63 protein-coding genes are annotated in these 56,925 nt (G+C 34.7%); 53 read left to right on the top strand and 10 right to left on the bottom strand.

All coding sequences use genetic code 11. The features are described from left to right. The 3 genes from FPG59_RS01145 to FPG59_RS01135 form a co-directional block, all read right to left on the bottom strand. The coding region (locus FPG59_RS01145) for a hypothetical protein (protein ID WP_140344576.1) at nt 1-1,121 on the bottom strand (1,121 nt) is incomplete at its 3' end. 255 nt (nt 1,122-1,376) lie between these two features. After that, on the bottom strand, nt 1,377-1,838 hold the full coding sequence (locus FPG59_RS01140; RefSeq protein ID WP_086452778.1) for a DUF962 domain-containing protein: 462 nt from the start codon (nt 1,836-1,838) through the stop codon (nt 1,377-1,379). Between the two features lie 209 nt (nt 1,839-2,047). Continuing rightward, a complete protein-coding gene (locus tag FPG59_RS01135; RefSeq protein WP_086452777.1) occupies nt 2,048-3,037 on the bottom strand; it encodes a glycosyltransferase family protein in 990 nt (329 codons plus the stop codon). A gap of 243 nt (nt 3,038-3,280) precedes the next feature. On the opposite strand from FPG59_RS01135, the gene FPG59_RS01130 reads away from it, so the two are divergent. Next, entirely contained in the window at nt 3,281-3,931 is a 651-nt protein-coding gene (locus tag FPG59_RS01130) for a lipopolysaccharide assembly protein LapB (RefSeq protein ID WP_086452776.1), read from the top strand. A 61-nt stretch (nt 3,932-3,992) separates the two neighbouring features. Further along, nucleotides 3,993-5,402 carry a UDP-N-acetylmuramate--L-alanine ligase gene (gene murC, locus FPG59_RS01125; protein WP_086452775.1) on the top strand — a complete coding sequence of 470 codons (1,410 nt, stop codon included), beginning with the start codon at nt 3,993-3,995 and terminating at the stop codon, nt 5,400-5,402. 32 nt (nt 5,403-5,434) lie between these two features. Here the strand turns inward: murC and FPG59_RS01120 are convergent, their stop codons facing one another. Further along, nucleotides 5,435-6,001 carry a DUF1287 domain-containing protein gene (locus FPG59_RS01120; RefSeq protein WP_217875818.1) on the bottom strand — a complete coding sequence of 189 codons (567 nt, stop codon included), beginning with the start codon at nt 5,999-6,001 and terminating at the stop codon, nt 5,435-5,437. Between the two features lie 107 nt (nt 6,002-6,108). Between FPG59_RS01120 and radC the strand changes: the two genes are divergently transcribed. From radC to FPG59_RS01105, 3 genes are read left to right on the top strand one after another with little or no spacing between them, the layout of a single operon-like run. Further along, entirely contained in the window at nt 6,109-6,801 is a 693-nt protein-coding gene (radC, locus tag FPG59_RS01115; protein WP_086452773.1) for a DNA repair protein RadC, read from the top strand. Between the two features lie 9 nt (nt 6,802-6,810). Further along, a complete protein-coding gene (locus FPG59_RS01110) occupies nt 6,811-7,497 on the top strand; it encodes a YjjG family noncanonical pyrimidine nucleotidase (RefSeq protein ID WP_086452772.1) in 687 nt (228 codons plus the stop codon). Nucleotide 7,498: 1 nt separating this feature from the next. Further along, the gene (locus FPG59_RS01105) at nt 7,499-8,266 is read left to right on the top strand and encodes a hypothetical protein (protein ID WP_086452771.1); all 768 of its coding nucleotides are present in this window, start codon (nt 7,499-7,501) and stop codon (nt 8,264-8,266) included. Between the two features lie 51 nt (nt 8,267-8,317). On the opposite strand, the gene FPG59_RS01100 is transcribed toward FPG59_RS01105, so the two are convergent. Continuing rightward, nucleotides 8,318-9,595, bottom strand: a complete 1,278-nt coding sequence (locus FPG59_RS01100) for a replication-associated recombination protein A (RefSeq protein WP_086452770.1) — start codon at nt 9,593-9,595, stop codon at nt 8,318-8,320. A 247-nt stretch (nt 9,596-9,842) separates the two neighbouring features. Here FPG59_RS01100 and FPG59_RS01095 point away from each other — a divergent pair, with 247 nt between their 5' ends. Next, entirely contained in the window at nt 9,843-10,622 is a 780-nt protein-coding gene (locus FPG59_RS01095; protein WP_086452769.1) for a rhomboid family intramembrane serine protease, read from the top strand. 49 nt (nt 10,623-10,671) lie between these two features. On the opposite strand, the gene rlmB is transcribed toward FPG59_RS01095, so the two are convergent. From rlmB to FPG59_RS01075, 4 genes are all read right to left on the bottom strand, one after another. After that, entirely contained in the window at nt 10,672-11,406 is a 735-nt protein-coding gene (gene rlmB / locus FPG59_RS01090) for a 23S rRNA (guanosine(2251)-2'-O)-methyltransferase RlmB (RefSeq protein WP_086452768.1), read from the bottom strand. Nucleotides 11,407-11,471: 65 nt separating this feature from the next. Beyond that, nucleotides 11,472-12,923, bottom strand: a complete 1,452-nt coding sequence (locus FPG59_RS01085; protein WP_086452767.1) for a SusD/RagB family nutrient-binding outer membrane lipoprotein — start codon at nt 12,921-12,923, stop codon at nt 11,472-11,474. Between the two features lie 3 nt (nt 12,924-12,926). Further along, a complete protein-coding gene (locus tag FPG59_RS01080) occupies nt 12,927-16,169 on the bottom strand; it encodes a SusC/RagA family TonB-linked outer membrane protein (protein ID WP_086452766.1) in 3,243 nt (1,080 codons plus the stop codon). Nucleotides 16,170-16,252: 83 nt separating this feature from the next. Next, entirely contained in the window at nt 16,253-17,932 is a 1,680-nt protein-coding gene (locus tag FPG59_RS01075; protein WP_086452765.1) for a hypothetical protein, read from the bottom strand. Nucleotides 17,933-18,102: 170 nt separating this feature from the next. On the opposite strand from FPG59_RS01075, the gene rpsL reads away from it, so the two are divergent. The 37 genes from rpsL to ctlX all read left to right on the top strand — a co-directional run bounded on the left by rpsL (nt 18,103) and on the right by ctlX (nt 41,795). Then, entirely contained in the window at nt 18,103-18,486 is a 384-nt protein-coding gene (gene rpsL, locus FPG59_RS01070) for a 30S ribosomal protein S12 (protein ID WP_007136570.1), read from the top strand. An 88-nt stretch (nt 18,487-18,574) separates the two neighbouring features. Then, a complete protein-coding gene (gene rpsG / locus FPG59_RS01065) occupies nt 18,575-19,051 on the top strand; it encodes a 30S ribosomal protein S7 (RefSeq protein WP_035668130.1) in 477 nt (158 codons plus the stop codon). Nucleotides 19,052-19,061: 10 nt separating this feature from the next. Then, complete coding sequence (fusA, locus tag FPG59_RS01060; RefSeq protein WP_086452764.1) at nt 19,062-21,218, top strand: elongation factor G; 2,157 nt, start codon at nt 19,062-19,064, stop codon at nt 21,216-21,218. An 11-nt stretch (nt 21,219-21,229) separates the two neighbouring features. After that, a complete protein-coding gene (rpsJ, locus tag FPG59_RS01055; protein ID WP_007803605.1) occupies nt 21,230-21,535 on the top strand; it encodes a 30S ribosomal protein S10 in 306 nt (101 codons plus the stop codon). Nucleotides 21,536-21,871: 336 nt separating this feature from the next. Further along, a complete protein-coding gene (rplC, locus tag FPG59_RS01050; protein WP_086452763.1) occupies nt 21,872-22,489 on the top strand; it encodes a 50S ribosomal protein L3 in 618 nt (205 codons plus the stop codon). After that, nucleotides 22,489-23,118 (top strand): 50S ribosomal protein L4, encoded by a 630-nt coding sequence (rplD, locus tag FPG59_RS01045; protein WP_086452762.1) that lies wholly within the window; start codon nt 22,489-22,491, stop codon nt 23,116-23,118. Before rplC ends, rplD begins: the two co-directional genes overlap by 1 nt. A gap of 6 nt (nt 23,119-23,124) precedes the next feature. Beyond that, nucleotides 23,125-23,415 carry a 50S ribosomal protein L23 gene (rplW, locus tag FPG59_RS01040; RefSeq protein ID WP_086452761.1) on the top strand — a complete coding sequence of 97 codons (291 nt, stop codon included), beginning with the start codon at nt 23,125-23,127 and terminating at the stop codon, nt 23,413-23,415. Between the two features lie 6 nt (nt 23,416-23,421). Then, nucleotides 23,422-24,246, top strand: a complete 825-nt coding sequence (gene rplB, locus FPG59_RS01035; protein ID WP_035668122.1) for a 50S ribosomal protein L2 — start codon at nt 23,422-23,424, stop codon at nt 24,244-24,246. 6 nt (nt 24,247-24,252) lie between these two features. Next, nucleotides 24,253-24,531, top strand: a complete 279-nt coding sequence (gene rpsS, locus FPG59_RS01030; protein ID WP_007136562.1) for a 30S ribosomal protein S19 — start codon at nt 24,253-24,255, stop codon at nt 24,529-24,531. Nucleotides 24,532-24,537: 6 nt separating this feature from the next. Beyond that, the gene (gene rplV / locus FPG59_RS01025) at nt 24,538-24,951 is read left to right on the top strand and encodes a 50S ribosomal protein L22 (RefSeq protein ID WP_035668120.1); all 414 of its coding nucleotides are present in this window, start codon (nt 24,538-24,540) and stop codon (nt 24,949-24,951) included. Between the two features lie 5 nt (nt 24,952-24,956). Continuing rightward, entirely contained in the window at nt 24,957-25,715 is a 759-nt protein-coding gene (rpsC, locus tag FPG59_RS01020) for a 30S ribosomal protein S3 (RefSeq protein ID WP_035668118.1), read from the top strand. An 18-nt stretch (nt 25,716-25,733) separates the two neighbouring features. Beyond that, the gene (gene rplP / locus FPG59_RS01015) at nt 25,734-26,159 is read left to right on the top strand and encodes a 50S ribosomal protein L16 (RefSeq protein WP_007803637.1); all 426 of its coding nucleotides are present in this window, start codon (nt 25,734-25,736) and stop codon (nt 26,157-26,159) included. 13 nt (nt 26,160-26,172) lie between these two features. Continuing rightward, a complete protein-coding gene (gene rpmC / locus FPG59_RS01010) occupies nt 26,173-26,358 on the top strand; it encodes a 50S ribosomal protein L29 (protein ID WP_086452760.1) in 186 nt (61 codons plus the stop codon). A gap of 17 nt (nt 26,359-26,375) precedes the next feature. Then, on the top strand, nt 26,376-26,636 hold the full coding sequence (rpsQ, locus tag FPG59_RS01005) for a 30S ribosomal protein S17 (RefSeq protein ID WP_086452759.1): 261 nt from the start codon (nt 26,376-26,378) through the stop codon (nt 26,634-26,636). A 2-nt stretch (nt 26,637-26,638) separates the two neighbouring features. Then, entirely contained in the window at nt 26,639-27,007 is a 369-nt protein-coding gene (gene rplN, locus FPG59_RS01000; RefSeq protein ID WP_026717863.1) for a 50S ribosomal protein L14, read from the top strand. Between the two features lie 11 nt (nt 27,008-27,018). Beyond that, a complete protein-coding gene (gene rplX / locus FPG59_RS00995; RefSeq protein WP_086452758.1) occupies nt 27,019-27,333 on the top strand; it encodes a 50S ribosomal protein L24 in 315 nt (104 codons plus the stop codon). 2 nt (nt 27,334-27,335) lie between these two features. Beyond that, a complete protein-coding gene (gene rplE / locus FPG59_RS00990) occupies nt 27,336-27,887 on the top strand; it encodes a 50S ribosomal protein L5 (protein ID WP_086452757.1) in 552 nt (183 codons plus the stop codon). 3 nt (nt 27,888-27,890) lie between these two features. Continuing rightward, on the top strand, nt 27,891-28,160 hold the full coding sequence (rpsN, locus tag FPG59_RS00985) for a 30S ribosomal protein S14 (protein WP_026707007.1): 270 nt from the start codon (nt 27,891-27,893) through the stop codon (nt 28,158-28,160). A 122-nt stretch (nt 28,161-28,282) separates the two neighbouring features. After that, nucleotides 28,283-28,681 carry a 30S ribosomal protein S8 gene (gene rpsH, locus FPG59_RS00980; protein WP_086452756.1) on the top strand — a complete coding sequence of 133 codons (399 nt, stop codon included), beginning with the start codon at nt 28,283-28,285 and terminating at the stop codon, nt 28,679-28,681. Nucleotides 28,682-28,699: 18 nt separating this feature from the next. After that, on the top strand, nt 28,700-29,242 hold the full coding sequence (gene rplF / locus FPG59_RS00975; protein WP_086452755.1) for a 50S ribosomal protein L6: 543 nt from the start codon (nt 28,700-28,702) through the stop codon (nt 29,240-29,242). 11 nt (nt 29,243-29,253) lie between these two features. Continuing rightward, nucleotides 29,254-29,604 (top strand): 50S ribosomal protein L18, encoded by a 351-nt coding sequence (gene rplR, locus FPG59_RS00970; RefSeq protein ID WP_086452754.1) that lies wholly within the window; start codon nt 29,254-29,256, stop codon nt 29,602-29,604. A 6-nt stretch (nt 29,605-29,610) separates the two neighbouring features. Further along, entirely contained in the window at nt 29,611-30,138 is a 528-nt protein-coding gene (rpsE, locus tag FPG59_RS00965) for a 30S ribosomal protein S5 (RefSeq protein ID WP_035668102.1), read from the top strand. 12 nt (nt 30,139-30,150) lie between these two features. Next, nucleotides 30,151-30,333, top strand: a complete 183-nt coding sequence (gene rpmD, locus FPG59_RS00960) for a 50S ribosomal protein L30 (protein WP_086452753.1) — start codon at nt 30,151-30,153, stop codon at nt 30,331-30,333. An 11-nt stretch (nt 30,334-30,344) separates the two neighbouring features. Continuing rightward, nucleotides 30,345-30,797 (top strand): 50S ribosomal protein L15, encoded by a 453-nt coding sequence (gene rplO, locus FPG59_RS00955; protein ID WP_086452752.1) that lies wholly within the window; start codon nt 30,345-30,347, stop codon nt 30,795-30,797. Between the two features lie 12 nt (nt 30,798-30,809). Beyond that, on the top strand, nt 30,810-32,156 hold the full coding sequence (secY, locus tag FPG59_RS00950; protein ID WP_086452751.1) for a preprotein translocase subunit SecY: 1,347 nt from the start codon (nt 30,810-30,812) through the stop codon (nt 32,154-32,156). 3 nt (nt 32,157-32,159) lie between these two features. Beyond that, a complete protein-coding gene (gene infA / locus FPG59_RS00945; RefSeq protein WP_007136545.1) occupies nt 32,160-32,375 on the top strand; it encodes a translation initiation factor IF-1 in 216 nt (71 codons plus the stop codon). Between the two features lie 13 nt (nt 32,376-32,388). Continuing rightward, nucleotides 32,389-32,505, top strand: a complete 117-nt coding sequence (gene ykgO / locus FPG59_RS00940; RefSeq protein ID WP_008992256.1) for a type B 50S ribosomal protein L36 — start codon at nt 32,389-32,391, stop codon at nt 32,503-32,505. Between the two features lie 2 nt (nt 32,506-32,507). Next, on the top strand, nt 32,508-32,882 hold the full coding sequence (gene rpsM, locus FPG59_RS00935; RefSeq protein ID WP_086452750.1) for a 30S ribosomal protein S13: 375 nt from the start codon (nt 32,508-32,510) through the stop codon (nt 32,880-32,882). Between the two features lie 8 nt (nt 32,883-32,890). Continuing rightward, complete coding sequence (gene rpsK, locus FPG59_RS00930) at nt 32,891-33,274, top strand: 30S ribosomal protein S11 (protein ID WP_024981527.1); 384 nt, start codon at nt 32,891-32,893, stop codon at nt 33,272-33,274. Nucleotides 33,275-33,369: 95 nt separating this feature from the next. Beyond that, entirely contained in the window at nt 33,370-33,975 is a 606-nt protein-coding gene (rpsD, locus tag FPG59_RS00925) for a 30S ribosomal protein S4 (protein ID WP_086452749.1), read from the top strand. A 21-nt stretch (nt 33,976-33,996) separates the two neighbouring features. Then, the gene (locus FPG59_RS00920) at nt 33,997-34,989 is read left to right on the top strand and encodes a DNA-directed RNA polymerase subunit alpha (protein WP_086452748.1); all 993 of its coding nucleotides are present in this window, start codon (nt 33,997-33,999) and stop codon (nt 34,987-34,989) included. A 64-nt stretch (nt 34,990-35,053) separates the two neighbouring features. After that, nucleotides 35,054-35,542 (top strand): 50S ribosomal protein L17, encoded by a 489-nt coding sequence (rplQ, locus tag FPG59_RS00915; protein WP_086452747.1) that lies wholly within the window; start codon nt 35,054-35,056, stop codon nt 35,540-35,542. A 181-nt stretch (nt 35,543-35,723) separates the two neighbouring features. Then, nucleotides 35,724-36,824 carry a glutamine-hydrolyzing carbamoyl-phosphate synthase small subunit gene (gene carA / locus FPG59_RS00910; protein ID WP_086452746.1) on the top strand — a complete coding sequence of 367 codons (1,101 nt, stop codon included), beginning with the start codon at nt 35,724-35,726 and terminating at the stop codon, nt 36,822-36,824. A 244-nt stretch (nt 36,825-37,068) separates the two neighbouring features. Next, nucleotides 37,069-38,361 (top strand): phosphopyruvate hydratase, encoded by a 1,293-nt coding sequence (gene eno / locus FPG59_RS00905; RefSeq protein WP_086452745.1) that lies wholly within the window; start codon nt 37,069-37,071, stop codon nt 38,359-38,361. A 156-nt stretch (nt 38,362-38,517) separates the two neighbouring features. Then, the gene (locus FPG59_RS00900; RefSeq protein WP_086452744.1) at nt 38,518-39,801 is read left to right on the top strand and encodes a citrate synthase; all 1,284 of its coding nucleotides are present in this window, start codon (nt 38,518-38,520) and stop codon (nt 39,799-39,801) included. A gap of 67 nt (nt 39,802-39,868) precedes the next feature. Continuing rightward, nucleotides 39,869-40,783 carry a dimethylarginine dimethylaminohydrolase family protein gene (locus FPG59_RS00895; protein ID WP_086452743.1) on the top strand — a complete coding sequence of 305 codons (915 nt, stop codon included), beginning with the start codon at nt 39,869-39,871 and terminating at the stop codon, nt 40,781-40,783. Between the two features lie 76 nt (nt 40,784-40,859). Continuing rightward, nucleotides 40,860-41,795 (top strand): citrulline utilization hydrolase CtlX, encoded by a 936-nt coding sequence (ctlX, locus tag FPG59_RS00890; protein ID WP_086452742.1) that lies wholly within the window; start codon nt 40,860-40,862, stop codon nt 41,793-41,795. 56 nt (nt 41,796-41,851) lie between these two features. Here ctlX and FPG59_RS00885 read toward each other — a convergent pair whose 3' ends face one another. Beyond that, a complete protein-coding gene (locus FPG59_RS00885) occupies nt 41,852-42,481 on the bottom strand; it encodes a MarC family NAAT transporter (RefSeq protein ID WP_086452741.1) in 630 nt (209 codons plus the stop codon). Between the two features lie 147 nt (nt 42,482-42,628). Here FPG59_RS00885 and FPG59_RS00880 point away from each other — a divergent pair, with 147 nt between their 5' ends. The 10 genes from FPG59_RS00880 (at nt 42,629) to FPG59_RS00835 (ending at nt 56,023) form a co-directional block, all read left to right on the top strand. Next, nucleotides 42,629-42,994, top strand: coding sequence for a CoA-binding protein (locus FPG59_RS00880; RefSeq protein WP_086452740.1), 366 nt, complete (start codon nt 42,629-42,631; stop codon nt 42,992-42,994). Between the two features lie 409 nt (nt 42,995-43,403). Next, entirely contained in the window at nt 43,404-44,024 is a 621-nt protein-coding gene (gene recR / locus FPG59_RS00875; protein WP_086452739.1) for a recombination mediator RecR, read from the top strand. Between the two features lie 72 nt (nt 44,025-44,096). Then, the gene (locus tag FPG59_RS00870) at nt 44,097-44,885 is read left to right on the top strand and encodes a polysaccharide biosynthesis/export family protein (protein ID WP_086452738.1); all 789 of its coding nucleotides are present in this window, start codon (nt 44,097-44,099) and stop codon (nt 44,883-44,885) included. A gap of 15 nt (nt 44,886-44,900) precedes the next feature. After that, nucleotides 44,901-47,354, top strand: a complete 2,454-nt coding sequence (locus tag FPG59_RS00865; protein ID WP_086452737.1) for an exopolysaccharide transport family protein — start codon at nt 44,901-44,903, stop codon at nt 47,352-47,354. A 22-nt stretch (nt 47,355-47,376) separates the two neighbouring features. Continuing rightward, nucleotides 47,377-48,360 carry an SDR family oxidoreductase gene (locus FPG59_RS00860; RefSeq protein WP_086452736.1) on the top strand — a complete coding sequence of 328 codons (984 nt, stop codon included), beginning with the start codon at nt 47,377-47,379 and terminating at the stop codon, nt 48,358-48,360. A gap of 83 nt (nt 48,361-48,443) precedes the next feature. Continuing rightward, nucleotides 48,444-49,835 (top strand): UDP-glucose 6-dehydrogenase, encoded by a 1,392-nt coding sequence (locus FPG59_RS00855; RefSeq protein ID WP_086452735.1) that lies wholly within the window; start codon nt 48,444-48,446, stop codon nt 49,833-49,835. A gap of 280 nt (nt 49,836-50,115) precedes the next feature. Further along, a complete protein-coding gene (locus FPG59_RS00850) occupies nt 50,116-51,399 on the top strand; it encodes a nucleotide sugar dehydrogenase (RefSeq protein WP_176330671.1) in 1,284 nt (427 codons plus the stop codon). Nucleotides 51,400-51,493: 94 nt separating this feature from the next. After that, on the top strand, nt 51,494-52,501 hold the full coding sequence (locus tag FPG59_RS00845) for a mannose-1-phosphate guanylyltransferase (RefSeq protein WP_086452734.1): 1,008 nt from the start codon (nt 51,494-51,496) through the stop codon (nt 52,499-52,501). 946 nt (nt 52,502-53,447) lie between these two features. After that, entirely contained in the window at nt 53,448-53,942 is a 495-nt protein-coding gene (locus tag FPG59_RS00840; protein ID WP_369596801.1) for a UpxY family transcription antiterminator, read from the top strand. Between the two features lie 1,622 nt (nt 53,943-55,564). Continuing rightward, complete coding sequence (locus FPG59_RS00835) at nt 55,565-56,023, top strand: HU family DNA-binding protein (RefSeq protein WP_230154055.1); 459 nt, start codon at nt 55,565-55,567, stop codon at nt 56,021-56,023. Nucleotides 56,024-56,925: the final 902 nt, after the last annotated feature.

Genomic DNA, 56,925 nt, shown 5'->3' with positions numbered 1-56,925 from the left:
GTTAGATTGTCAGTATTTTTATATCTAATAAAAGCTCTTGCGTGTTCGTTACTATATGTGTTTTTTTGAGTTTCGATTAGAATAGTTTTTGAAAGTAGTTCTTCCTTGGCTTGTTGTGCAAGTTTGAACGTATTAGAATTATTGTTGGTGTTCAAAATGCTTTCTAATTCGGCTAACGCTTTATTGTTATAATCGGGATGTGTCTCTTTAGATGCTAATTTTCCGAAAATGGTAGCTTTTTCTAATTTAATTTTTTGTAATGGAATATTCTCACTTGATTGTTTTTCTAAGTCGAGTAAAGTAGTCAGTAAGTTTTCATCAGATTTTAAAAGGTAGTTAGAACAAAATAGTATGCGCTCTAATTTATTTTCAATAGTTGGTGCATCAGCTTCTAGCTTTTGATACAAGGAAAGCACTTTTTTTAAACTTTCATCTTCAATCAATTCAAGCTTTAATTTTATAAAGGCATCAGAGTGTCCCAATAAGTTATCTTTATGCGCTTCAAATTGTTTCGCTTCAAACTGCCATTCATTTATTTTTGATTTGTAAAAGGCAATGTTTTCTTTTAACAAATAATCAAATAGATTTTCTTTTTTTAATTTTTCTAAAGTAAAAAAATTAAAAATGGATTCGTAATTAGTAAGAGCTGTAGTCTTTAAAGTAGCCTCGTTTTCTAATGTTTTTTCGAATATTTTGTCAATGTCCTCTGAAGTATTATAGCCATTAACTGTTGCACTATCAATTAGATTTTCGCTATTTTCATTTTCGAGTGAGGATGAATCCACAACGGCTACCCCAAAATTTTCATATTCTTCATTATAATCGCTCAAACACTTGGCATACACTAAATTCAAAATTGCTTTTGAGGGTATTGTTGCAGTATTGATTTCCGCTTTAAGATTGCGAATGATTTTGCTTTGTGCATCTTCTTCAAGAACTTGCAGGTATTTTGACTTGTAAAAAAAACATTTAATGATTTGAACTTCATTATTCTCTTTCTTTGCTTTTTTGTAAATAGCATCAACAAGTTCAGTTGCTGTTTTTATTTTGCCTTTATTTTCTTGGACTAGGATCTGTGACCATTTCTTTTCATATTGCTGAGAGAAGGCGGTTACTGTCATAAAAAATAAAATTAAGATGTATTTTTTCATGGTAAATGGCTATGTCTATTAAAGTTTTATCTTGATTGAATTGCGCTACAAATTACACTTTTTTTGAATGCAATTTATAAAGAGTTTACTAGATTTTTTTTGGGACTGCTAGGCATAAAAAAAACAGCAACTTTATTGTTTAAGTTGCTGTTTTATAATTTTTTGCTCCTCTCCATTTACTCTTTTGAAGAAATAAAGTAGAAAAATATCTTTTTTATATTATTCTTATTTGGTGCTAAACACCGAGTGTATTACCCATGCAGGACCAATTAATAAGAATTGTAGATCTTTGATGAAAGATGGTTTTTTACCTTCGATTTTGTGGCCATAAAACTGTCCAATCCATCCTACGGTGAATACAATTATAGAAAACCAAACTAAAGGCACATATTGAGATACTAAATAATTTCCGATGAGACAAATAGCAGTAAAGAAGGTCATTTTTATTCCCATTACTAAGGAAAGCCTAAAGTAAAAAAACAAAACAAGTAGTAATGCTACAAAAGCCCAATTGGCAAGTGCTGGATTTAGGGAGGCTAGGGGAGATAAAACACCACTCGGGATGCTCATAAACAAACCAACCACTGAGAAAAAGATAAGTGGTACACAGATATAATGAATCTTTTTATTGGTCAGGTTCTTGTGGCTTACGCTATATTCTTCAAACCATTCTGCTAGTGTTTTCATAATTTATTTTTTACTAAAGTAATAAATAAATTAGATTTTACTAAAATATTTTATTTTTTGCTGTTTGGTTATAAGGTTGTTATAGCTATTTATTGCCGTTTTTGAATGAGGGATAGAAAGGGAAATCCTTTTTTGCATTTTTTTCGCAAAAAAGATTGAACTGTATAGCCCGACCCGCTTTTTTTGCGGGGCATTCCCCAAAACTAATTTTAATCTCGATAGGTGTCAAAAAGGTATTGAAGCGTTTCAGGAATATTATTGGCCTGCATTTCGGGATAGGTAATTTTCATATTTAACCAGTTTGCGATTGTAATATCAAATTCTTTATCAACGGTATACACTACCGGAACGCCAAGTTTTTTTAGTGCTGCAGCATTACATTCTTGCTCGTAATGATTGCGAATTGGTATACTCAATACTTTCTTCTTGAGGTATAGTGCTTCGGCTGGAGTTTCAAAACCGCCCCCCGTAATAATACCGTCACAAGTAATGAGGCTCTTATTGAATTGTTTTTGGTTAACGGGATAATAGGTAATGTTTTGAATAGTGTGTTTGTGAGTTACGCTACTGAGGAACCAATGAAATGTTACATCGTGTAACTTTTGAAACGCTTTTTCGAGACAGTCTTGGTCAAATGATGGTAAGTAAACAGTGATATGTTGTAAATTTTGGGGATTGGCTTCAATTATTTTGTCTTTGATGATTGGAGGCCTTATGAAGCTGTCGTAGTTTTCAAAGTGCAAGCCAATGTTCTTTGGCGCTTTAGCATAATGCTGTAAAATGAGCTCGCCCATGATGTTTTTTTTATCGGGTCTGGGGGTGTTTTTAGAGAGGAAACTGGCTTGATGTCCTAATTGAACCGAATGGACGTTTTGCATTTTACAAGCTAGAGATGTGATGGCGTCAAAATCATTGATTACCACATCGTAGTCTTTAAGAGGTAGTGCATCAGCGTCTTTGTAGATTTGGCGTGGTTTGATATTTTTTGTAATATTCCAGTAATCGAGTCCACCGCACTTACTATAGTACAAACTGCAACCATTGCTTTTATAGCGAATAGGTATTTTAAGATCTAAGCTGGCATTGTTACCGCTCAAGAAAAAATCTACTGTGCCGTATTGAAGTAAATAAGGGTATAATTGCGTAGCTCTACTAATGTGGCCGTTTCCTGTGGCTTGAATGGCATAAAATATTTTCATATTGTTTTTTTGGTTGCGAAATATAGACCCTCATTACTGATTCATTTGTGTAAAGTTGACTTTGTGGCAAGAACTTTGTTTGTGAAATAGCAGTGTAAATAACATTGCATGTAATCTCTAGCTAAAGTAAGAGCAGCATGTTATGGGAAAGTTTTTTTAAGTTTTCTATTTCATTATACTTTTAGTTGCAATGTTGGCTCATAATCTTTTCACATCCTTATATAAATTTCTTATTTTTGAAAAATGAAACAAATTCTTTATTCTTTTTTATTGCTACCAATCATGATGTGGTCTCAATCCAATTTTGAAAAAGCAGAGAAACTTTTCAAGGATGAAAAATACAGTCAGGCAGAAGTTCTTTTTGAAGGCATTTTGAAAACCAATCCTGCTGATACTAAGGTTATAGAATACCTAGGCGATATTGCGGGTCAATCTAAATCATGGGATAAAGCGATAGTCTATTATAAAAAGCTCAAAGTGCTTAAGCCTACTGAGGCAGATTATCATTATAAATATGGTGGTGCCTTAGGAATGAAAGCGAAGACCGTGAATAAGTTTAAAGCGCTTGGAATGATTGATGAGGTTAAATCTTCATTTGAAAAAGCCATTGTATTAAACCCAAAGCATATTGACTCCCGATGGGCATTGATAGAATTGTATATTCAGTTGCCTGGAATTGTTGGCGGAAGCGAGTCTAAAGCGATAAAATATTCCAATGAATTAGCAAAATTATCACCTGTAGACGGCTACCTTTCAAGAGGGCATATTGATGAATATTTTGAACGATACGCTGCTGCAGAAAATCAATACAAAAAAGCCATTCAGGCGGGTAGTTCAAAAGTAGGTCCCCAAAAATTAGACAATTTATACAAACATAAATTAAAGAAAACGTAATAATCTCACTCCGTTATTTGGCTGTGGCCAATGCGCAAATAAAATTCAGAAAAATATAAATATGGAAACTACACATCCAAATTCTAACCAATCAGTATTAAGTTCAAATACATCTAACCATCTTCATTTTATAGCAATAGGAGGTAGCGCCATGCATAACTTGGCACTTGCTTTGCACAACAAAGGATATAAAGTTACAGGTAGTGATGATGCAGTTTTTGAGCCTTCAAAATCAAGGTTAGAAAAAAAAGGATTACTTCCGCAAGAGATGGGTTGGTTTCCCGAAAAAATAACACAAGATATTGAAGCAATTATTTTGGGTATGCATGCCAAAGCTGATAATCCTGAATTACTACAAGCACAAGCTTTAGGGTTAAAAATATATTCTTATCCAGAATTTTTATACGAGCAATCAAAAAACAAAACTCGCGTAGTGATAGGAGGTTCTCACGGAAAGACTACTATAACATCTATGATTTTGCACGTGATGCATTATCATAATATTGCTGTAGATTATATGGTAGGAGCGCAACTTGAGGGTTTTGATACGATGGTGCACTTGACCGAAGAAAATGATTTTATGGTACTTGAAGGGGATGAGTATTTATCATCTCCTATAGACAGGCGTCCAAAATTTCATTTGTATCAACCTAATATTGCGCTAATTTCAGGTATTGCTTGGGATCACATAAATGTTTTCCCTACTTATGAAAATTACGTGGAGCAGTTTGAAATTTTTATTGATAAAATTACGAACGGTGGAATATTAGTGTACAACGAAGACGATGCCGAAGTGAAACGCGTTGCTGAGGCTGCCACAAATCCGATCCGTAAATTAGCGTATGCTACACCACAATATACAGTGAGTGATGGAGTAACACTTCTTGAAACTCCAGAAGGGGACATGCCAATTGAAGTGTTTGGTGCGCACAATTTAAATAATTTGGCTGGTGCCAAATGGATTTGCCAAAACATGGGTGTTGATGAAGCTTATTTTTACGAAGCAATTGCTAGTTTTAAAGGTGCAAGTAAGCGTCTAGAGAAAATAGCCGAAGGAAAAGGGAAAGTGGCATACAAAGATTTTGCACACTCACCTAGCAAAGTAGCTGCCACAACTAAAGCGGTAAAGGAGCAATACCCAAATCGTAAATTAGTAGCCTGTTTAGAATTGCACACCTACAGTAGCTTGAATGCTGAATTCTTAAAAGAATATGAAGGAGCGCTGGAATATGCTGATATAGCAGTTGTGTTTTACTCGCCAGATGCTGTAAAAATTAAACAACTGGAAGAAGTAACTTATGATCAAATAGCCAAAGCTTTTAACAGAGAAGATTTGATTATTTATACCAATCCACAAGATTTTAAAAACTATTTGTTTAATCTTGATTTAGACAATTCAGCTTTGTTGTTGATGAGTTCTGGAAATTATGGTGGATTAAATTTTGATGAGGTCAAAAATCTAATGCAGTAATAAACTTTGAGGCGCCATTATTATGGCGCCTTTTATTTTTCATATTGATAGTGTCCTACTATTTTATATTTAAATAAACAGTCTTCTAGTACTTGTCCAGCTCCCACGTTATGTACAAGTAGTGGGCGCATTCCTTCACTCGTTTTTTTATGAGTTACAATGCCTATGTGGGGTAGTTTTCCGTTAATTATCCAAGTAACAATATCACCTGTTTTATAATCTTGAGCTTCATCGGTTACCAGTAGTTTTTTACCTTTTCTTTCAAAGAAAACCTCTAAGTTTGGAACTCTTCTGTGATCTATATTTGTATCAGTCCCTTTCATGCCCCATTTTTTAAGGTTGGGATATTTCGAAAAATGATTTTTCATATCCTCATGTACTTCTTTTTGTAAATCAATATTCAACTTTCGGTAAGCTCTAATGACTACATCCGTACAAACTCCTTTGTTTTTAGATACATCTCCTTTAGGATAGGGTATGGATTTATACGTTGGATCATAAATGATTTTGGGGTTTATAATGGATAAAGCCGCATTTGAAAGTCGTGTTTCAAACGAAATATTTGGTCTGCCTTGCTGCGCCTTTGATTCATAAGGCATTAAAATGCTAATAATTAGTAAGAAATAAATTGCCTTCATCTTTTATCTTTAATTAAAATAACGCTATTTTTACTATTGTATTATGCTTAATTTTAAAAAGTTACGACTTGGAACAAACTAATTTTCCCATCACAAATTGGTCCGAAGATGATAGACCACGTGAAAAATTGATGCTCAAAGGTAAAAGTGCTCTTAGCGATGCGGAGTTAATAGCTATATTGATAGGATCAGGTAGTCGGAATGAGTCCGCTGTTGATTTAAGCAAACGAATTTTATCCAGTGTTGACAATAATTTAAATGCATTAGGAAAATTATCCTTAGCACAATTAACCACTTTTAAGGGGATTGGAGAAGCAAAGGCTATTGCAATTATTGCAGCTCTTGAATTGGGTCGACGACGTAGAGCAGAGGATACTGTGGAGTTAAAAAAAGTAACCTCAAGTAAAGTGATTTTTGAAATCATGCAACCCGTAATAGGAGAGTTGCCGCATGAGGAGTTTTGGATTATTTTTTTGAATAACTCTAATAAAATTATTGCCAAATCTCAACTGAGTAAAGGAGGTATTACTGGAACACTAGTTGATGTGCGAATCGTTTTTAAAACAGCCTTAGAAAATGGTGCAACTGCCTTAATTTTATGTCACAATCATCCCTCAGGAACGCTCGTGCCTAGTGATGCAGACAAACACATCACCAAAAAATTAAAGCAGGCCGGAGAAAGTTTAGAAATAAAAGTACTAGATCATCTTATAGTGACTGAAAACAGTTATTTTAGCTTTGCCGATGAAGGCATAATTTAATCACAAAATATGAAAACAAAATTAACGGATGTTTTTTTTGACCTAGACCATACATTATGGGATTTCGATAAAAATTCAGAACTTACTTTCAATACTATTTTTAAAAATAATCACCCTGAAGTTGATGCTAAGCTATTCATTGATAAATATGTACCTATAAATCAAGAATGTTGGAAATTATATCAGTTTGACAAAATTACGCATGAGGAATTGCGTTATAACAGATTGAAACATTCATTTGATGCTATTGACTACTCCATTTCGGATGCGCAAATCAATAAAATTTCCGATGAATACATCAGACTTTTACCGGATAACAATCACCTATTTGACGGGACATTTGAAATTTTAGAGTATTTAAAGCCAAAATACAACTTGCATATCATTACAAATGGCTTTGCCGAAGTGCAATCAAGAAAAATGTACAATGCAAAAATTGAAAGTTATTTTCAAACCGTAACAAACTCTGAAATGGCTGGTGTAAAAAAACCTAATCCAGCAATTTTTAATTTTGCGCTAAAACAAGCTAATGCGGCTGTTGCATCTAGCATTATGATAGGAGATAGCTATGATGCCGATGTTTTAGGAGCGCTCAATGTAGGATTAGATGCAATTTATTTTAACGAAAGCAACGCAAATGTTGACCAGAGCATTAAGCAGATCAACAATTTATTAGAACTTAAAAAATTTTTATAAGATGAAAAAATTAGCAGTTAGCATTTTACTTTTATTCGTAAGTATTTCTTTTGGCCAATCGGTAAACAATTATAAAGCGGTAATTGTTCCCTTAAAGTTTGAGTGGTTAAAAGATGAAAATCAATACCGAGTAAATACACTAACAAAATACAATTTAGAAAAGGCTGGATTTACAGCTTTTTATAACAAAGAAATTTTGCCATCAGAGTACACCAACAGGTGTGATTTGCTTTATGTAAATGTGGAAAAAGAGAACGGATTTTTAATCACTAAACTTTTTGTAACTCTTAAAGATTGTAATGACAATATTGTTTTTAAATCTCAAATAGGTAAAAGCAGGGAGAAAGATTATAAAGCAGCGTATAATGAAGCTTTATTACAAGCCTTTGAATCCATTAATGCTTTAAAATACAAGTATAGTGGTGTTGCAGCACAACAAAATAATACCCAAGCTAATTCAGTAATAGCTCCGCAAAGTGAACAAAAAATCGTATCAAGTCCAGCTTCTTCTGCCTTGGTAACCAGTGCGCCACCAGCAAAAGTAGATACAGCTGATCTTTTATATGCTCAACCTACAGCTACAGGCTATCAATTGATTGATAAAACTCCAAAAGTGGTTATGAAATTATTAAAAACATCTCAACCTAATGCATTCATTGCTGTAAAAGATGATTTGCAAGGATCTTTGATTCTTAAGGACAATCAATGGTTTTTTGAGTATTATAAAAATGATCAGCTAATTTCAGAAAAGGTTGCTGTCAAGTTTTAAATGGAATCTAAATTTTTTAATGCCTCTGTGACCATGTTGCAGAGGCATTTTTTAATAACCGTATTTATCTTGCCAACGGTTTTTTAAAAATTCACGAATGCTGTTTTCTCTTGAATTATTCCCAGGTACATAAATTGGAGTATTGCTCAAATCATCAGGTAAAAATTCTTGTTCTGCAAAATTATTAGCGTAATCATGAGAGTATTTGTACTCCTCACCATAGCCTAGTTCTTTCATGAGTTTAGTTGGGGCATTTCGCAAATGAATCGGTACGGGTAAATCTCCAGTTTGTTTTACAAGCTGTTGCGCGGTGCCTATAGCTAAGTAAGAGGCATTGCTTTTAGGTGATGTAGCAAGATACACTGCACATTGACTCAAAATAATTCTACTCTCAGGATAACCTATCGTTGCTACGGCTTGAAAAGTGTTGTTTGCCATGATAAAAGCTGTAGGATTGGCGTTGCCAATATCTTCACTACTCAAAATAAGCATTCTTCTTGCAATAAATTTTACATCTTCGCCGCCTTCAATCATACGTGCCAGCCAGTACACAGCTCCATTAGGATCACTACCACGAATAGATTTAATAAATGCCGACACTATATCATAATGTTGTTCACCCGTTTTGTCATATAGTACCGTATTTTGCTGTACAACTTCAAACACACGTTCATTAGTAATGATAATTTTGTCATCAAGAGAAGCATTTACCACAAGTTCAAAAACATTCAATAATTTTCTACCATCACCGCCCGAAAGCCTTAATAAAGCTTCTGTTTCTTTGAGCTCAATATTTTTTTGAGACATTAATACGTCTTTCTTCATGGCACGTTCCAGCAAGGTCTCTAAATCTATTTTTGTAAACGGATTTAACACATAGACTTGACATCTTGACAGTAAGGCGGGAATTACTTCAAAACTTGGGTTTTCAGTTGTGGCGCCTATTAGGGTAACCCAGCCTTTCTCAACAGCAGCCAGTAGGGAATCTTGTTGCGATTTACTAAAGCGGTGAATCTCGTCAATAAATAAAATAGGATTTTTGGCAGTAAACAATCCGCCACTTTGTTTTGCCTTTTCAATAACTTCCCTGATGTCTTTAACCCCAGAATTAATAGCACTTAAAATATAAAACGGACGCTTAGATTCTTGAGCAATAATTTGGGACAAAGTGGTTTTTCCCGTGCCAGGAGGTCCCCAGAAAATCAAAGACGGAATTATTCCTTTGTTAATTTGCTGTGTTAATGAACCGTTTGGTCCCACAAGATGGGATTGACTTACATAATCCTCCAGTTTTTGAGGGCGTATTCGTTCTGCAAGTGGTGCTTCCATATTTTAAATTCAGTTGGCAATTACCTATTTATTATGAATACAAAATTACAGTTTTATTTGGAGCTTTTTCCAGCTGTACATTCTATCTTTTATATCTTGTAAAAAACAAGATATAAAAGGATGCCATTCCCATCTGGGCTAGGGTGTACCGTAAGTAGAGGAGGATGTTTCAGCATGACAAAATTTCATCCTATTTTATTTGGTTGCATTTTTGTACTTAAATGGTAAACACCTACAATAGTATTAAATGATTCCAGAAGCCTCTTTAGACAAACATTTTAAGTTTACAAATGCAGTTGTATTATTTCCATTTTTTGCAATAGTGTTATTGTGGTTCGTTTATTGGTTGCAAATAAAATTTGACTTTGATTTTTATCAAAACGGTATCTATCCCAGAACCTTTTCAGGACTTCAAGGTGTTTTTTTAAGTCCGTTCATCCATGGTGATTTAGAACATTTGTATAATAATAGTATACCACTATTTATTTTACTCGCAGCTTTGCAGTTTTTTTATGCAAAAGAGTCTTTTCCTGTTGTTGTATTTGGAATATTTCTATCAGGAATGATAACATGGTGCATCGGTAGAGAAAGTTATCACATAGGTGCGAGCGGATTAATTTACGTGCTGTTTAGTTTTATTTTTTTCAAAGGAATTCAAACTAAAAACCATAGACTAGTAGCATTATCTCTCACAGTGATTATTATTTACGGTGGTTTAGTATGGTATGTTTTTCCAAGTCCCGAGATTGTAACTGAAAAGTCAATTTCTTGGGAAGGTCATTTGGGTGGTCTTATTTCAGGAATTGTATTGTCTTTCCTTTATGATACCCCTCAGTTAAAGAAGCCCATAAAATACGATTGGGAACATCCAGATTATGATGCTTCGCAAGATAAATTCATGCAACGATTTGACGAAAATGGAAACTTCGTGAATTTACCCGTTGAAATCCCCATTGAGGAATCTCCTATTTATGAATATTACACTTCAAGTATACCTGTCCAGTATGATTTAATTCAAAAAAAATGAGTTAAAACCATAGTTTCAACTCATTTAAAATTTTAAAGCGTATATCTTCTTAAGAACGTTGTCTTACAGCTTCATATAAAAAAGCGCCACATGCTACAGATACATTTAAGGAGCCAATTGTCCCAAACATAGGTAGCTTAGCTTTTTCATCTACAATTTTCAATACAGATGGATTTACACCTCTGTCTTCTGATCCCATAATTATTGCAACAGGTTCGTTCAAAGAGATGTCATATATGTTTTGCTCCGTCTTTTCTGTAGCAGCAACTGTTTTAATTCCGTTGGCTTGCAATAAAAATATCGCATCTTTGATGTGTTCTACTTTACAAATAGGAATATTAAAAACTGCTCCGGCAGATGTTTTAACAGTATCTCCATTCACAGGCGCCGATCCAGCTTTTTGAACAATAATTCCATTTACTCCTGTGCATTCAGCAGTTCTTATGATGGCTCCAAAATTTCTTGCATCTGAGATTTGATCCAGAATTAAAAACAAAGGTTTTTTGCCATTTTCAAGTACAGTGTCAATTAAGGTCTCTAAATCAAAAAACGAAATAGGAGAGATGGTAGCAACTGCTCCTTGATGGTTATTAGGAGTTAATCTATTTAGCTTTTCAACGGGTACGTATGAGAAATTGATGTTTCCACGTTTCATCACTTTCATCAAGTCTTTCATTAGTTCGCTACTTGCTTCCTTTTGAATATAAACTTTATCTACAGTTGCTCCAGATTGTATAGCTTCGATTATCGCTCTTATACCAAATATTTGATGTTCTTTTTCCATGGTGCAAATATATAAAAAAAAACCACCCCAAAAAATGGGATGGTTTTAGTAAAAGTATGGGGTTATTAAAATTTATCCCAAAATAGTTTTGTTGTTAGCAAGTCGCCTCCAATTGCCGTTGAAGCAGCTTTGTAATTTGAATTATTAACTTGTTGTTCAAGAACTGGATATGCTAATCGTACTGGTACTTTTCCTCCGGCATTATTAATAGCCGTAGCCGGAGCATTTAGAACTGGGAAGTCAAGTCTTCTCCAGAAGTTCCAAGAAGTCAAAGGTTGGTTGTACATAGCAACCCATGCTTGTTCACCAATTGATTTTTTCCAGTTGGCTGCATCAAATGGATTTGCAGCTAAGTATGTAACCGCATCAGAAGCATTACCGCCCCATTCAATAATGGAAGCAGTAACTGCATCATTATAAGATGACAATGCTTGTCCAGGATTCCATCTTGCATTAGCTTCAGCAATATAAAATGCAACTTCTGTATTACTTAACAAAATTCCGGGAGTAGTAGCTGTGTATGCAAACTCGCCTATGTGCGAGAATTGATCAAATTCTCCACCTTTACCAATAACTTGTCCAGCATAACCACCACCACTCACTTCTTCATAATAGCTACTAATACGTGGATCGTTTTTTGCAACCATAAAGTCAACTAAAGTTTTTCCAGCAAAAAAATCATCTCTTCCACTTGCTACTAAGTTTTCATATATAGGGCTAAAATTAGGTGAAGGCTCTAAATATTGAAATTGACAATTATCTGCTTTAGTAGTTATCACTCCAGCAGTAATTGCTTGTAGTGCGTTAGTTTGTGCTGTTGCAGGTGATGAATCTGCAATGGAAATAGCTAATTTCAATTTTAGTGAATTTGCTAAGGTTTTCCATTTTGCAATATTTCCTTTAAATATTATATCACCATCTGTAAAAGATTTGAAACCTGTAGCGTTAGTATTTAAATTAGCTATGTCTTCATTGATTCTTTTCAAAAGGTCAACATAGATAGTAGCTGCATCATCATAAGCGGGTAGTGGAAATGCATCAAGATTAGCACCTTGTTTGTAAGGAATATTTCCAAAAGTATCAACCAAGTTTTGGTAGGTGTACACTTCAAGAATATCAATTATTGCAAGTTGATTTTTCTTATTTGTTGGCCATCCTGCTGCTTGATCTGCAGTAGGTTTGTAAGAATTGATTATTTCTTTAGCTTTTAAAAGATTATTTAAAACGCTTATGTAATTTGTTGAAAATATAGTATTTGAAACATTTCTGTTTGTAAAATTATAATTACTTTCATCTACATAAGTAGTTGCTTGCCAATATTGCATTGTCAATCTAAAATTATTTGTATTTACACTAGGTGTATTTACATAATCACTCAATTCTCTTTGTGCAAAATTTACTAGTGCACCAGGAACAGTACTATAGGCACTATTAGGATCTGTATTTATATCCTCGCTAACACAGGCTGTCATTGACAAACCTAATGCTAATATTGCTATGGTTTTATTTATTTTCATTTTTTAAAAATTAACTTTAACGTTAAAAGAAATATTTCTTGAAGTTGGCATAGGACCAGACTGATAACCTTGCGTGTTTCCTGAAGATAGACCTGCCTCTGGATCAGAGTATGGTAAACTCTTATCTATTATCCAAAGATTGTTACCTAGGATGCTAAATGTAGCTCCTTTAATTGTTTTCCCTAAAATCGATGATGGTAAGCTGTAAGATAATACAACTTCTCTTAATTTAACAAAACCTGCATCATAAACGAATGCGGCTGTTGGAGGATCTGTTCCAAGAACTTGACTTGATTCAGATCTGTCTAGTCTAGTAGTATTTGTTATGTATTGAGGTTGGCCATTTGTAGGTGTGAATGCTGGATTTGCCATTACACCTGGTAAAATTTCACCACCACCGTTTGCAAGTGTGTTTCTTATTGGATTACCAAGGTCATTTGTTCCAACTGAATTAGCATAAATACCTGTTCCATATCCGTAATATTGATCTAAAGAGAAAATACTACCACCTTTTTTAATATCAATTAAAAAACTAAGTGATAAATTTTTATAAGTGAATTTATTGTTTATACCACCATTCCAGTCTGCTTGATATGTTCCAAGTTGATTATCTGTTGTAGTAGATACTAAATAAGCTCCATTGTCTCCAATTACTTTTTGACCAGCATCATCAAATACATATGTTGTTCCCCAAATTGATCCATAATCGCGGTTCAATGGAGCATTTATACTGATACCACCTTGCAGTGAATTTATATTAATGTTTTCAATACCAGGTGCTAATTTTGTAACTTTAGTATTTGGATTTGCCCAGTTGATATTAACATCCCAATCAAAGTTTGTTGTTTTTATTGGTGTAAAATTTAAAGATACTTCAAGACCTTTTGTTGTTAATGTACCTGCATTTATTGTTGTGAATGCTGATCCTGTTGCACTTGATACTGGTAACGGCAAAATTTGATCATATGCTTTGTTTTCAAAATAAGCAACATCAAAACCTAATCTGTTCTTAGCAAATTGCATGTTAACACCAAACTCAATGTTGTCCAATTGCTGTGGTTTTAAATTTGGATTCTTAGCATTTGTATTGTAAGAATAAACAGGAGTTTCAAATGGATTACGTGCTACGTAAGTGTTTTGAAGTTGATTAGGATCAGTATCAGATCCTACTTGTGCGTAAGCAGCTCTAAATTTACCAAAATTAATGAATTCAATATCTTTTAACCAATTAGAAAATACAACACTTCCAGAAATAGCTGAATACCAATAAGAGTTGTTTTCAACTGGAAGCGCAGATGATTGGTCTCTTCTAACAGATCCTTCTAGATAGTAAGTTCCTTTGTATCCTAATGTAGCTTGGGTAAATACTCCTAATACTTGTTTTTTGGTATCTACAATTCTTGGTAATGCTGGTGCAGAAACTGAATTTGAAATTGTATATAATCCTGGAATAAATAAACCTCCTGAAGTTGATTGTTGGTTAAGAAAACGATTTTGTACATTGTAATTTGTTCCTAGTACAACATTAAGATTTAAATCCTCGTTTAAATCTTTTTTGTATGTAGCTAATAAATCATAATTCTGCTCACTAAAATCATAAACATCCAACGCGTAACCTGATGGTTGAGCTGGTAAGTTTGCTCCGTTTGAGTTTGATCCAATAATATTCGGATATGATCCAGCAGCAATTCTATCTTCGGTTCTCATCGTAAATCCATCAGTTCCCATTCTTGCTAAAACACTAAATTCTTTAGATACATCATACGTTAATGAAGCATTTGCTGCAAAACGTTGTCTTGTATCATTGTTGTAATTTTGATATCTTTGGAAGTAAGGATTGTCCCAATAGTTTGGAGCTATATTACTGGCACTTTTTTGGTTCCAAGTAAAGTTTTGCTGACCTAAATCATAAAATGCTTTTTGTTCTTTTATGTCAACATTTGTAGCCCACCATTGTCTGAAATTTGCCATTTGGTTCCCATTGTAACCAGTTTGATTTCTATTTCTAGTATTTTGATTTACGTAAGTTAAATTAAATGAAGAGCTTAATTTATCATTGAATTTGTATGAAGCTGCAGCATTATAGTTGTTTTTACTCAATAAGGCATTTGGTATAATGTCCCCTCCATTAGTATTTGAATAAGTAACTCTGTAAGTTGATTTTGCAGTCCCACCACTAAGAGCTACATTATTAACCAAAGTTGTACCTGTGTTGAAATATGTTATAGGCCCGTTTTCTGCAACTACCCATGGAGTTGCTTGACCAAATGTAGCCGAACCAGGTACAAATGCATCATATTGGAAAACTAAAGCTCCGTCATATTTCGGTCCATAAGAAGCGTCATCTCCAGTTCTAGGTCTAGGTCGTCCTTGAAAAGACGAAAAAAATTGACCAAAGTAACCTTGGCCATACTCTTTTTGGTATTCTGGAAAGGTAGATTTATCAACAGTTGACATTGTGTAAGCAGATGAAAATTCTACAGCAAGGTCATTGTTTGCTTTACCTTTTTTTGTTGTAATAATTATCGCCCCATTTTGTGCACGAGAACCGTAAAGCGCAGTTGCAGCAGCTCCTTTCAAAACATTTATTTCAGCAATATTATTCGGATTTATATCCGATGCAGCATTACCGAAATCTAGTCCACCTCTACCGCTTTTTTGATCACCACTATTTAAATTGCTATTTAAAATTGGAATTCCATCTACTACAAATAAAGCTTGATTGTCTCCAAGTAGTGATTTGAAACCTCTTAATACAACGTTTGTAGAGCCTCCAAAGTTTGTTCCATTTGTTATTGTTAAGCCTGCAACTTTACCACTTAAGTTATTAACAAAGTTAGCTGTCGGTACAGATGATACTTGTTCTGCACTAACTTGTTGAGATGAGTACCCTAGTGATTTTTTTTCTCTTTTTATCCCTAGCGCAGTAACAACAACGTTTTGAAGTTCTACTGATTCGTCTTTTAATTTAACGTTGATTTTAGTTGCACTAGCAACTATTTCTTGGTTTTGCATACCAATGTAGCTAAACACTAGTATTTGTGTCGGACTAACTTTGATAGTGTAGGTTCCATCAAAATTACTCTGCGTTCCAGTTTTTGTTCCTTTCACTAATACACTTACACCTGGTAAAGGCATTCCTGCATTATCAGAAACAGTTCCCGAAACAGATCTTTCTTGGGCAAACGTAATTTGCGCCACTAATACTACAAGTAGTACTAGTAATCCATTAAACTTTAGTTTCATTTTTTAATATTTTGAATTAGTTCAACAAACATCTTAATATTTTCTTAACATTCCTAATCAAAAATGGTTTAAAAATGTTAAAGTTAAAAATTGATGTTGTAACTTAAATGTAAGATTCCGTTTTCGGTTTTAACTCTCTGTGAATTTAAAGCGCCACTTGCAAGTGCAATACGTAGTAATCCGTTTTTTGTTTGTGCGCCAAAACCTAAGCCAACGCCTATCAGTTGGTTGTTTCTTGTTACGTTGAGTGTATTGGTTTTGAAATAAGCTAAATCTGCAATGGTGTGAACATAAAACTTATTAGTCAATGCATAACGATATTCTGTTATAAATGCAGATGACCAAAAAGCTGAAAGGCTGTTTTCTCTAAAACCTCGTACGCTTTTAAATCCTCCAAAACGATGCAGTTCATTTTCTACATATATCTTACTACTAAGATAATAGTTGTGATTGTTAATGTGAAAGGAGTTTTTGGTGTTAATTTCTAAGTGAATAATGTTTTTAATCTCTATTTGAATTTGCTTGGTCGGTTTTGATTCTGTTTCTATGAGTCTTTTGCCAGCTCCCAGTAAAGCATTGAAGCTAAATCGAGGTGTAAAACTATTTTTTCTTATGAAGAGATCTTTATTTTCATATCCTATTGTGATGAAATTGTTATTAAATCCAGTTATGTTGGAATTACTGTTTTGAATTACGCTGGATTGAGTGGCATTGTACCCAATTTTTATTTCAGAATTGTTTTTTAATCTATAATTTAAGCCTAAAGTTGTTTTTGTATTCTGAAAAGTACTATCCTGCCTGAAAATCTGCAAGTCTGTTTGAATTCCTATCGGAGAATTAAAAAGATAGGGTAAAGCTAAACTCGCTTTGAATGTTTTTTGATCATTGCCGTCGCTTTTCCAAAATATTTGTATTTGCTCTCCTTTATTTATAATATTTTCAAGTTGTATGTCTAAGTAGCCATTTAGAGTAAAACGATTTTCATTATTGCTAAAGCCAATGAACCCATCAAATGTATTCGAATTTTTCTTTTCAAGATACACAAAAACCTTTGTAGTGTCTTGAGTAACTAAAAATTCGGGGTATTTTAATTGATTGACAAAGTTGAGTCTATTAAATTCAGAGTTGATTTGCTCAAGGCTTTTTAAATTGAATAGTTTGTTTTTGTATTTTCGGTTAATTTGTGTCAAATGGCCTTTTGGGAATTTACTTTTTTCTTCCTTTTTAATGACTATTGTGTTGATTTTGCGGGTTGAGTTTTTTTGAATATCTAACTCTGCAAGTAAAAGAGATTGCTGTCGAATTATGTTTTTGAGTTTTGCTTTTGCAAAAACATATCCGTTATCCTCTAATAAGTGTATCGTTTGAATTAGAAATGTCTCGATTTCAGGATAAGGAATTTCAATTGTATTTTTTTGTAGTCTTAATAACCCTATTGTTTCAAGATCTGGAATGGTTAAGATGATTTTTTTAATTCTTTGTCCTAAATTAATTTTTTTTTGAAAAGTAGAGTCGTTAATTTTATTTAGTTGAAATGTTTTTACTTCAATATAACCTATAAAATAAGCTTTTTTGAGAAAGCCTTCTACTTTATCATTTATAGAGCTTACATTTTTATGTTTGGTTTGGTAATTTAAGGAGTCTATTATTTTGGTTTCTTCATTTGAATTCCCAATTATTTGTAATCGAAACTCTTGAGCGTAACATGTACTTTCTAATATTAGAAATATAAATAAAAGAAGTTTTTTTTTTTTGTTGCTCATTGTGCAAATTTAGTGATACAAATATGAGATCTTTGTAATGATTTTCAAAGTTCTAAATAATCTAATTGAAAATTAATAGTTTAACGTTTGTAGAGTAAAAAATATTTTCTACATTTGCAACCCCGTAAAAAGCGGGAATTTAATATAATAAGAAATTTTTAGTATTAATTATGCCAACAATTCAACAATTAGTAAGAACAGGAAGAACTCAGATAACTAAGAAGAGTAAATCGGTTGCTTTAGATTCTTGTCCTCAAAGAAGAGGGGTTTGTACGCGTGTTTACACTACAACACCAAAAAAACCAAACTCTGCAATGCGTAAAGTAGCGCGTGTACGTTTGACAAATGGTAATGAAGTGAATGCTTACATCCCAGGTGAAGGACACAATTTACAAGAGCACTCGATAGTATTAGTTAGGGGTGGAAGGGTAAAAGATTTACCAGGAGTTAGATATCACATCGTTCGTGGTGCACTTGATACGTCAGGAGTAGCAGGAAGAACGCAAAGAAGATCTAAGTACGGAGCTAAACGCCCAAAGGAAGCAAAAAAGTAATTTAAAAAGTTAATTGCTTGTAACTGATTTAGAATTTTTAATTCTATATCTAAGTTATGTGTTAATGACAAAAAATTAAAAAAAAGACATGAGAAAAAGAGCGGCAAAGAAAAGACCACTTTTACCAGATCCAAGGTTTAATGACCAACTGGTAACACGTTTTGTAAACAACTTAATGTGGGATGGAAAAAAATCTACAGCGTTTAAAGTATTTTATGATGCAATTGACATTATTGAATCTAAAAAACAAGATGCTGAAAAACCATCATTAGAAATTTGGAAAGATGCATTAACAAACGTTATGCCTCACGTAGAAGTTCGTTCACGTAGAGTGGGTGGAGCTACATTTCAAATTCCAATGCAAATTCGTCCAGATAGAAAAATTTCTATGGCGATGAAATGGTTAATTCTTTATTCAAGAAGAAGAAACGAAAAGTCAATGGCACAAAGATTAGCATCAGAGTGTTTAGCTGCTGCTAAAGAAGAAGGAGCTGCTGTTAAGAAAAGAATGGATACTCACAAAATGGCTGAAGCTAACAAAGCTTTCTCTCACTTTAGATTTTAATCCTTAAGAAATGGCTAGAGAACTTAAATATACAAGAAACATAGGTATTGCTGCTCACATTGATGCTGGTAAAACAACAACAACGGAGCGTATATTATTCTATACAGGAAAATCACATAAAATTGGTGAAGTGCATGATGGTGCTGCAACAATGGACTGGATGGCACAAGAGCAAGAAAGAGGTATTACTATTACATCTGCAGCTACAACTTGTGAATGGAATTTTCCAACTACTCAAGGTAAGATTTTACCTGAGACCTTGCCTTATCACTTTAATATCATTGATACTCCAGGACACGTTGACTTTACAGTTGAAGTAAATCGTTCTTTGCGTGTACTTGATGGTTTAGTATTCTTGTTTAGTGCTGTTGATGGTGTTGAGCCTCAATCAGAAACGAACTGGAGATTAGCTGATCAATATAGAGTTCCTCGTATTGGTTTTGTTAATAAAATGGATAGACAAGGTTCTAACTTCTTGGCAGTATGTCAGCAAGTAAGAGATATGTTAAAATCAAACGCAGTTGCAATCACTTTGCCAATTGGTGAAGAAAATGATTTTAAAGGTGTTGTAGATTTAGTAAGAAACCAAGCTATTGTTTGGGATGATGCTGGAATGGGAGCAACTTATGAAGTTGTTGATATTCCTGCTGATATGGTTGATGAAGTAAAAGAGTACAGAGATATCCTTATTGAGGCAGTTGCTGATTATGATGAAAACTTGCTTGATAAGTATATGGAAGATCCAGATTCTATCACGGAAGAAGAAATCAACATCGCTTTAAGAGCAGCTGTAATGGATATGGCAATTATTCCTATGATTGCTGGTTCATCTTTCAAAAATAAAGGAGTTCAATTCATGTTAGATGCAGTATGTAAATACTTGCCATCTCCAATGGATAAAGAAGGTATTGAAGGGATTCATCCTGATGATGCTGAACTTTTAGAAGAAGATCAAACAAAAATCTTGCGTAAGCCAGATGTTAAAGAGCCTTTCGCTGCTTTGGCATTTAAAATTGCTACTGACCCATTCGTAGGTCGTTTAGCTTTCTTCCGTGCTTATTCAGGACGTTTAGATGCTGGTTCTTATGTTCTGAACACTCGTTCAGGAAACAAAGAAAGAATTTCTCGTATCTACCAAATGCACGCTAACAAACAAAACCCAATCGAATATATCGAGGCAGGTGATATTGGAGCGGCAGTTGGATTTAAAGATATCAAAACTGGAGATACATTGTGTGATGAAAAACACCCAATTATTCTTGAGTCAATGAAATTCCCTGCGCCAGTAATTGGTATTGCTATCGAGCCTAAAACTAAGGCTGACGTAGATAAAATGGGTATGGCTTTGGCTAAATTAGCTGAAGAGGATCCAACTTTTACTGTTAGAACTGATGAAGCTTCTGGTCAAACGATTATTTCTGGTATGGGTGAGCTTCACTTAGATATCTTGGTAGATCGTATGAAGCGTGAATTTAAAGTTGAAGTAAACCAAGGTGAGCCTCAAGTTGAATACAAGGAAGCGTTTACAAAATCAGCGCAACACAGAGAAACGTACAAGAAACAATCTGGAGGTCGTGGTAAATTCGGTGATATCGTATTTTTATTGGAGCCAGCTGATGAAGTTGATGGTAAAGTTCCTGTAGGTTTGCAATTTATTAACGCTGTTAAAGGTGGTAATGTACCTAAAGAATATATTCCTTCAGTTGAAAAAGGTTTCCGTGAAGCAATGAAACAAGGTCCTTTAGCAGGATATCAAGTAGATAGTTTAAAGGTTACTTTATTAGACGGATCTTTCCACCCTGTGGATTCTGATGCGCTTTCTTTTGAGTTAGCAGCAAGAATGGGTTATAGAGAGGTAGCGAAAGCTGCTGGTGCTGTAATTTTAGAGCCAATCATGAAAATGGAGGTTATTACACCAGAAGAGAACATGGGAGATATCGTTGGTGATATTAACCGTCGTAGAGGTCAGGTGAGTGACATGGGAGATAGAAATGGTGCGAAAACTATTAAGGCAGATGTACCTTTATCAGAGATGTTTGGATATGTTACAACATTAAGAACGTTATCTTCTGGTAGAGCAACTTCTACAATGGAATTCTCTCACTATGCAGAGACGCCTTCTAATATTTCAGAAGCAGTAATTAAAAAAGCAAAAGGAAACGCTTAATCTTTAAGAAAATGAGTCAAAAAATCAGAATAAAATTAAAATCTTACGATCACATGTTAGTAGACAAGTCTGCTGAGAAGATTGTAAAAACAGTAAAAACTACTGGTGCTGTTGTAACTGGTCCTATTCCGTTGCCAACTCACAAAAAATTGTTTACAGTATTGCGTTCACCGCACGTAAACAAGAAAGCTAGAGAGCAGTTTGAAGTAATGTCTTACAAGAGATTAATTGATATTTACTCTTCTTCTTCAAAAACTATTGATGCTTTGATGAAACTAGAATTGCCTAGTGGAGTAGAAGTTGAAATTAAAGTATAAGTATATTTTTATTATAAAGCGGAACATTTTGTTCCGCTTTTTTTTTGGAATAAAGCCAAATGTTTTGATTTATAAGGTACGAGCATGTTATATTGGGTATTTTTAGAGAATATTTTTTAGTATTTAATTCTTGAATATAGCATCAATCTAATTATGTGTTGTATGATGGATCTGTTGATTATTTAATATCGAAAAGTTTGTTTTTTGATAATGAGTTATTTAATTTTTGTAACTGTTTGGTATATTCGATTTTAATGTATACTTTTGCACTCCCTGTTTGAGAACAGCTGTTGTTTTTAAATTGAAGGGAGTTTTAGTAATTAATAATTAATATTTATGTCTGGGTTAATTGGTAGAAAAATCGGCATGACTAGTATTTTCGACGAAAACGGGAAGAATATTCCTTGTACGGTAATCGAAGCGGGTCCATGTGTTGTTACCCAAGTCAGAACCAAAGGTGTTGACGGGTATGAAGCGTTGCAACTAGGTTTCGATGACAAAAACGAGAAACATTCCACAAAAGCGGCTTTAGGTCACTTTAAAAAAGCTGGAACTGTAGCTAAGAAAAAAGTCGTTGAATTCCAAGATTTTGCAACTGAACAAAAATTAGGAGATCTTATTGATGTTTCTATTTTTGCTGAAGGTGAATTTGTAGATGTACAAGGTGTATCTAAAGGTAAAGGTTTCCAAGGGGTTGTAAAACGTCACGGTTTTGGTGGTGTTGGTCAAGCAACTCACGGTCAGCACAACCGCTTAAGAGCGCCAGGTTCTGTGGGAGCTTCTTCTTATCCATCTAGAGTATTCAAAGGAATGCGTATGGCTGGACGTATGGGAGGAGACAATGTAAAAGTTCAAAACCTTAGAGTTTTAAAAGTAGTGGCTGAAAAGAACCTACTTGTTATTAAAGGATGTGTTCCTGGTTATAACAACTCTTATGTAATCATTCAGAAGTAATGGAAGCAAAAGTATTAGATTTCAACGGAAAAGATACTGGAAGAAAAGTGCAACTTTCTGATTCAGTATTTGGTATAGAGCCAAACAATCACGCAGTATATCTTGATGTAAAGCAATATCTTGCTAATCAAAGACAAGGAACGCACAAAGCTAAAGAAAGAGCTGAAGTTGCGGGAAGTACTCGTAAGATAAAAAAGCAAAAAGGTACAGGTACAGCCCGTGCTGGTAGTGCTAAAAACCCTTTATTTAAAGGCGGAGGAACTGTTTTTGGTCCAAGACCAAGAAGTTATTCTTTCAAATTGAATAAAAACTTAAAGCGTTTAGCAAGAAAATCTGCTTTTTCTATCAAAGCTAAAGAGTCAAACATTATCGTTCTTGAAGACTTTAATTTTGAAACTCCAAACACTAAAAATTTCATCAACGTTTTGAAAGCTTTAGAGTTAGAGAATAAAAAATCCCTTTTTGTATTGGGTGATTCAAATAAAAATGTATATTTGTCGTCACGTAATTTAAAAAGCTCTAGCGTCGTAAGTAGCTTAGAATTAAGCACTTACGCTATATTAAACGCTAATAATTTAGTGCTTTTAGAGAGTTCTTTGGAGGTAATTGAAGAAAATTTAAGTAAATAATAGGATATGAGCATCATTATTAAGCCTATAGTAACGGAAAAAGTAACCAAAGAAAGTGAAGTTTTAAACCGCTTCGGATTCGTTGTTGACAGAAAAGCAAACAAAGTACAAATTAAGAAAGCTGTAGAGGTTGCTTATGGTGTAACTATTGTTAGTGTTAACACAATGAATGTGAGACCAGATAGAACTACTAAATACACTAAAAGTGGTTTAATCAGTGGAAAGACAAATGCAATTAAAAAAGCGATTGTTCAAGTACAAGAAGGAGAAACAATTGATTTTTACAACAATATCTAAGATAAAATGTCAGTAAGAAAATTAAAACCTATTACCCCAGGTCAGCGATTTAGAGTTGTGAATGGTTATGACGCCATTACAACTGATAAGCCGGAACGCTCTTTGATAGCGCCGATAAAAAACTCTGGTGGTAGAAATAGTCAAGGAAAGATGACCATGCGTTATACGGGTGGTGGTCACAAGCAGAGATATCGTATTATTGATTTTAAACGTACTAAAGAAGGAATTCCAGCTACGGTTAAATCAATCGAATATGATCCAAACAGAACTGCATTTATCGCTTTATTAGCTTATGCTGATGGTGAGAAAACTTATGTTATCGCTCAAAACGGTTTGAAAGTTGGTCAGAAACTTGTTTCCGGTCCAGAATCTCAACCTGAGATTGGTAATACTTTACCTTTAAGTAGAGTTCCACTAGGAACTGTAATTTCTTGTATTGAATTGAGACCAGGTCAAGGTGCTGTTATTGCACGTTCTGCTGGAACTTTTGCTCAATTAATGGCAAGAGATGGTAAATACGCTACAATTAAAATGCCTTCAGGTGAAACAAGATTGATCTTGTTAACTTGTTCCGCAACAATTGGAGCTGTATCTAATTCTGATCATCAATTAGTTGTTTCTGGTAAAGCTGGTAGAACTAGATGGTTAGGTAGAAGACCTAGAACAAGACCTGTAGCAATGAACCCTGTAGATCACCCAATGGGAGGTGGTGAAGGACGTTCTTCTGGTGGACATCCACGTTCAAGAAATGGAATACCAGCAAAAGGTTATAGAACACGTTCTAAGAAAAACCCGAGTAACAAGTATATCGTAGAACGTAGAAAGAAATAATAAGATATGGCACGTTCATTAAAAAAAGGACCTTTTGTTCATTATAAATTAGACAAGAAAGTTCAAGAAAATATTGCAGGTGGAAATAAAGGAGTGGTTAAGACTTGGTCTAGAGCTTCTATGATTACTCCAGATTTTGTTGGACAAACTATCGCAGTTCACAACGGTCGTCAATTTGTACCGGTTTATGTAACTGAAAACATGGTAGGTCACAAATTAGGAGAATTTTCACCAACTAGATCTTTTAGAGGTCATGCTGGAGCAAAAAATAAAGGTAAAAAATAAGAAGCAATGGGAGTTCGTAAAAGAGAAACAGCAGATGCAAGAAAAGAGGCAAATAAGTCTTTGGCCTTCGCAAAGTTAAATAACTGCCCTACTTCACCTAGAAAAATGCGCTTAGTAGCAGATCTAGTAAGAGGTCAGAAGGTAGAAAGAGCACTTAACATACTAAGATTTAGTTCTAAAGAAGCTTCAAGAAAATTAGAAAAATTGGTTTTATCTGTAATTGCTAACTGGCAAGCGAAAAACCCTGAAGCTAATATGGAAGAAGCTGGTTTATTTGTTAAGGAAATCCGTGTAGATGGTGGAATGATGTTGAAAAGACTTCGTCCAGCTCCACAAGGAAGAGCACATAGAATAAGAAAACGTTCTAATCACGTTACAATCGTGTTAGGGGCTATCAATAACACACAAAGCAATTCTTAAGCAGCATGGGACAAAAGACAAATCCAATTGGAAACAGACTTGGTATCATCAGAGGATGGGACTCAAACTGGTATGGTGGAAATGATTACGGTGATAAACTTGCCGAAGATCACAAAATCAGAAAGTATATCCATGCTCGTTTATCAAAAGCTAGTGTATCTAAAGTAATAATCGAGAGAACTTTAAAACTTGTAACCGTTACTATCACTACTGCTAGACCTGGTATTATTATCGGTAAAGGTGGACAAGAGGTAGACAAGTTGAAAGAAGAACTTAAGAAAATTACTGACAAAGAGGTTCAAATTAACATCTTTGAAATTAAAAGACCTGAACTTGACGCGTATCTAGTTGCTACAAGCATCTGTCGTCAAATCGAAAGCAGAATTTCTTACAGACGTGCAATCAAAATGGCTATTGCTGCTTCTATGCGTATGAACGCAGAAGGTATCAAAGTTTTGATTTCTGGTCGTTTGAATGGTGCTGAGATGGCTCGTTCAGAGGGTTTCAAAGAAGGTAGAATTCCTCTATCAACTTTCAGAGCTGATATTGATTATGCTTTGGCTGAAGCTCATACTACTTATGGTAGAATGGGTATCAAAGTATGGATCATGAAAGGCGAAGTTTATGGAAAGAGAGATCTTTCTCCACTAGCCGGAATGGACAAAAAACAATCTGGTGCTGGAGGTAAAGGTGGTGATTCTCCAAGAGGAGATAGAAAACCTTTTAACAAAGGTGGAAAACCAGACGCTCGTAAACGAAAGTAATTTTTAAAGTAAAGAAAAATGTTACAGCCTAAAAGAACAAAATACCGTAAGGTACAGAAAGGTAAAATGAAAGGGAACTCTCAAAGAGGGCATGAACTTTCTAATGGAATGTTTGGTATTAAATCTGTACATGAAGATGGAATGTTTTTAACTTCTCGTCAAATAGAAGCAGCTCGTATTGCTGCCACTCGTTTCATGAAAAGAGAGGGACAATTATGGATCAAAATATTTCCAGACAAACCAATCACAAAGAAACCTCTTGAGGTACGTATGGGTAAAGGTAAAGGTGCAGTTGAATACTGGGCAGCCGTTGTTAAACCCGGAAGAATTATGTTTGAAGTTGGAGGAGTACCTTTGTCAGTTGCTAAAGAGGCGTTACGTCTAGCAGCACAAAAGCTTCCAGTAAAAACTAAATTTGTTGTTGCAAGAGATTTCGAAGCATAATTTATACTATATTATGAAACAATCAGAAATAAAAAATCTTTCTGCAGCAGAGTTGCAAGAGAAACTTAGCCAGACTAAGAAAACATATGCTGATCTTAAAATGGCTCACGCTATTTCACCAATTGAGAATCCACTTCAAATTAGAGGTGTGAGAAGAACTGTTGCAAGATTAGCTACTGAACTTACTAAAAGACAATAACTGTAGTCTGCTGAAAGATGGAAGAAAAAAGAAATTTAAGAAAAGAGAGAATTGGTGTTGTAACTTCAGACAAAATGGATAAATCTATTGTTGTTGCTGAAGTTCGTAAAGTAAAACACCCATTATACGGTAAGTTCGTGTTGAAAACTAAAAAGTATCACGCACACGACGAAATGAACGACTGTAACGTTGGAGATACTGTAAGGATTAGCGAGACTCGTCCTTTAAGTAAAACAAAATGTTGGAGGTTAGTTGAAATCTTAGAAAGAGCTAAATAATTATGGTACAACAAGAATCAAGACTAAAAGTAGCAGATAACACTGGAGCAAAGGAAGTTTTAACTATCCGTGTTTTAGGAGGTACCAAAAGAAGGTATGCCTCTGTTGGTGACAAGATTGTAGTTTCTATCAAAGATACTGCTCCAAACGGAAGCGTTAAAAAAGGAGCTGTTTCAACTGCAGTTGTTGTACGTACCAAAAAAGAAGTAAGAAGAGCCGATGGTTCATACATTAGATTTGATGATAACGCTTGCGTATTATTGAATGCTGCTGGTGAAATGAGAGGAACTCGTGTTTTTGGTCCGGTAGCAAGAGAACTTCGTGAAAAACAATTCATGAAAATTGTATCATTAGCACCAGAAGTGCTTTAATTCGTTTTAAGATGATAAAGCTAAAAATAAAATCAGGTGACATCGTTAGAGTAATTGCTGGAGACCATAAAGGTGCTGAAGGTAAAGTATTAAGTGTTGATCGTGAAAAGAACAAAGCAATTGTTGAAGGTGTTAATATGGTTTCTAAGCATACGAAACCAAGTGCAAAAAGCCCTCAAGGTGGTATTGTAAAGAAAGAAGCTCCAATACAAATATCTAACATCTCTTTAATTGATCCTAAAACTAAGGAAACAACAAGAGTAGGGGTTAGAGTAGAAGGAGATAAGAAAGTAAGATTTTCAAAAAAATCTAATCAAGTACTATAGTAATGGCGTATATACCTAGACTAAAAGAAGAATATAAGAGCAGAGTAATTGCTGCTCTTAAAGAGGAATTCGGATACGTAAACGTAATGCAAGTTCCTAAATTGGACAAAATCGTTTTAAGTAAAGGAGTTGGTGCAGCTGTATCTGATAAAAAACTTATTGACTATGCAGTTGATGAGTTAACTAAGATCACTGGACAGAAAGCAGTTTCAACTATCTCTAAGAAAGACGTTGCGTCTTTTAAATTGAGAAAAGGAATGCCAATTGGTGCTAAAGTTACTTTGCGTGGAGAAAGAATGTATGAGTTTCTTGATAGACTTATTACTTCTGCGTTACCTCGCGTAAGAGATTTCAGCGGAATTAAAGCTACAGGTTTTGATGGTAGAGGAAATTATAACCTTGGTGTTTTAGAACAAATTATTTTTCCAGAAATTGATATTGACAAAGTTAATAAAATCTCTGGTATGGATATTACCTTCGTAACTACCGCAAAGACTGACAAAGAAGCTAAGTCGTTATTAACAGAATTAGGTTTACCTTTTAAAAAGAACTAAGACATGGCTAAAGAATCAATGAAAGCCCGTGAGGTTAAGAGAGAAAAAACGGTTGCAAAGTATGCAGAGAAAAGAAAAGCTTTGTTAGAAGCTGGAGATTTCGTAGGTTTGCAAAAGTTACCAAAAAATGCTTCACCTGTTCGTTTACACAATCGTTGTAAATTAACTGGAAGACCAAGAGGCTATATGCGTCAATTTGGTATTTCACGTGTTACATTTCGTGAAATGGCAAATAACGGATTAATTCCTGGTGTAAAAAAAGCATCTTGGTAATAGCATAGTTTTGCTTTCAGATACAGACTTAACATTTGTTTAGTCTGTATCTTTAATATTTATAAATTGGTTTAAGGTTCAATAAATTGTTTGTTGAAAACCAAGACCGCAAATTAATACACATGTATACAGATCCTATTGCTGATTATTTGACAAGAGTTCGTAACGCTGTGGCTGCAAACCACAAAGTTGTTGAAATTCCTGCATCTAATCTAAAAAAAGAAATAACTAAGATCTTATTTGATCAAGGTTATATTTTGAGTTACAAATTTGAAGACAACGCTGTTCAGGGGTCTATCAAAATCGCTTTGAAGTATGATAAAGATACTAAAGAGTCTGTGATCAAAGATATTCAGAGAATTAGTAAACCAGGTTTACGTAAATATTCAAGTTCTGCTAATATACCAAGAATCTTAAATGGTTTAGGTATTGCTATTGTTTCTACTTCAAAAGGTTTGATGACTGGTAAACAAGCAAAGCAATTGAATGTAGGTGGTGAAGTAATTTGTTACGTATACTAATTTAAAGACTATAATAAGATGTCAAGAATAGGTAAAAATCCTATAATAGTTCCTGCAGGTGTTACTGTTGAAGTAGCAAATGGAATTATTACAGTAAAGGGAAAAAACGGTCAACTAACTCAGGAGTTTTCGGACGTTACTGTAACAGTTGAAGATGGTCAAGTTCAAGTTGACAGGTCATCTGATCATAAGGATCAAAGAGCAAAACATGGTTTGTATCGTTCACTTATCAACAACATGATAGTTGGTGTTACAGATGGTTTTACTAAATCATTAGAATTGGTTGGAGTTGGTTATAGAGCTTCAAATCAAGGACAAAAATTAGATTTAGCTCTTGGTTTTTCACACAATATTATTTTAGAGATTGCTCCTGAAGTTACTTTAGAAACTATATCTGAGAAAGGTAAAAACCCAATTGTAAAGTTAACATCATTTGATAAACAACTTTTAGGACAAGTAGCTGCGAAAATTAGAGGTTTCCGTAAGCCAGAGCCATACAAAGGAAAAGGAGTTAAATTCGTGGGTGAAGTATTAAGAAGAAAAGCAGGTAAATCAGCTTAAAAATTAAGATTATGTCATTAACAAAACCTGAAAGAAGACAAAGAATTAGATTCAGAATTAGAAAGACAATTAGTGGTACTGCTACTAATCCAAGACTATCTGTTTTTAGAAGTAACAAAGAAATTTACGCTCAATTAATTGATGATGTAAACGGAGTTACTTTGCTAGCAGCTTCTTCAAGAGAAAAAGAAATAGGTAAGGGTACGAATATTGAAGTTGCTACAGCAGTTGGGAAATTAGTTGCTGAAAAAGCTTTAAAAGCTGGGATAGAAGTTGTAACTTTTGATAGAGGAGGTTACTTATATCACGGGCGTATTAAATCATTAGCAGAAGGCGCGAGAGCGGCTGGACTTAAATTCTAATATAGTATGTCTAATAGTAAATACAAAAATGTAGAGTTGGTAAAACCTAGTGGTCTTGAATTAAAAGATCGTTTGGTGAGTGTAAATCGTGTTACTAAAGTTACAAAGGGTGGTAGAGCTTTTGGTTTTTCTGCTATTGTAGTTGTAGGTGATGAAAACGGTGTTGTTGGTCACGGTTTAGGTAAATCTAAAGATGTTTCTGAGGCTATTGCTAAAGCAGTAGAAGATGCTAAGAAAAATCTAGTAAAGATCCCTTTAAATGGTCAATCTGTACCTCACGAACAAAAAGGTAAATTTGGTGGTGCACGCGTATTTTTAATTCCTGCATCTCATGGTACTGGAGTTATTGCTGGTGGAGCTGTTCGTTCAGTTTTAGAATCAGTTGGTATACATGATGTACTTTCAAAATCACAAGGATCTTCAAATCCACACAACGTGGTAAAAGCAACTTTTGATGCTTTATTACAAATGAGAAGTGCTTACACTGTTGCAAAACAAAGAGGTGTTTCTTTAGAGAAAGTTTTTAAAGGTTAATACAAGGAAATTATGGCTAAATTATTAGTAAAACAAGTTAGAAGCAAAATCAACTGTCCACTTTCACAAAAAAGAGGATTAGAAGCTTTAGGTCTACGTAAAATGGGACAAGTTGTAGCGCATGATTCAAATCCTACAATCCTTGGTATGATAAATAAAGTTAAACACTTAGTTTCTGTTGAAGAAGCTAAATAACAAATACTGTTATGAATTTAAGTAACTTACAACCTGCTGAAGGTTCTACGCACAATCAAAACAAAAGATTAGGTAGAGGAGAAGGTTCTGGAAAAGGTGGTACCTCTGCTAGAGGACATAAAGGAGCAAAATCTCGTTCTGGTTATTCTAAAAAGATTGGTTTTGAAGGAGGGCAAATGCCACTTCAAAGACGTGTACCTAAGTTTGGTTTTACAAACATTAATCGTAAAGATTACGAGGGTGTTAATCTTGATACTCTTCAACTTTTAGTTGAAAATGGAATTGTTCAAGATACCGTTGATATGTCAGTTTATGTTGCTAACCGTTTGGCTACCAAAAATGAGATCGTTAAGATTTTAGGTAGAGGTGAATTGAAAGCAAAATTAAAAGTAACCGCTCACAAATTTACTGCTACTGCAAAAGCTGCTATTGAAGCTGCTGGTGGAGAAGCTATAGTAATGTAATTTTCTGTTAATATGAAGAAATTTATTGAATCAATAGGTAATGTTTGGAAAATTGAAGAACTAAAAAATAGAATTCTAATTACTTTCGGTCTTCTTTTAGTTTATCGTTTTGGTGCTCAAGTGACCTTACCGGGTATTGATGCAACTCAATTGGCTAATTTAGCCGGACAAACCAAAGAAGGAATTGGTTCAATTCTTGACATGTTTACTGGTGGTGCATTTTCTCAAGCTTCAGTTTTTGCACTTGGGATTATGCCATACATTTCTGCATCTATTGTGGTTCAGCTGATGGGAATTGCTATTCCTTATTTGCAAAAACTACAAAGTGATGGAGAGAGTGGTAGAAAAAAAATAAATCAAATTACACGTTGGTTGACAATTGGAATTACTTTAGTTCAAGGTCCTACCTACATCTATAACTTATATAGAACTCTTCCTGGTAATGCTTTTTTATTAGGTTTTAATTCTTTTGAGTTTTTATTCTCTTCTGTTGTAATTCTTGTTACAGGTACCATTTTTGCAATGTGGCTTGGTGAAAAGATTACTGACAAAGGAATTGGTAATGGTATTTCTTTATTGATCATGGTAGGGATACTTGCTAGATTGCCTCAGGCGTTTATGCAAGAGTTCACTTCAAGAGTTTCAAATAACAATGGAGGGCCAATGTTATTGGTAATCGAAATTATTATTTGGTTATTGGTAATTATTAGTTGTGTACTATTAGTTATGGCTGTTCGTAGGATACCTGTACAATACGCAAGACGTACTACATCAGGTGATTTTGAACAAGACATGATGAATGGTAATAGACAGTGGATACCTTTGAAGCTTAATGCTTCTGGAGTGATGCCAATTATTTTTGCGCAAGCAATTATGTTTATTCCTGCTGCTTTAGCTGGTTTATCTGATTCAGATACTTCACAGTCAATAGTGGGTGCATTTAGTAACATGTTTGGTTTTTGGTATAATTTTGTATTTGCAACTTTAATTATTGTATTTACATTTTTCTATACAGCCATTACGGTTCCAACAAACAAAATGTCTGATGATTTAAAGAGAAGTGGTGGTTTTATTCCTGGTGTTAAACCTGGTGTTGAGACTTCTGACTATCTTGATAAAGTGATGTCTTTAATCACATTCCCTGGGTCAATATTTCTTGCTTTGATCGCTGTGTTCCCTGCGATAATTGTAAGCGTAATGGATGTTCAACAATCTTGGGCAATGTTTTTTGGAGGTACTTCATTAATTATTATGGTTGGAGTAGCCATTGACACTGTACAGCAAATCAATTCATACTTGTTGAATAAGCATTATGATGGATTAATGAAAAGTGGTAAAAATAGAAAAGCAGTAGCTTAATTTATGGCAAAACAATCAGCAATAGAACAAGACGGTTCAATCATTGAAGCATTATCAAATGCAATGTTCCGTGTAGAGTTAGAGAATGGACATATTGTAATTGCACATATTTCTGGTAAAATGCGTATGCATTACATTAAATTATTACCTGGTGATAAGGTGAAACTAGAAATGAGTCCTTACGATTTGTCAAAAGCGAGAATTACTTATAGATATTAAAGGATATTCAAAAATGAAAGTTAGAGCTTCAGTAAAAAAGAGAAGTCCCGAGTGCAAAATTGTGCGAAGAAAAGGGAGATTGTACGTAATAAACAAAAAGAATCCTAGATTTAAACAAAGACAAGGATAATTATGGCAAGAATAGCAGGGGTAGATATCCCAAAAAATAAGAGAGGTGTTATTGCACTAACCTATATCTTCGGATTAGGTAGAAGTAGAGCTGTTGAGATTTTAGAAAAAGCTCAAGTTAGCCAAGACAAAAAAGTTCAAGATTGGAATGATGAAGAGATCGGAGCAATTCGTGACGCGGTATCTACTTTCAAAATTGAAGGTGAATTGCGTTCAGAAGTTTCTTTAAACATCAAACGTTTAATGGATATTGGATGTTACAGAGGTATTCGTCATAGAACTGGTCTTCCTTTAAGAGGACAAAGAACTAAGAACAACTCTAGAACAAGAAAAGGTAAAAGAAAAACTGTTGCTAACAAGAAAAAAGCAACTAAATAATAAGTAATATGGCTAAAGCAACAGCAAAAAAACGTAAAGTTATCGTTGAATCAACGGGTGAAGCTCATATTTCTGCTACCTTCAATAACATTATCATTTCTTTGACTAATAAAAAAGGTGAAGTTATTTCATGGTCTTCAGCTGGTAAAATGGGTTTCAGAGGTTCTAAAAAGAACACTCCGTACGCAGCTCAAATGGCGGCAGAAGATTGTAGTAAAGTAGCTCTTGAAGCTGGACTTAAAAAAGTTAAAGTTTATGTAAAAGGACCAGGAAACGGACGTGAGTCTGCAATTCGTTCTTTACACAATGGTGGTATTGAAGTTACTGAAATTATTGACGTTACTCCAATGCCTCACAATGGATGTCGTCCTCCTAAAAGACGTAGAGTATAATACTCAAAAATAATATTTATAGTATAACCTAGATTGAATTTCGATTATCGAAGGATTTGACCTGAATTCATAATCTCAATCTTAAACAATTTAAAATGGCAAGATATACTGGTCCTAGTACAAGAATAGCTCGTAAATTTGGCGAAGCAATTTTCGGTGATGATAAAGCATTCGAAAAAAGAAATTACCCTCCTGGACAACACGGGATGGCTAAAAAAAGAGGAAAAAAGTCTGAGTATGCTGTTCAGTTAATGGAAAAGCAAAAAGCTAAATATTCTTATGGAATTTTAGAAAAACAATTCAGAAACTTATTCGAAAAAGCATCAGCTACTAAAGGTGTTACTGGTGAAGTTTTATTACAATTATGTGAAGCAAGATTAGATAACGTTGTTTTTAGAATGGGTATTGCTCCTTCTAGAAGAGGTGCTCGTCAAATAGTTTCTCACAGACACGTTACCGTTAATGGTGAAGTTGTAAATATTCCTTCTTACCACCTTAAGCCTGGTGATAAAGTTGCTGTTCGTGAAAAATCTAAATCATTAGAGGCTATCGAACGTTCTTTATCTAATTCAAGTCATGTTTATGAATGGATTACATGGAATAGCGATCTTAAAGAAGGTACTTTTGTATCTGTTCCTGCAAGACTTCAAATTCCAGAAAACATTAAAGAACAATTAATCGTAGAGTTGTACAACAAATAATAATTGACTTAGTCGAAATTTATGGCAATATTTAATTTTCAGAAGCCCGATAAAGTTATCATGATCGATTCAACCGATTTTGAAGGTAAATTTGAATTTAGACCTTTAGAACCAGGATATGGATTGACCGTTGGTAATGCACTTAGAAGAGTTTTGCTTTCTGCATTAGAAGGTTATGCAATTACATCTGTTCGCATTGAAGGTGTAGATCATGAGTTTTCTACTATTTCAGGAGTTGTTGAAGACGTTACCGAAATTATACTTAATCTTAAGCAAGTACGTTTCAAACGTCAAATAGAAGATATAGATAATGAATCAGTTACTATTTCTGTTTCAGGTAAAGATCAGTTAACTGCTGGTGATTTTCAAAAATTTATTTCAGGTTTTCAAGTTCTAAATCCAGATCTTGTAATTTGTAATTTAGATAGCAAAATCAAACTTAATTTCGATTTAACTATTGAAAAAGGTAGAGGTTATGTTCCAGCTGAAGAAAACAAGAAGCAGAATGCTGCAATAGGAACTATTTTTACAGACTCTATTTTTACGCCTGTTAAAAATGTAAAGTATGCTATTGAAAACTTCCGTGTAGAGCAAAAAACAGATTACGAAAAATTAGTTTTTGAAATTAAAACTGATGGTTCTATTAATCCTAAAGATGCGCTTACTGAAGCAGCTAAAGTTTTGATTCATCACTTTATGTTGTTTTCTGATGAAAGAATTACACTCGAGGCTGACGAAATTGCACAAACAGAATCTTATGATGAAGAGTCATTACACATGAGACAGTTGCTTAAAACTAAGCTTGTTGATATGGATCTTTCTGTTAGAGCATTAAATTGCTTGAAAGCGGCTGAAGTTGATACACTTGGTGATTTAGTATCTTTCAATAAAAATGATTTAATGAAATTCCGAAATTTTGGTAAAAAATCTTTAACTGAACTTGATGAACTTGTTGCAGTTAAAAATTTAAACTTCGGTATGGATTTAGCAAAATACAAATTAGATAAAGAATAAACCACTTCGTATTTTGCTCTCCAAAGAGGATTGTAGCAAGATGAAGGTTTAAAAAAAACACGTCATGAGACACGGAAAAAAATTCAATCACTTAAGCAGACAGACAGCTCATAGAAAATCTATGTTAGCTAATATGGCTTGTTCTCTTATTGAGCACAAACGTATTAATACTACTGTTGCTAAAGCAAAAGCGCTTAAACAATTTGTTGAGCCATTAATAACAAAATCTAAAGCGGATACGACTCACAATCGTCGTATTGTTTTTGCTTACTTACGTAGTAAATATGCTGTAACTGATTTATTCAGAGATGTAGCTGCTAAGGTAGGAGACCGTCCAGGTGGATACACACGTATCATTAAAGTTGGAAATCGTTTGGGAGATAATGCTGATATGGCAATGATCGAGCTTGTTGATTTTAATGAACTTTATAATGGTGGTAAAAAAGAAGTGAAAAAAGCTAAAAGCCGTCGTGGTGGAAAAGCTAAAAAAGCTGATGAAGCTACTGAAGCTCCTGTTGCTGAAACGGATTCTACTACTGAGACTGCTGAGTAATTATGAAAATAATGATTCAATAAAATCAAGGATAAGCTATTTATAGTTTATCCTTTTTTTTTATCCTTTTTATAATTTTATAATTGATGTTATAAAGGGGTGAATAGTTGTACTTCTTCATGAAGTATTTATTATCAATACATGCTAACTTAGGTTAGTATATTACACAAACACTATACTAATGAAATACACAACACGACAATCTGCAATCCTTTTACTAAGTGATGGAACTATTTTTCATGGGAAATCAATCGGGATTAGCGGAACTACTTTTGGAGAAGTTTGCTTTAATACGGGTATGACTGGATATCAAGAGATTTTTACTGATCCATCATATTTTGGACAGTTAATGGTTACTACCAATGCTCACATTGGTAATTATGGTGTAAATGAAAATGAAGTAGAATCAGAATCTATCAAAATATCTGGTTTGATTTGCAAGAATTTCAGTTTCAATTATTCTCGATCAGATGCTTCAGAAAGTTTGGAAGATTATTTTAAGAAGCAAAATTTGATTTGTATTTCGGATGTAGATACGAGAGCTTTAGTTAACTATATCAGAGATAATGGAGCTATGAATGCTGTGATTTGTACAGATGGAACACCGCTTGAAGATTTAAAAGTAGCTTTGGCTAATGTTCCTGATATGAAAGGATTAGAATTGGCTTCTAAAGTTTCTACGACTGTTCCTTATTTTTATGGAGACGAAAATTCAAAATATAAAATTGCTGCTTTAGATTTAGGTATTAAGAAAAATATTCTACGCAATTTTGCTAAAAGAGATTGCTATATCAAAGTCTTTCCATATGATGCCACTTTTGAGGATTTAAAGTCTTTCAATCCTGACGGTTATTTCCTTTCTAATGGGCCTGGAGATCCGGAACCATTAGCAGGTGCTATTCAGGTTGCTAAAGATATTTTAGACGCTAACGCTCCTTTATTCGGTATATGTTTAGGGCACCAAATTATTGGTTTGGCGAATGGTATTTCGACCTATAAAATGTTTAATGGGCATAGAGGGATCAATCATCCTGTTAAAAACTTAATTACTGGAAAAGGTGAAATTACTTCGCAAAATCATGGTTTTGCAGTTAGTAAAGAAGATCTTGACTCAAATGATGCGGTGGAAATCACACATGTACACCTTAACGACGGAACGGTTGCAGGTATGCGTATGAAAAACAAGAATTGTTTTTCAGTTCAATACCATCCTGAGGCTAGTCCGGGGCCTCATGATTCTTCTTACTTATTTGATCAATTTGTTGATAACTTAAAAAGATAGATTCAATTTTTGCTGATAAATAAGAAACGGGTTTGACATTTAAAAAGTCAAACCCGTTTCTTGTTTCGTACATTCAGTTAGAGACTATAAATACAAGAATTTGACTTGTTATGCTATTCTAGTTATTAAATTGATTCTTTGGAAATCAAATTATAACGTTTTCGTTAATAACATTCAGTATTTTCATAAAATCATTCCAAAACTTAGAATATATTTGTAATGTAAAATTTAAAAAATTCAGTTTATGAGTATTATTATAAAAATTCACGCGAGACAAATTTTTGATTCAAGAGGGAACCCTACTATTGAGGTAGATGTAATTACAGATAATGGTGTATTGGGTAGAGCTGCAGTTCCATCAGGAGCTTCAACCGGAGAGCATGAAGCTGTTGAGTTACGAGATGGTGGTAAGGCGTATCTTGGAAAAGGAGTTATGAATGCAGTGAACAATGTAAATACTGTAATTGCTGAAGAACTTGTTGGTGTATCTGTATTTGAACAAAATCAGATTGATCAAATGATGATAGACTTAGACGGAACTCCTAATAAATCTAGTTTGGGTGCCAATGCTATTCTTGGTGTTTCTTTGGCTGTAGCCAAAGCAGCGGCAAATGAACTTGGATTGCCATTATATCGTTACGTGGGTGGTGTTTCTGCGAATACTTTACCGGTACCAATGATGAACATTATCAATGGAGGTTCACATTCTGATGCTCCTATTGCATTTCAAGAGTTTATGATTTTCCCGGTGAAAGCAACTACTTTTTCACAAGCCATGCAAATGGGAACGGAGATTTTTCATAGTTTAAAAAAGGTTTTACATGATAGAGGTCTTTCAACAGCTGTAGGGGATGAAGGTGGTTTTGCACCAAATCTTGCTGGGGGAACAGAGGATGCTTTGGATACCATTAAAAAAGCAGTTGAAGCTGCGGGTTATTCTTTTGGCGATGAAATCATGATCGCTTTAGATTGTGCTGCTGCAGAATTTTATGTAAACGGAAAATACGATTACTCAAAGTTTGAAGGTGAGACAGGTAAAGTAAGAACATCTGCTGAGCAAGTTGAATATTTAGCCGAATTGGTTGCTAAATATCCAATTATATCTATTGAGGATGGTATGGATGAAAACGACTGGGACGGTTGGAAATTGCTTACCGAAAAAATTGGTGACAAAGTGCAGCTGGTAGGTGACGATTTGTTTGTAACCAATGTAGAGCGTTTGTCAACAGGTATTGATAAAGGTATTGCTAATTCGATATTGATTAAAGTAAACCAAATTGGAACTTTAACAGAAACGATTGCTGCTGTAAATATGGCCAAGAATGCAGGGTATACCTCGGTAATGTCACACCGTTCTGGAGAGACAGAGGATAATACTATTGCTGACTTAGCTGTAGCATTAAACTGTGGACAAATTAAAACAGGATCGGCATCTAGATCTGATCGTATGGCAAAATACAACCAATTGTTACGCATTGAAGAAGAATTGGGTACATCTGCCTATTTTCCTGGAAAGAATGCTTTTAAAATAAAATAATAGCTTTTTTGCTAAATGATAGAAAGCCATTCACTTTTTGTGAGTGGCTTTTTGTATAATATTTAACAATTTCATTCCGGTATTCTCTTTTTAATTAGTGTTAATTTTCATAGATTTGGGAAATTATTATTTTAAAAGTTTATTTCCAATTATATTATGTCAAAAATAGCCACATTAGAGATTGATGGAAAAAAGTTTGAACTTCCTGTTGTAGTAGGTAGTGAGAATGAAGTTGCCATTGATATTAACAAATTACGTGATTTATCTGGTATCATTACTATTGATCCAGGATACAAAAATTCAGGATCTTGTAAAAGTGATATTACTTTTCTTGATGGAGAATTAGGAATTCTTCGTTATAGAGGATATGCTATTGAAGATCTTGCAGATAAAGCTGATTTTCTTGAGGTATCATATCTTTTAATTTTTGGAGAATTACCAAGTAAAGAACAGTTGGCGCAGTTTGAAACGGATATTAGAAAATATACCTTGGTAAATGAAGAGATGAAAAACATCATCGACGGTTTTCCAAAAACAGCTCACCCAATGGGCGTTTTATCTGCTTTAACTAGTGCTTTGACAGCATTTAACCCTAAATCGGTAAATGTTGATAATGAAAAAGAAATGTACGAAGCGGTTTGTAAAACCATGGGTAAATTCCTTGTGATTGCAACTTGGACGTATAGAAAAAGTATGGGCTATCCTTTGAATTATTATGATAATACGAAAGGATATGTTGAGAATTTCATGCATTTGATGTTTGAATTACCTACAGAGCCTTACAAAGCAAATCCAATTGTTATTGATGCGTTAGATAAATTATTTATTCTTCACGGAGATCATGAGCAAAATTGTTCTACATCTACGGTAAGAATGGTAGGTTCTTCTCACGCAGGATTATTTGCTTCTATCTCAGCTGGAGTGTCAGCATTATGGGGTCCGTTACATGGTGGTGCTAATCAAGCAGTACTTGAAATGCTAGAAGAAATTCATGCAACAGGTGGTGATGCAGATAAGTATATGGCTAAAGCCAAAGACAAAAATGATCCATTCCGTTTGATGGGATTTGGTCACAGAGTCTACAAAAACTTTGATCCAAGAGCTAAAATTATTAAAAAAGCAGCCAATGAAGTTTTAGCAACTTTAGGAGTTGAAGATCCAATTCTTGCTATTGCTAAAAAACTAGAAGAGGCAGCGCTAGAAGACGAGTATTTCAAATCTAGAAATTTATACCCTAACGTAGATTTTTATTCTGGAATAATTTACAGAGCTTTAGGTATTCCTACGGATATGTTCACGGTAATGTTTGCCATAGGACGTTTGCCAGGATGGATTGCACAATGGAAAGAAATGCGTGAAAATAAAGAACCTATTGGTAGGCCAAGACAAGTGTATACAGGTCATCCATTACGTGATTTTGTTACCGCAGATAAAAGATAAAAACACTTTAAAAGCTTCACTATTTAGTGAAGCTTTTTTTTATATTTGCTAAAAAGGGAAAACACACATGTTACCAATTAATGTTAAAAATGAAACAGCAAGACTCCGTGCTGTAGTACTGGGATCAGCACTTCACAATGGACCGACTCCCACAGCAGAAGAAGCTTATGATCCAAAATCACTAGAGCATATTCTAGCCGGTACCTATCCACTTGAGCAGGATATGGTACAGGAAATGGATGCTTTCAAGCAGGTGCTGGAAAAGTATGACGTACAGGTGTATCGACCTGAAATGATTGAGAATTACAACCAAATTTTTACTAGAGATATTGGTTTTGTGATCGAAAACACTTTTGTCAAGTCTAATATTTTGCCAGACAGGGAGCGAGAGCTCGATGCAATTCAATATGTAATTGATCAAATAAAACCAGAAAATGTTGTACGACCACCAGAAGAAGTGCATATAGAAGGCGGTGATGTTATGTTGTGGAACGATTATATTTTTATTGGAACTTATAAAGGAAGTGATTATAAAGATTACATTACGGCAAGAACAAATGCGCAAGGAGTTCAGTATATTAGAGATTTATTTCCAAATAAGATTGTCAAAGAATTCGATTTGGTAAAATCAAAAATTGAAGCTCGAGACAATGCCTTACATTTGGATTGTTGTTTTCAACCTTTGGGAAATAATAAAGGAATTATCTACAAAAACGGGTTTAGAGAAGAAGCCGATTATATGTTTCTTGTAGATCTTTTTGGTAAAGAAAATCTTTTTCATTTAACCCGAGAAGAAATGTACCACATGAATTCTAATGTTTTTTCAATTGATACTCATGTAGTGGTTTCGGAAAGGAATTTTACGAGACTCAACAATTGGCTTCGAGAAAACGGCTTTACAGTAGAAGAAATTCCTTATGCCGAGATTGCAAAACAAGAAGGCTTGTTGCGATGCTCGACCTTACCTTTAATTAGAGAATAATTATTTGTTTAGAAGTTTAAAGTGTAACAGAATGTAATATTCAACTTTAAACAACTCAACTTTAAACTAAAAATACATGAAACAAACTACCAATTCCATCTTGATGATTAGGCCCGTAGCATTTAGAATGAACGAGCAAACGGCTGTGAATAATTACTATCAAAAAGTGCTAGATGGCTTATTACCAGCAACAGTAAATGCCAAAGCACAGCAAGAATTTGATGATTTTGTAGCCAAATTGGTTGCTGCAGGTATAGATGTTACCGTAGTTAACGATACGCAAGATCCAGATACGCCAGATAGTATTTTTCCGAACAACTGGATATCTTTTCATGAAAATGGGGATGTAGCATTATATCCAATGTTTGCTGAGAACAGACGTCAAGAACGCCGTGAGGATCTATTAGATCTGTTAGAAGATAAAGGTTTTGTTATACACAATATAGTAGATTATACATCAGCAGAAGAGGATGGTTTTTTCTTAGAAGGTACGGGTAGTATTCTTTTGGATAGAACCAATTCTAAAGCGTATTGTGCTTTATCACCTCGTGCAGATGAGGAGTTGTTTATTGAGTTCTGTGAAGATTTTGATTATGCTCCAGTTCTTTTTGAAGCGTTTCAGACTGTTGATGGCGAACGAAAATTGATTTACCATACCAATGTCATGATGTGTTTGGGCGAAACCTTCGCAGTGATTTGTGCGGATTGCATAGACGACAAAAAAGAACGCAAAATGGTTTTGGATAATTTAAAAGAAAACAATAAAGAGATTGTCTTAATAACAGAAGATCAAATGAATAGTTTTGCAGGGAATATGCTTGAAGTTCAAGGAGCTGCTGGTAAAAGATTTTTGATTATGAGTGCTGCTGCTCATCAAGCGCTTACAGAGAAGCAAGTGGCGCAACTAGAAAAGCATGCTACAATACTGAGTTCAAGTCTAGATACCATTGAGGCTTGTGGTGGCGGAAGCGCCCGATGTATGATGGCTGAGATTTTCTTGCCAAGAAGCTAAAAAAAAACACTTTAAAAAAGAAGCGGATTATTCACTGAATAATCCGCTTCTTTTTTTTATGAAAGATTCACTTTGATGATGTTAATGATGGCGCTTACAATGTATTGTATCCCAATGGCGATTACAATAAAGCCTACAATTCTGGAAATAGCAATAATCCCAGAAGCACCTAATATTTTGGCAAGATAATGGGCGCTGCGTAATATGATAAAAATAGTTACTGCAATGGCTAAAATAGCTAGCGTAGAAATGATGATTTCTGTGGTGCTGTTGTGTTCTTGATAAAAAGCAATCAAGAGCGATATGGATCCTGGGCCTGCCAGCATAGGGATGGCAAGCGGGGTTAAGGCAATATCGTTTCGCTGTTGTGCCTCCGTTTCGGCTTTTTTGTTGATTCCTCGTTTTTTGGTAAACTTACCAGACAGTAATGAAAATCCAGAACTTACAATGATAAGCCCTCCTGCAATCCGAAGAGCGTCAATGCTAATTCCAAAAAACAACAAAACATATTGTCCGATAAAAAAGGAAACTATCAAGATAATGAAAACGTTTATGGCTGTCCATAAAGAAATGCGCGACCGTTCTTTTTTGGGGTCATTTTGAGTCAGGCCTACAAATATAGGAACCGTACCTATAGGATTTAATACAGAGAAAAGCGCGACAAAAAGATAAATAAAGAGATCCATAATTGTTGTTTAGTACCACAAAAATACTCATTTTTTGTTTGGGACTGTTAGCGCAATGTTTTTTTATTGCACCGTAACAATTACCATAATCACTACATAAGGTGAACCTTTTTGCTTACTTTTGTCACTCATAAAAGGATGATAAGGATGAAGAATAAAAAAACATTGGTACTGGGTGCCACGACCAAAACGGATCGTTACGCGTTCAAAGCAGTACAGCAGTTAGTTGAAAAAGGACATTCAGTACTAGCAGTAGGACAAAATGCAGGAGAAGTAGCTGGAATCAAAATCCAAACGAAAGCCATTCCACTTAAAAACATAGACACTGTTACGTTATATCTTAACCCAACACGTCAACGCGATTATTACAATTATATAGTTGAGGCACAACCCAAACGTGTCATTTTTAATCCAGGAACAGAGAATCCCGAGTTTTACCAGTTGTTACAATTGAACAATATTAAGGTTGAAGTGGCTTGTACATTGGTTTTATTGGCTACCAATCAGTACTAATAGTCGCAAGTTATATTGATTTTAATTAGTTAATCGGTTACGGAATTTTTTTTAATCAAAAAGAGAGCTTTTTGCCGTACATTTCAAGTCTTAAGATTGTATCGTTCCGGTTTATCCCTTAGTACGAAATTAAATTAAGTCTTTAAAAAGACTATTGTTTACATGAAGGGTATAGAAACTACTTATTGTCTATTTCCGTTTTTTTGGCTTTAAGCCAATGCGACGCTGTCATAAACTGTCAACAGTAGGATATTGTGAAATGGAATGTAAGGGCAGGTTTTATATTTTTTTTGTAAAGTTTTTGACTGTGTGTTCCTGGAGAAATAAAACCTTCAATATAGTTTGATCAATGTTTAGGAATTGGGAATAATGGAGCGGAACAAATAAACAAATTGCTACATTTGCAGGTATGGAATTTTCATCAAAACTTTTAGAAAAGGCAGTCAACGAAATGTCGCAACTTCCGGGAATTGGTAAGCGAACGGCATTGCGATTGGTCTTGCATTTGTTAAAACAGCCTAAGGAGCAAACTGGATTTTTGGCGCAAGCCCTACTTTCAATGAGGCAAGATATCAAATACTGTGTGAGTTGTAATAACATTTCGGATAGTGATCTGTGTGAGATTTGCTCTAATAGTAGTAGAAATCACCACGTGATTTGTGTGGTAGAGGACATTAGAGATGTTATGGCTATTGAAAACACGAATCAGTTTAGGGGTATTTATCATGTTTTGGGTGGAAAAATTTCTCCTATTGATGGTGTTGGTCCCAGCCAGTTGCATATTACAGCATTGGTTGAAAAAGTCAAATCGGGAGCAGTACAGGAAATTATATTTGCCTTGAGCTCTACTATGGAAGGGGATACAACGAATTTTTATATTTTCAAGCAAATTGCATCGAGCAATATCATAGTATCAACCATTGCTAGAGGGATAGCTGTGGGTGATGAGTTAGAATATGCTGATGAAGTGACGTTGGGACGCAGTATTTTACATCGAGTACCTTTTGAGAAATCATTAAAAAATAATTAATAAACGCAATCCCATAAGGAGGCTTTTTATATCGTAAATGAAAAGCTATATTTGTGGATAAAAATAGTAATAATGAACAAATTTGTAGGCTGTTTAATATTGTTAGTCAGTGTTTTGATGACGTCATGCATCTCTACGCAAGATTTAATTTATTTGCAAAAAAAAGACGGATCAGTAGAAGTTCCTATTGCTATGGTGGCTTCAAAGCCTTACCGTATGCAAGTAAATGATGTATTGAGCATTTCTATAAAAACCATTGATCCAAAGCTAGCATCTATTTTTACGATTGCAAATGATGGGGGAAAACCAAGTCAGTCCGATACAGGTTTGTATTTTGATGGATTTACGGTAGATGACCATGGAAACATTCGTATCCCGGTTTTGGGAGAGCTAAATGTTATTGGGTACACCCTTGATGACATTCGACTTCGTATAGAGAAACAACTTTTATCCGACTATTTTACTAAAGAAGCCAATGTGTTTGTAACCGTAAAATTAGCAGGTTTGCGTTTTACTATGAATGGAGAAATAGGTGCTCCGGGTACCAAAATATTATTTCAAGAGCAGGTAAATATTATGGAAGCCATTGCTAATGCTGGGGATATTACCATAACGGGAGACAGGAAGGCTGTTACTGTAATCCGAAAAACGCCTACCGGAGTACAAATGGCTGATATTGATCTTACGGATATTAATGTCATGCAATCTCCTTATTTTTATTTGCAACCCAATGACTATATTTATGTCAAACCGCTAAAACAGAAAACTTGGGGTACCGGGAAAACAGGTATAGAATCCTTAGGGACAATCATAACCTTGTTGTCATTAGCAACAACTACTTTTTTATTGTTAAGAAATTAATTAGGTACAAGATACATGTTAGATATTAAGGATTTTTCAATTTTCGAAAACCAAGTCAGTTTTGATTTTAAAGGCTTTCTGATTAAAATTGGCAGTTATTGGCGTTGGTTTTTAATCAGTCTAGCCATCGCATTGACTATTGCTTATCAAGTCAACATTCGAAAAGAGAAAATCTATGGCATGGAAACCATGATTGCTATCAAAGAAGAAAGTAATCCTTTGTTTACCTCGAACACGAGTTTGGTCTTCAATTGGGGAGGCACCTCAGATCAAGTACAAACCATTGCCACTACACTGCAATCAAGATCTCATAATGAGCTCGTTGTAGATCAATTGCAGTACTATATTAGTTATTTAGTTCAAGGAGAATATAATTTTACAGATGCCTACGGAGCAGTTCCTTTTTTTGTACGTATTGACAAAACCAAAGGACAACTGGCAGGTCAACGAATCGGTATTAAATTTTTGACTGAGAATGAATATGAAATCAAAATTCCTTTTGAAAACACAAGCGTAGGGGTTATTCAATACGATACCCACACGTATGGCAATACTAATGTAGTTGCGGGTGAGTTTGTAAAGCGATATAAAGTAGGACAAAAAGTAGTTTTGCCTTTCCTCAACTGGCAATTGGAACTAAACGAAAATCCAGGAATGTACAAGGGAAATGAATACTTTGTTCAATTCAATGATTTTGACGGAACAGTTTCTGCATACAAAGGAATTAACGTTCAAACCAATGAAAAAGCAGGGTCAATTATTACTTTGAGCATGCAAGGAACTAATAAAGTCCGCTTGGTTGAATATTTGAATGCTACAGTCAAGATGTTAATTAAAAGACAGTTGGATAGCAAAAATAAATTTGCAACCAATACAATTGCTTTCATCGACAGTACTTTGATAGCCATGGAGTCTCAACTGAAAGAAACAGGCAATGAGTTGAAATCATTTCGAAAAGGTAAAAATATTTACGATGTTGAGGATGGAGGGACTAAGTTTTCGGAACAAATTTTAGAATACGATGTTAGGAAAGATGAAATCAATCGTAAGATTGTTTATTACAATTCCCTTAAATCGTATTTAAATAGCAGTGTGAATTATGCAAAACTACCAGCACCATCTGTGGCAGGAATTGATGATCCTAACATAGTAGTAAATGTTTCCAAATTAATTGCTTTGTCTACACAAAGGTCTGAGATGGCCTATGCGGTAAAAAGCGAGAAGATTTTTCAAGAGTTTGATATCCAAATGGAAGCTATAAAAAAAGTTCTGTTAGAAAATATTATCACAGCTAAATCTTCTTTACAATATGATTTGGCTTTAGTAAGCAGTAAGATCAATGCCACAGAAGGTACTATCAAAAAACTACCCGATGACCAACAAGAGCTTATAAAAATAAAAAGAAAGTATGACTTGAGTGATAACATATACAATACTTTTTTACAAAAACGTTCTGAGGCAGATATTGTAAAAGCAGCCAACTTATCAGACATTCATTTTATTGATCCTGCTAAAGATGTAGGTGGCGGATTAGTGGGTCCTAAAACATCTGTAAATTATATTTTGGCACTTTTCCTTGGAATCCTGATTCCGTTAATAGCCGTTTTTTTTATTTTCTTTATCAATGATGCAATTCAAAATAGCGATGATGTTAATAAGATGACTAAGATCCCATTGATAGGAGTGGTTGGGGTTAATAAAGAGAAATCTAACTTGGCAGTTTTTGACAAACCAAAATCAGCATTGTCAGAATCCTTTAGGGCCATTCGATCTTCTTTGCAGTTTTTGTACAAACAACAAAATGTAGATGGTGCTAAAACGTTGATGATTACCTCTTCCATAAGTGGTGAAGGAAAAACGTTTTGTTCCATAAACATCGCGACGGTTTTTGCCTTGAGTGAAAAAAAGACCGTTATAATTGGATTGGATTTACGTAAACCTAGACTTGCAACAGAGTTTAATTTGTCAAATGATGTAGGGGTTGTGAATTACATTATCAAACAAAAATCAATTCAAGAGATTGTCAATAAAACGCACATACCTTATTTAGATGTAATATTATCTGGACCAATACCGCCTAACCCTTCAGAAATGATCATAAGTCAGGGAATGGAGGACTTGATTAACGCCTTGAAGCAAGAATACGATTATATAATATTGGATACGCCACCAGTAGGATTAGTTTCGGATGCGCTTGAATTAGCACAATATTGTGATGTTACTTTATATATCGTTCGTCAAAATTACACTAAAAAAGACATGATTGCTTTATTGAATAACCGCATTAAGCGCGGGGAATTGAACAATACAAGTATCATCTTAAACGGTCAAGAAAACAAAGCTAAATACGGAACAGGCTATGGCTACGGTTACGGTTATGGCTCTTATGATAAATCTTATTATGAAGAGGAAAAGCCAAAAAGTTGGTTCCAAAAAATAAAAGACATTGCCAAAAAGAACAACGTATAATAGCAGTGAAATAAAATATAGCATGGAAAACGTAGTGCAAAAAAAGATATTGGTTACTGGTGGTGCGGGTTTTATTGGATCTAACTTATGCGAGTATTTTTTAGATAAAAAGTACCAAGTAGTATGTTTGGACAATTTTGCCACGGGACACCTGCATAATTTAAAAAACTGTTTGAATCATCCTAATTTTCAATTGATAGAAGGTGATATTCGTAACGCAACCACTTGTATGGAAGCCGTAAACGGAGTGGACTATGTGTTGCACCAAGCTGCTTTATGCTCGGTTCTTCGGTCTTTAAACGATCCTGTTACCAGTAATGAAGTAAATGTTTCTGGTTTTTTGAATATGTTAGTCGCTGCCCGAGATCACAAGGTTAAACGTTTTGTGTATGCAGCCAGCTCGTCTACCTATGGAGACTCAGAAGGCCTTCCAAAAGTAGAGGAGACTATCGGAAAGCCTTTGTCACCTTATGCCATTACTAAATATGTCAACGAATTGTATGCCGAAATATTTAGCAAATCATACGGTTTAGAAACCATAGGCTTGCGTTATTTCAATGTTTTTGGGAGGAAACAAGATCCTAATGGTGCTTACGCTGCTGTGATTCCTAAGTTTGTCATGCAGTTGATGCAACACGAAAGCCCTAAAATAAATGGGGATGGCAACTATTCTAGAGATTTCACGTATATTGATAATGTGATACAAATGAATGAATTGGCCATGCTCACGCAAAATCCAGAAGCCGTTAATACGGTATACAATACTGCTTTCGGGGATAGGAATACGTTGAATAATTTGGTCACTTATTTAAAACAGTATTTGTCCGTTTACGATCCAGAAATTAAAAATGTAGTCGTGGAATATGGTCCTAACCGTGCAGGAGACATTCCGCACTCTTTGGCTAGCATTGAAAAAGCACAACGATTATTGCATTATAATCCGCAATTTTCATTGCAAAAAGGCTTGCAAGAGGCAGTGGGGTGGTATTGGGAGCATCTAAAATAAGATGGAGTAGAGAAAATAGAATCTTCTCAAACTTCAAAAAAAAATAAAAAAGAAAATTAAAATAAGTGCTTAATAGATAAAGAATGGAAATTACAAAAATTTGTTGCATTGGAGCAGGGTATGTAGGTGGTCCTACCATGGCTGTAATTGCACAAAAATGTCCCCATATACAAGTAACCGTTGTGGATTTGAATGAAGAGCGAATTGCCGCTTGGAACGACCCCAATACGGATAATATACCTATTTACGAACCTGGTTTGAGCGAAATAGTTGCTACTGCTCGAGGTAGAAATTTATTTTTTTCTACGGCAGTGGAACAAGCCATTGATGAAGCACAAATCATATTTATTTCTGTAAACACCCCTACCAAAACCTATGGTAAAGGGAAGGGAATGGCGGCTGATTTGAAATACATAGAATTGTGTGCACGACAAATTGCACGCGTAGCTAAAGATAATAAAATTGTTGTCGAAAAATCAACACTTCCGGTTCGAACGGCAGAGGCTATCAAAAGTATTTTAGATCATACCGGAAACGGGGTTCAATTTCAAATTCTTTCCAACCCTGAGTTTTTAGCGGAAGGTACGGCCGTAACTGATTTATTGCAGCCAGATCGTATCTTAATTGGTGGTGACGCTACTCCAGAAGGGAAAAAGGCAATGGAGGCACTGGTTCAAGTTTACTCTAATTGGGTCCCTTTAGAAAAAATATTAACTACAAATGTATGGTCTTCTGAGTTATCTAAGCTTACTGCCAATGCATTTTTGGCACAGCGAATATCATCTGTAAATGCCATGTCTGAACTCTGTGAGAAAACAGGTGCTGATATTAATGAAGTGGCAAAAGCAATAGGCATGGACAGTAGGATTGGACCTAAATTCTTAAAAGCTTCAGTTGGTTTTGGCGGTTCCTGTTTTCAAAAAGACATTTTGAATTTAGTATACATTGCTAAATCATACGGATTGCATGAGGTAGCCGATTATTGGGAACAAGTAATTATCATGAACGATCATCAAAAAAGACGTTTTTCTAATGGGATTGTACAAACACTGTACAATACGGTTTCAGATAAAAAAATTACTTTTTTGGGTTGGGCTTTCAAGAAAGATACTAATGATACCAGAGAATCGGCAGCGATATTTGTGGCCGATGATTTGATTAATGAACATGCAAAAATAGCAGTATACGATCCAAAAGTATCCTCTAAAAAGATACTAGAGGATCTTAATTATTTAGAAACACGCAGTCCTGAGCAAAATACCGAGTGTGTGACTACTTTTTCAAATCCTTATGAGGCTTGTGCAAATGCCCATGCGATAGCCATTCTTACCGAGTGGGATGAATTTGCGAATTATGATTGGCAAAAAATATTTGACGGGATGCAAAAACCAGCATTTATTTTTGATGGACGTAATGTGCTGGATGCAGCACAACTTCGTGCCATTGGATTTGTGTACCAAGGAATCGGCTCCTAAACGGTTGTTTGTTCTTTTGTAGACACCAAGCAGCATAAAGCATCGTTGAACGGTATCAGAAATAGACCTTATTTTAGCTACATTTGTGTACCAAGAAACAAAATTGAAATGCTTTTTAAGGCTTTTTTTCGAAAGTAATAATAAAAGGGAACGGCAAGTTGAGTTTTTTCATATAGGATAAAGCAATGAATGATGCGAAAGTGCAACCCTAAAAAAACATAAAGCCGAGTATGGCAACGCTAAAAAGCGTACTTTTAAATAATAAATAGTTAAGAATAAGTTGAGCGAACACATAAAAATAGCGGTAATTGGTTTGGGGTATGTCGGTCTTCCTTTGGCAAGATTGTTTGCTACCCAGTACTCTGTTGTAGGTTTTGATATCAATCAGTCACGTATAGCGAGTCTATCTGCGGGCACTGATAGTACTTTAGAAATAGATGATACTACATTGCAACAGGTTTTGCGAACCGCACCAAGTGATGAAAACGGACTGTATTGCTCAGCGGATATAGCAGCTATAGCCGATTGTAATTATTTTATCATTACCGTGCCAACTCCCGTTGATAAAAACAATAGACCTGATTTAACGCCTTTGTTTAAATCCAGTGAAACGGTAGCTTCGGTTTTAAAAAAAGGAGATATTGTCATTTATGAATCAACGGTATATCCTGGTGTGACCGAGGAGGAATGTGTTCCTGTATTGGAAAAAAAGTCTGGGTTGAAATTCAATGTGGACTTTTTTGCGGGGTATTCTCCAGAACGAATTAATCCAGGCGACAAAGAGCATACGGTTGAAAAAATTCTAAAAGTGACATCGGGTTCGACTCCTGTCATTGGTCAGAAAGTTAATGAATTGTATCAATCGGTGATAACTGCAGGCACACACTTGGCACCATCCATAAAAGTGGCCGAGGCAGCAAAAGTAATAGAGAATTCGCAGCGGGACATCAACATTGCATTTGTAAATGAGTTGGCCAAAATTTTCAACTTGATGCAAATAGATACTCAAGCAGTACTAGAAGCAGCTGGTACCAAATGGAATTTCTTACCTTTCAAACCTGGATTGGTAGGCGGACATTGCATAGGGGTTGATCCTTATTATTTGGCACAACGCGCACAAGAGTTTGGTTACCATCCCGAAATTATTTTGGCAGGACGCCGCTTGAATGACAGTATGGGAGAATATGTAGCCTCGCAAGTGGTGAAGTTAATGATTAAAAAAGGAGTGATTGTCAATGGCGCTAGATTATTGATGTTAGGCATTACTTTCAAAGAGAATTGTCCTGATGTACGCAATACTAAGATTGTGGATGTTATAAAGGCTTTAGCCGATTATGGCATTCAAATTACAATTTATGATCCATGGGCAAACCCTGTTGAGGTTTCAAGAGAATACAATTTAACCACTACAACTACTTTACCAACAGAACGTTTTGATGCTCTGGTATTGGGGGTAGCACATACTGTTTTTATAGATCTGGATTTTTCTTCTTTGCAATGTGAAAAAAGTTTGCTGTATGATGTGAAAGGCATTTTAGGAGAGCGAGCGGATGGACGTTTGTAAGGGGTTAAAATCGCTGTAAATGTGAGGTGTTTGAAAGAATAAAGTTTAGTATTATTCAAAAAAATAAAGATTACCAATTAAATATACTTTAATTATGAAAAATGCAAATTCAGTTACACATGTAATCCTTACAGGAGGAGTGGGAAGCAGGCTATGGCCTTTATCACGTAAAAGCCAACCCAAACAATATTTGGATTTGTTTGATGGTAAGTCTTTGTTTGAAATGACCGTAGATCGAAACCGGTCTTTGGCAGATACCGTGATGGTCGTTGGAAACACAGATAATTGTCATTTAAGTAAAAAAGTTTTAGATAAGTCAAGTACTTCATATATTGATATTATTGAAGCGACGCCAAGGAATACTTCTGCTGCAATTGCCTTTGCTGCATTTGCCTCAGAACCTGACACAATTTTAATAGTTACCCCATCCGATCATATTATAGACGGGACGGAAGCCTATGAAAGTGCGATTAACCAAGCAGTGGAAAAGGCATTGCAAGGGTATATTGTTACTTTTGGCATAGTTCCTACTAAACCCGAAACCGGCTACGGCTATATAGAGCGCTCTGGAGATGATGTAATTTCGTTTAGAGAAAAACCCAATAAAGTGTCTGCTAAAGATTTTATAAAGAATGGTAACTTTTTATGGAACAGTGGAATGTTTTGTTTTAAAGCTGCTGTATTTTTAGAAGAGTTAAAATTATATAATATACAAGTTTACGAAAAATCCAAGCAGGTTTGGGAAGCCAACAAAGCAGGGCAATTGGATTTAGAATTGTCAATGGCTATTCCGTCCATTAGTGTGGATTATGCAGTTATGGAACGCAGTAAGAAGATAAAGGTGGTTTCGTCTGAGTTTAAATGGTCTGATTTAGGGTCTTTTGAATCTGTTTATGATTATTTGGTTTCAAAAGGACAGGCGGTTGATAGCAATGGGAATATGGTTATTGGAACAGATGTATATACTGCTTTTGTGGGGTTAAAGAATGCAATTTTTGTACATACTGCGAATGCCAATTTGATTTTGCAAAAAGAAAGCTCACAAGAAGTAAAAAATATTTATACGGAATTAGAAAAAAGTAATTCTGATTTATTAGAGTAATATTTTTCTCTTTATCAAAATGTACCGAAAAGACTTTTTTAATATGTTGTTTTCGGTACATTTTTTTTATGCATGTTTATGGAATAATCAAGCGATTAAATTTTTCGTTTTGATTGTCGGGTTGTTTTGTTATGGAGAGTTTCTGTCATGCTGAGGGAGGAAGGATCTCTACATATTCTTCATTGTAGCAGACGATTTCATTTTTCGAGTTTATTCTTTTCTTTTGCCTTGATGCAAAAGAAACAAAAATTATTCACGGGTTAATATTTTTTTTTTGGTATTCATGAATCTTCGATTTCAAGCCTGAAAATTAAAAACTTAAAAACTACCTCAAAACTACGTTCCGCAGCCCGAGCCGTTCGGCTTTCAGCCTCAACTCGCGGACTGCTGCCACTGCGTTTTTTCGTTGTTTTTTACGTTTTTAATTTAAGGGCGTTTTTTCGAATTCGTTTATGTAGCAATTCTATTTTTAAATTGTGAACTGTAAATTGTGAACTGTGAGCTGTGAACTGAAACCTGAAACTTGAAAATTAAAAGCTTAAAAACTACCTCAAAACTACGTTTTGCAGCCCGAGCCGTTCGGCTTTCAGCCTCAACTCGCGGACTGCTGCCACTCCGTTTTTTCGTTGTTTTTTACATTTTTAATTTAAGGGCGCTTTTCCTGAATTCGTTTATGTAGCAATTCTATTTGTAAATTGTGAACTGTAAACTGTAAACTGTGAATTGTAAACTGTAAACGAAACCTGAAACCTGAAACCTGAAACCTGAAACCTGAAACCTGAAACTGAACAATGGACTAATGACTAAGTACTAACTACTGCATACTGAAAACTTTTTACTTAAACCCCAGGTATTTAAAGAAGTGTTCAAAATCTCAGTATATTCATCTTAAAAAGCAAGTACAATTGCTGTTTTATCGCAATTGGAGTATTATATTTGTCCATTCTTGAATTGTATAATGGATATGGATGTAATGATGAATTGGTATGTACTGTATACCAAACCAAAATCGGAAAAAAAAGTAGCAGAACGTTTGACGGAAATGGGAGTTAATGCCTATTGTCCAACAATTACTAAAATTACGCAATGGTCTGATCGAAAAAAAAAGGTACAGCTACCCTTGTTCAATTCTTATATTTTTGTTCGACTTACAGAAAAAGAACGAAATAGTGTTTTTGATGTTCCAGGTGTTGTGCGCTACTTGTTCTGGTTAGGGAAACCTGCAATTGTTAAAGACAAAGAGATTAAAACGATTCAGAACTGGCTTTCAGCCCCAGATACATTTGATGTTGTCATTGACACGTGGAGAAAAGGAGATAAAGTTATTTTAGAATCTGGACCATTTATAGATCAAGAGGCTACAGTTCAAGAAGTCAAACAAAACCATTATTTGCTGGTGTTGGAATCTTTGGGTTGTGTGCTTAAAGTAGAGAAGAAATAACTTCCTTAATTAAATGACAACAACATAAGACAAATCACTTGTAGCATTTGACATGCAATTCTTTATTCTGTAGTGCTGAGGGACGAAGTATCTCTTTATGTTTATTCTTTTCTTTTGCCTTGATGCAAAAGAAACAAAAGATCAAGCCTAAAAATTAAAAACTTAAAAACTACCTCAAAACTACGTTCCGCAGCCCGAGCCGTTCGGCTTTCAGCCTCAACTCGCGGACTGCTGCCACTCCGTTTTTTCGTTGTTTTTTACATTTTTAATTTAAGGGCGTTTTTCCTGAATTCGTTTATGTAGCAGTTCTATTTATAAGTTGTGAACTGTGAACTGTGATTTGTAAACTGTAAACTGTAAACTGTAAACTGTAAACTGTAAACTGTGAACTGAAACCTAAAACTTGAAACCTGAAACTTGAAACTTGAAAATTAAAAACTACCTCAAAACTACGTTCCGCAGCCCGAGCCGTTCGGCTTTCAGCCTCAACTCGCGGACTGCTGCCACTCCGTTTTTTCGTTGTTTTTTACATTTTTAATTTAAGGGCGTTTTTCCTGAATTCGTTTATGTAGCAGTTCTATTTATAAGTTGTGAACTGTGAACTGTGATTTGTAAACTGTGAACTGTCAACTGAAACTTGAAACTTTAAACTTGAAACTGAACATGCTGCATTAAGGACTATTTACTGAAAACTGAATACTGATGACTTTCAACTGTCAACTCTCCCCATTCTCTCATGCTGAGGGACGAAGCATTTCTACATATTCTTCATTGTAGCAGACGATTTCATTTTTCAAGTTTATTCTTTTCTTTTGCCTTGATGCAAAAGAAACAAAAATTATTCACGGGTTAATATTTTTTTTTTGGTATTCATGAATCTTCGATTTCAAGCCTGAAAATTAAAAACTTAAAAACTACCTCAAAACTACGTTCCGCAGCCCGAGCCGTTCGTCCTTCGTCCTCAACTCGCGGACTGCTGCCACTCTGTTTTTTCGTTGTTTTTTACGTTTTTAATTTAAGGGCGTTTTTTCGAATTCGTTTATGTAGCAATTCTATTTGTAAATTGTGAACTGTAAACTGTGAACTGTAAACTGTAAACTGTGAACTAAAACTTGAAACCTGAAACCTGAAACTTTAAACTTTAAACTTGAAACTGAACACGCTGCACTTAGGACTAATCTATTAAACACGCTCTAAAAGATGATTGAAAAATGACATATGGGACATTTAGAAATCATGGTGTAAAAATGTTTAAAATCTAGTGTTTTTTATGAGATAAAGAAGTAAAACAAGTATGTGAATTGAATCTATTTCAGGTTCTGGGGGCTTTCGCTTAAGTTTCTGTGGTAGGTTTTCAGTGTGTTTGAATACTTTTGATGCAAGTAATTTAAAAATGCTCTAGATTTTTTATGCTGTAAGTGGTAATGTCATTATGCTGTCTCAAATACGTTTCTTGATCGTCTTTGCGGGAAAACCTATATTTGACAGGGCTTAACGAGTTTTTTATAAAATTAAAATACTGTTGTTGAGGCTTTTGTATTTATTTACACTTTTCTTTTTGTTGTTAAAAACAAGCCTCAATTGTGAATAAGTTTGGCTTTAACTTACAATAAAAGTATCTTATGTTTGTAAAGTCAGTTAGATACTTTAGTACGTATACTAAGACAAACTTATTTATTAATTTAATACCAAAAATTATGGCTATTAAATACAAAATTCTTCCAAGGAAGAACCCGAGAGACTTAGTGGCTCCGGAAAAGTTTTATGCCGCTGCAGTTGCAGATGGCGATGTTGATTTCGAAAGACTAGCAGAGTTGATTTCGTATCAGAGTACCTTAACGGCTTCTGATTGTTATGCTGTGCTCGCTTCTTTAGAACACAACATCATTGGCGAACTGGGTCAAGGTCGCATTGTGAAGTTAGGCCGCTTAGGCAACTTTCAAGTGGGCATTAGCTCTGAAGGTAAAGATGTTGCTGATGAGGTATCAACAGCAGCCATCAAAAAAACGCGCGTGCTCTTCCGTCCTGGCAAGAAAATGCGCAGTATGCTAAAGGATTTATCTTTTAGAAAAGTGGGCTAGAACCCTGTTCGGTAGTAAAAGACTGAGTTTAAGACCTCGAATATTCCAGTATTCGAGGTTTTTTTATGCCTAATAGTTTCAAAATAACGTCCCAATCGTCTTGATGCAACAAAAGAATCGTCTTGACGAAGTAAAAAGTTCATCAAGACGATGTGAAAATAACGTCAAGTTGATTTTTTAAAAAGTGTTTGATATCCTTTTTAAGTCTTTTTGGATCAAAAAAATACTTAGTTGTGTCTGTATTTCTGCTGTATTCATAAAACTGGCAGATTTTATGTAAGATTATTTGTTTAAATTAGGTCAAATGGATGGGTTTTAGCCATAAAAAAAGCTCAAAAATACGGACTAGAACCCTGTTTTTTTGAGCAATGGAGTGAATTTAAGACCTCGAATAATTCCAGTTATTCGTTAAATCAGAGTTCAAATGTAGCGAAAAGTTTCAATACGTGGCGGTGTTATTTATAAATTTAATGTTAAAAGAGGTACGGTTTTTTCGACCTGATTTATGAAGTAGTTCTTTTTTTAAAATTGTGAACTGTGAATTGTGAATTGTGAACTGTGAACTGTGAATTGTAAAACTGTAAACTTGAAACTTAAAACCTGAAACTTAAAACTGAACACGCTGGACTAAGGACTAATTACTAAGGACTAACTACTAATTACTAAACATTGAAAACGGAAAACGCACCAATTACTATACAATTTGCAAGAAAAGACTATGTAATTTGTAAGTTAAATTTAGGGAGTCAAGCATATTTTTCTCAGATAATCTTCACTTTGTTGGATAATTTACTATAAATTTGCCGCTTCAGTAACAAAAGCAATCTCAAACGGGACTTGCAGTGGCGAAGCTATAAATAATAAGTATTATAATGGTACATGCCAAAAAATATTTTTATGTG

Source organism: Flavobacterium sp. FPG59 (assembly GCF_002150205.1).
Classification (GTDB): Bacteria; Bacteroidota; Bacteroidia; order Flavobacteriales; family Flavobacteriaceae; genus Flavobacterium.
Note: the sequence above shows the minus strand (reverse complement) of the source record. Positions and strands in the feature narration are given on the sequence as shown.

Coding starts and splice junctions, on each gene's coding strand:
- FPG59_RS01140 (WP_086452778.1), bottom strand. CDS start 1,838: ATGAAAACACTAGCAGAATGGTTTGAAGAATATAGCGTAAGCCACAAG.
- FPG59_RS01135 (WP_086452777.1), bottom strand. CDS start 3,037: ATGAAAATATTTTATGCCATTCAAGCCACAGGAAACGGCCACATTAGT.
- FPG59_RS01130 (WP_086452776.1), top strand. CDS start 3,281: ATGAAACAAATTCTTTATTCTTTTTTATTGCTACCAATCATGATGTGG.
- murC (WP_086452775.1), top strand. CDS start 3,993: ATGGAAACTACACATCCAAATTCTAACCAATCAGTATTAAGTTCAAAT.
- FPG59_RS01120 (WP_217875818.1), bottom strand. CDS start 6,001: ATGCCTTATGAATCAAAGGCGCAGCAAGGCAGACCAAATATTTCGTTT.
- FPG59_RS01110 (WP_086452772.1), top strand. CDS start 6,811: ATGAAAACAAAATTAACGGATGTTTTTTTTGACCTAGACCATACATTA.
- FPG59_RS01105 (WP_086452771.1), top strand. CDS start 7,499: ATGAAAAAATTAGCAGTTAGCATTTTACTTTTATTCGTAAGTATTTCT.
- FPG59_RS01100 (WP_086452770.1), bottom strand. CDS start 9,595: ATGGAAGCACCACTTGCAGAACGAATACGCCCTCAAAAACTGGAGGAT.
- FPG59_RS01095 (WP_086452769.1), top strand. CDS start 9,843: ATGATTCCAGAAGCCTCTTTAGACAAACATTTTAAGTTTACAAATGCA.
- rlmB (WP_086452768.1), bottom strand. CDS start 11,406: ATGGAAAAAGAACATCAAATATTTGGTATAAGAGCGATAATCGAAGCT.
- FPG59_RS01085 (WP_086452767.1), bottom strand. CDS start 12,923: ATGAAAATAAATAAAACCATAGCAATATTAGCATTAGGTTTGTCAATG.
- FPG59_RS01080 (WP_086452766.1), bottom strand. CDS start 16,169: ATGAAACTAAAGTTTAATGGATTACTAGTACTACTTGTAGTATTAGTG.
- FPG59_RS01075 (WP_086452765.1), bottom strand. CDS start 17,932: ATGAGCAACAAAAAAAAAAAACTTCTTTTATTTATATTTCTAATATTA.
- rpsL (WP_007136570.1), top strand. CDS start 18,103: ATGCCAACAATTCAACAATTAGTAAGAACAGGAAGAACTCAGATAACT.
- rpsG (WP_035668130.1), top strand. CDS start 18,575: ATGAGAAAAAGAGCGGCAAAGAAAAGACCACTTTTACCAGATCCAAGG.
- fusA (WP_086452764.1), top strand. CDS start 19,062: ATGGCTAGAGAACTTAAATATACAAGAAACATAGGTATTGCTGCTCAC.
- rpsJ (WP_007803605.1), top strand. CDS start 21,230: ATGAGTCAAAAAATCAGAATAAAATTAAAATCTTACGATCACATGTTA.
- rplC (WP_086452763.1), top strand. CDS start 21,872: ATGTCTGGGTTAATTGGTAGAAAAATCGGCATGACTAGTATTTTCGAC.
- rplD (WP_086452762.1), top strand. CDS start 22,489: ATGGAAGCAAAAGTATTAGATTTCAACGGAAAAGATACTGGAAGAAAA.
- rplW (WP_086452761.1), top strand. CDS start 23,125: ATGAGCATCATTATTAAGCCTATAGTAACGGAAAAAGTAACCAAAGAA.
- rplB (WP_035668122.1), top strand. CDS start 23,422: ATGTCAGTAAGAAAATTAAAACCTATTACCCCAGGTCAGCGATTTAGA.
- rpsS (WP_007136562.1), top strand. CDS start 24,253: ATGGCACGTTCATTAAAAAAAGGACCTTTTGTTCATTATAAATTAGAC.
- rplV (WP_035668120.1), top strand. CDS start 24,538: ATGGGAGTTCGTAAAAGAGAAACAGCAGATGCAAGAAAAGAGGCAAAT.
- rpsC (WP_035668118.1), top strand. CDS start 24,957: ATGGGACAAAAGACAAATCCAATTGGAAACAGACTTGGTATCATCAGA.
- rplP (WP_007803637.1), top strand. CDS start 25,734: ATGTTACAGCCTAAAAGAACAAAATACCGTAAGGTACAGAAAGGTAAA.
- rpmC (WP_086452760.1), top strand. CDS start 26,173: ATGAAACAATCAGAAATAAAAAATCTTTCTGCAGCAGAGTTGCAAGAG.
- rpsQ (WP_086452759.1), top strand. CDS start 26,376: ATGGAAGAAAAAAGAAATTTAAGAAAAGAGAGAATTGGTGTTGTAACT.
- rplN (WP_026717863.1), top strand. CDS start 26,639: ATGGTACAACAAGAATCAAGACTAAAAGTAGCAGATAACACTGGAGCA.
- rplX (WP_086452758.1), top strand. CDS start 27,019: ATGATAAAGCTAAAAATAAAATCAGGTGACATCGTTAGAGTAATTGCT.
- rplE (WP_086452757.1), top strand. CDS start 27,336: ATGGCGTATATACCTAGACTAAAAGAAGAATATAAGAGCAGAGTAATT.
- rpsN (WP_026707007.1), top strand. CDS start 27,891: ATGGCTAAAGAATCAATGAAAGCCCGTGAGGTTAAGAGAGAAAAAACG.
- rpsH (WP_086452756.1), top strand. CDS start 28,283: ATGTATACAGATCCTATTGCTGATTATTTGACAAGAGTTCGTAACGCT.
- rplF (WP_086452755.1), top strand. CDS start 28,700: ATGTCAAGAATAGGTAAAAATCCTATAATAGTTCCTGCAGGTGTTACT.
- rplR (WP_086452754.1), top strand. CDS start 29,254: ATGTCATTAACAAAACCTGAAAGAAGACAAAGAATTAGATTCAGAATT.
- rpsE (WP_035668102.1), top strand. CDS start 29,611: ATGTCTAATAGTAAATACAAAAATGTAGAGTTGGTAAAACCTAGTGGT.
- rpmD (WP_086452753.1), top strand. CDS start 30,151: ATGGCTAAATTATTAGTAAAACAAGTTAGAAGCAAAATCAACTGTCCA.
- rplO (WP_086452752.1), top strand. CDS start 30,345: ATGAATTTAAGTAACTTACAACCTGCTGAAGGTTCTACGCACAATCAA.
- secY (WP_086452751.1), top strand. CDS start 30,810: ATGAAGAAATTTATTGAATCAATAGGTAATGTTTGGAAAATTGAAGAA.
- infA (WP_007136545.1), top strand. CDS start 32,160: ATGGCAAAACAATCAGCAATAGAACAAGACGGTTCAATCATTGAAGCA.
- ykgO (WP_008992256.1), top strand. CDS start 32,389: ATGAAAGTTAGAGCTTCAGTAAAAAAGAGAAGTCCCGAGTGCAAAATT.
- rpsM (WP_086452750.1), top strand. CDS start 32,508: ATGGCAAGAATAGCAGGGGTAGATATCCCAAAAAATAAGAGAGGTGTT.
- rpsK (WP_024981527.1), top strand. CDS start 32,891: ATGGCTAAAGCAACAGCAAAAAAACGTAAAGTTATCGTTGAATCAACG.
- rpsD (WP_086452749.1), top strand. CDS start 33,370: ATGGCAAGATATACTGGTCCTAGTACAAGAATAGCTCGTAAATTTGGC.
- FPG59_RS00920 (WP_086452748.1), top strand. CDS start 33,997: ATGGCAATATTTAATTTTCAGAAGCCCGATAAAGTTATCATGATCGAT.
- rplQ (WP_086452747.1), top strand. CDS start 35,054: ATGAGACACGGAAAAAAATTCAATCACTTAAGCAGACAGACAGCTCAT.
- carA (WP_086452746.1), top strand. CDS start 35,724: ATGAAATACACAACACGACAATCTGCAATCCTTTTACTAAGTGATGGA.
- eno (WP_086452745.1), top strand. CDS start 37,069: ATGAGTATTATTATAAAAATTCACGCGAGACAAATTTTTGATTCAAGA.
- FPG59_RS00900 (WP_086452744.1), top strand. CDS start 38,518: ATGTCAAAAATAGCCACATTAGAGATTGATGGAAAAAAGTTTGAACTT.
- FPG59_RS00895 (WP_086452743.1), top strand. CDS start 39,869: ATGTTACCAATTAATGTTAAAAATGAAACAGCAAGACTCCGTGCTGTA.
- ctlX (WP_086452742.1), top strand. CDS start 40,860: ATGAAACAAACTACCAATTCCATCTTGATGATTAGGCCCGTAGCATTT.
- FPG59_RS00885 (WP_086452741.1), bottom strand. CDS start 42,481: ATGGATCTCTTTATTTATCTTTTTGTCGCGCTTTTCTCTGTATTAAAT.
- FPG59_RS00880 (WP_086452740.1), top strand. CDS start 42,629: ATGAAGAATAAAAAAACATTGGTACTGGGTGCCACGACCAAAACGGAT.
- recR (WP_086452739.1), top strand. CDS start 43,404: ATGGAATTTTCATCAAAACTTTTAGAAAAGGCAGTCAACGAAATGTCG.
- FPG59_RS00870 (WP_086452738.1), top strand. CDS start 44,097: ATGAACAAATTTGTAGGCTGTTTAATATTGTTAGTCAGTGTTTTGATG.
- FPG59_RS00865 (WP_086452737.1), top strand. CDS start 44,901: ATGTTAGATATTAAGGATTTTTCAATTTTCGAAAACCAAGTCAGTTTT.
- FPG59_RS00860 (WP_086452736.1), top strand. CDS start 47,377: ATGGAAAACGTAGTGCAAAAAAAGATATTGGTTACTGGTGGTGCGGGT.
- FPG59_RS00855 (WP_086452735.1), top strand. CDS start 48,444: ATGGAAATTACAAAAATTTGTTGCATTGGAGCAGGGTATGTAGGTGGT.
- FPG59_RS00845 (WP_086452734.1), top strand. CDS start 51,494: ATGAAAAATGCAAATTCAGTTACACATGTAATCCTTACAGGAGGAGTG.
- FPG59_RS00835 (WP_230154055.1), top strand. CDS start 55,565: ATGTTTGTAAAGTCAGTTAGATACTTTAGTACGTATACTAAGACAAAC.